Here is a 57671-nt window from a genome sequence, read left to right on the forward strand (position 1 = left end):
ACACCCTCGGCGTCGGCGTCAACCGTCCCGGCTCCTTCGCCGAATTCGTGTGTCTGCCGGAATATAATGTCGTGTCGATCCCGGACGACGTTCCCGACGAGATCGCCGCGATCTTCGATCCCTTCGGCAACGCTGTGCACACAGCGCTCTCCTTCGATCTCGTCGGCGAAGACGTGCTTGTCACCGGCGCTGGGCCGATCGGCATCATGGGGGCTTTGGTTGCCAAGCGGTGCGGTGCCCGCAAGGTCGTGATCACCGACATCAATCCGGTCCGCCTCGATCTCGCGCGCAAGGTCGGTATCGACTATGTCGTCGACGCATCGAAGGAAAATCTCGCCGATGTGATGCGGGTGATCGGCATGACCGAGGGCTTCGATGTCGGCCTGGAAATGTCGGGTGCCGCACCCGCCTTTCGCGACATGATCGACAAGATGAACAATGGCGGCAAGATCGCAATCCTCGGCATTGCGCCGGCGGGCTTCGAAATCGACTGGAACAAGGTGATCTTCAAGATGCTCAATCTGAAGGGCATCTATGGTCGAGAGATGTTCGAGACCTGGTACAAGATGATCGCCTTCGTCCAGGGCGGGCTTGACCTTTCACAGATAATCACGCACCGCATCGGCATCGACGAGTTTGGTGACGGCTTCGAAGCGATGCGCTCTGGCAATTCCGGCAAGGTCGTGATGGACTGGTAGGCAGCGCGCCCGGGCACCATCTGGGCCGATTTCCTTGATGTAGTGTGCTCGGATGGAGGAGCGGCCCTTGTCTTTCTGTGGGGCGCTCCTACATGTTGAGCGAAAGCTGATGTACAGCCGCAAATCCCGTACAATAGCGTTTTTTGCCGATTTAGGCGGTTTTTCGCTGGAAACGCTTGACGGGATCAAAAATTCTGGGAATCACCATTTCGAGCAGAAATGGCGACATGGTACGGCGGATAGGAAATCATGCCAGGGACGTTTCAGTGGCAGGACTGTCGAGGCTTGCCCGTTCACCGCGATCGCTGTCGTGGTTAATCAGGAATTAAATATCATCCCGTTACGTCAGGGGAAATAATCGGTGGCGGGTACGCGGCGTGCCCGGACCTCCGAGTGGCATTGATTACCGGGCGCCGGCCGGTTGCGACAAGGAAAGCGACGAATTAAATGGCAACAAAAGTCAAAGAAAACGAAGAAGCCGACGTTGAACGTGAAGGTGCGCCGGACGGTCCGCTTCTCGATCTTTCCGACGACGCTGTCAAGAAGATGATCAAGGCCGCCAAGAAGCGCGGCTATGTGACGATGGACGAGCTAAACTCCGTTCTGCCTTCCGAGGAAGTGACTTCCGAGCAGATCGAGGACACGATGTCCATGCTTTCCGACATGGGCATCAACGTCATCGAAGACGAAGAAGCCGAGGAAGCTGGTGGCAGTGACGACGATGACAGCAGCGACGATGCTGAAAGCGAAGGCGGCGAACTCGCGCCTGCCAGCGGCACCGCGCTTGCGACCAGCAAGAAAAAAGAGCCGACCGACCGTACCGACGATCCCGTGCGCATGTATCTGCGCGAGATGGGCTCGGTCGAGCTATTGTCGCGCGAAGGCGAAATCGCCATTGCCAAGCGCATCGAGGCTGGCCGTGAAACGATGATCGCCGGGCTCTGTGAGAGCCCGCTTACTTTCCAGGCGTTGATTATCTGGCGCGACGAATTGAACGAAGGCCAGACGCTGCTGCGCGAGATCATCGATCTCGAGACGACCTATTCCGGCCCGGAAGCCAAGGCTGCTCCGCAGTTTCAGAGCCCGGAAAAGATCGAAGCCGACCGCAAGGCGGCAGAAGAGAAGGAAAAGGTCCGCAAGACTCGCGCTGCGGCCAACGACGACGACATCACCAATGTCGGCGGCGAAGGCCAGCCCGCCGAGGAAGAGGAGGACGACGACGACGAGTCGAACCTCTCGCTCGCCGCGATGGAAGCGGAACTGCGCCCGCAGGTGATGGAGACGCTGGACGTCATCGCCGAGACTTACAAGAAGCTCCGCAAGCTGCAGGACCAGCAGGTCGAGGCGCGCCTTGCCGCGACCGGAACTCTGTCGCCGGCACAGGAGCGCCGCTATAAGGAACTGAAGGACGAGCTGATCAAGGCGGTGAAGTCGCTGTCGCTCAACCAGAACCGCATCGACGCTCTGGTCGAGCAGCTTTACGACATCTCCAAGCGCCTGACGCAGAACGAGGGCAGGCTGCTGCGCCTGGCCGAATCCTATGGTGTCAAGCGCGAGGCTTTCCTGGAGCAGTATTCCGGCGCCGAGCTCGATCCGAACTGGATGAAGTCGATCAGCAATCTCGCGGGCAAAGGCTGGAAGGAGTTTGCCAGGGCGGAGAACCAGACGATCCGCGACATCCGCCAGGAGATCCAGAATCTCGCGACGGAGACCGGCATTTCCATCGCCGAATTCCGCCGCATCGTGTCCATGGTGCAGAAGGGCGAGCGCGAAGCACGCATTGCCAAGAAGGAAATGGTCGAGGCAAACCTCCGTCTCGTGATTTCGATCGCCAAGAAGTACACGAACCGCGGGCTTCAGTTCCTCGATCTCATCCAGGAAGGCAATATCGGCCTCATGAAGGCGGTTGACAAATTCGAATACCGCCGCGGCTACAAGTTCTCGACCTATGCGACCTGGTGGATCCGACAGGCGATCACCCGTTCGATCGCCGACCAGGCCCGCACGATCCGCATCCCGGTGCACATGATCGAGACGATCAACAAGATCGTCCGTACCTCGCGCCAGATGCTTCACGAGATCGGCCGCGAGCCGACGCCGGAGGAACTGGCGGAAAAGCTCGCAATGCCGCTCGAGAAGGTGCGCAAGGTTCTGAAGATCGCCAAAGAGCCGATCTCGCTCGAAACCCCCGTTGGCGACGAGGAAGATTCGCATCTCGGCGATTTCATCGAGGACAAGAATGCGCTGCTGCCGATCGACGCGGCCATTCAGGCGAACCTCAGAGAGACGACGACTCGCGTGCTCGCCTCGCTCACGCCGAGAGAGGAGCGTGTGCTGCGCATGCGTTTCGGCATCGGCATGAACACCGACCACACGCTGGAAGAAGTCGGCCAGCAGTTCTCGGTCACCCGCGAACGCATCCGGCAGATCGAAGCCAAGGCGCTGCGCAAGCTCAAGCATCCGAGCCGCTCGCGCAAGCTGCGCTCGTTCCTGGACAGCTGATCCCAGGAAGTTTCATGATGACGAAGCCGGGCCTAGCGCCCGGCTTTTTCATTTCCGCTCTACTCGATTTCCCGGCGCGAAACCGTACGCCGATTTCCTCGAAATGCTTTATACTTTGCGCCTTGCGGCAGTGAAGGTCGCTCGTTCCCATCGCCGGGAGTACGGCGTCCCGAGGCCGCGCATGAACGCGCGAATGCGCGCCAACCTTTTCAGATAAGAGCATCTTGGACGCCTTCGACCGAAGGCGGGATGCTTTGCGGGAGGTGTGAGATGACCACTTACGTCGTGCTTCTCAATTGGACCGAGCAGGGGATCCGGAACGTACGCGAGTCGCCGAAGCGGCTCGATGCGGCCAAGAAGGTGCTCGAGGATATGGGCGGGTCCTTCAAGGACGTCTACCTGACGATGGGCGAACATGACCTGGTGGCGATCTGCGAAGCGCCGGACGATGCGGTCGCTGCGCGTTTTGCCTTGACGCTCGGCATGAACGGAAACGTCCGAACCCGTACTCTGAAGGCCTTCCCCGAGGCGGCTTACCGCGAACTTATCGGTACGCTGGGATAGAGCGGGACAAGGAAAAGAGTGTACGGCTTCCGTTCGGAAAGCCCTTCGGCCTTATCCGGCCTGGCGGCCACCTTCTCCCCGCAAGCGGGGCGAAGGAACCCCTTCAGTTCCTCAGGGGTTTGGGCGTTCGCGGCATGTCCCACAGCCTGGTAATCGGCCATCGCATAAAAACCGATCCTTAACATTTACATTTTATCAATCTCTCGCAAACGAGAGGTTCCGCGATGCGTTGCGTTTTTGTCGTCGTCCTCCTGTTGTTGGCCGGCTGCGGAACGGTGCCGAGAGAGACCCGGAACGCCTGTGCGGTTTTCGAGCAGCGAGACAATCTTTTCAACAATTGGCGCCGGGCTGCCTATGCGGCAGAGCGTGAATATGGCGTGCCCGTTCCGGTGCTGATGGCGACGGTCTATACGGAGTCCGGCTTCCGCCATAATGCCAAGCCGCCGCGGACGAAACTCCTCGGCTTCATTCCGTGGACAAGGATTTCCTCGGCCTATGGATATTCGCAGGCGCTTGACGGCACCTGGGCGCGATATCAGGCAGAAACGGGCCGATGGACGGCACGCCGGTCGGATTTCGGGGACGCGATCCGCTTTATCGCCTGGTACCACAATCAGAGCCACAAGCGGAACGGCATTGCCCTGAACGACACGTACAGACTCTATATCGCCTATTACCACGGCCACAGCGGTTATGCCCGCGGCAACTGGAGCGCCACGGCGAAGGCGGGCGCCAAACGGGCGTCCGGCATGGCCGCTGTCTACGCGCGCCAATTGCGCGGCTGCAATTCGTGACCCGGGCGGATGACGCAAGCCGTTAAGCCAGCCATTAAAATGTCGCCTCCCCGTCGGAATCTGTACCCCTGGATCGTCCTTGTATTGTCTTTCAAAGAATGGAGGAGACGAAAATGGCCTATGTGGATGGTTTTATCGTAGCAGTGCCGACGGCCAATCTGGAGGCATACAAGAAGATGGCCAGCGAGGCGGGTGCGGTCTGGAAGGAGCATGGCGCGCTCAATTACGTCGAATGCATCGGCGACGACGTTCCCCGCGGCGAACTCACTTCCTTCCCGCGTGCGGTTCAGGCGACGGACGACGAGACGGTCGTCTTTTCATGGATCGTCTACCGGTCGCGGCAGGACCGCGACGCGATCGTCGCCAAGGTCATGGCGGATCCCAGGCTCCAGGGTGACGCGTGGAAGGATGTTTTCGATGGCAAGCGCCTGATCTATGGCGGGTTCGAGGCCTTTCTCGAACTTTAGAGCCTTTCCTGTTCAAAGGGTAAAGTGGGGTGAGAATGGCGCAGACCGTCATCACCATGTCGACGACGGGGCAGGGGCTTTACGAGTTCACAGCCGAGGCCGGCGAATTCGTGCGCGCCACCGGCGTGGCCGAGGGACTGCTCACGGTTTTTGTGCGCCATACCTCGGCTTCGCTGATCATCCAGGAGAATGCCGACCCGGACGTGAAACGTGACCTGGGTGCATTCTTCCACCGGTTGGTACCGCCGTCTTCCGATCCCTCGATGGACTGGATCGTGCACAGGATGGAGGGGCCGGACGACATGCCCGCCCATATCAAGTCGGCACTGACACAGGTGTCGCTCGGCGTCCCCATCATGAAGGGGCGCCTGGCGCTTGGAACCTGGCAGGGGCTTTATCTCTTTGAGCACCGTGACCGGCCGCACCGTCGCGAGATCGTTCTGCACATCGGCAGTTGAGGATCGAGGCAACCGTTCGCCGCTGCCGTTTTCTCTTTCGGCGCGGCAGGCATTCTGCGTAGAGTGGAAGCGGGGCCGGTTTCGGAGGAGAAAATGACAGACGCCCAGACGATAGCCAGCCGTTTCATGGAAGCCCTGAACGATCGCGACTTCGACGCGCTTTCCCGCCTCGTCGACGAGGACGTTGCGTTCGACTCGCTCAGCGGAGAGCGAACCCTCGGTGCCGGCTCGCTCAGGAGCTGGATGATGAACTATCTGCGCCATTTCGACGAGAGCTTGAGTGACATCGTGCTGATGCGAGACGCCGCCGGCCAGCGCGTGGCTGCGGACACGACCGCGCGCGGCACTTACCGCGAGACTTTGGCCGGCTTTCCCGACGCCTCCGGTCAGGCCTATTCCATCGCGAGCGTCTTTGTCTTCGAGATCGAGGACGGCCTGATCACGCGGCTCAGCCAATATCGTAACATCCGGCTCTTCGAGCGGGAACTCGCGGGCTGAACACGATTCGTAGTGCGTGGCAGGGCGGGATCAACCTGAATACCGCATGAACGGACAGTTCCGGTGCCGTTCAGTTTGGCCGGGCTATTTTTGCCTCAACAGTCAAGCAGAACCGCTTCGTCCCACCGGAGAAAAACCATGAAGAAGTTCCTCGTTAATGCCGCCATTGCCGCCGTGATCGGATTGACCGGTCTGGTTTCCACTGCCTCTGCCCAGTCGCTCACCCTCGAAATCGGCCCGGGTGGCGTCCAGTATCGCGATTACGACCGTCACGACGACTGGCGGGGCCGCGGGCACTACGACCGCCGTGACCGCCGTGGTCGCTGTGCACCCGGTCTCGCCGTCGAGAAGGCACGCGACCGTGGCCTTCGCCGCGCCTATGTCGCGGACGTAACGGGCCGCCGCGTCGTCGTCGAAGGCCGCCGCCGCGGCCACCGCCAGGCCATCGTGTTCGCCAATGCCCGCGGATGCCCGGTCATCGGCCGCTGGTAAAAGCCCGAATTTCCGTCTTGTCTCCCCCGGCTGACGGAAAAGGAGCCCTCACGCCTCGGCGTGGGGGCTCCTTAGTTTTGCGCAAGGAAGAATGCATGCGGCTTTCCGCCGGCACCCCGCGTCTCAACGCTTTGAAATCAATCACGATGTTTTAGATCGATCCGACCTGGAATATCGTGATCAAGCACAGCGCTACTGGTCGATGGCGAATGTCACGTTGACGTTGACGTTGTAGGCATTCTCGCCCGTTGCGATGGGAACCGAATCGGCGGCAAATTCCTTGGCCATGCTTCGCACGACGGGAATCGGCTCGGGCCGGGAGGGCTGTTCCGAAATTTCAATCAGACGGCCGAGCGAGACGCCGGCCGCCTCTGCCAGAACCCTTGCCTTGTTGATTGCATCGGCGACCGCGGCCTTGCGGGCCTCCGTGATCACGGCTTCCGGCTTGTCGTTGGTGAACTCGATGCCGCCGCCCTGATTGACGCCGAGGCTTACGGATTTGTCGAGGATCTCGCCGAGCTGCCCCAGATCCCGCACGCGAACACCGACGCCGTTGACGACCTGGTAGCCCACCAGTTCCGGTGGCCGATTACCGCCGTCATTGTTCTGAGGATAGTGATATTGCGGATTGATCGAAAAGCCGCTCGTCTGAAGGTCGCGCTCGGCGATCCCGGCCTGCTTCAATGCCGAGAGCACGTCCGCCATCGCCTTGTTGTTGGCATCGAGCGCCTCGCGCGCCGTTTTTGCGTCTTTGACTACGCTGAGCTGCAGAACCGCCATGTCCGGCGCAGTCGTCGAACGGCCTTCCCCGGAAACCTTGATGACCGCCTGGCGGCCCCGGACGGCATCCGGACGCCCCTTTCCGTCTCCCTTGCCATCCTTGCCGGCGGCACTGTCTTGAGCGGCTGCTGCCGCCGCGAAGGCCCCAGCAAATGCGGCTGCAACTGCTGCGACATGTACGGTGCGGGCAATGCGTGTAGAGCTCATCGGGGTTTCTCTCCGGTTGTTTGTCGCTGATTCCATGCTTACCGATTGTGTAGCTATTGCGGCAATGGCTTGTCGGCCAAAAAGATTTAGGCTAGAGCCAGCACTGCGGACTGCCATTGGTCCGCAACCGCCGACCACGAGGACGGCAGGGCCTGTAGCTCAATGGTTAGAGCCGGCGGCTCATAACCGCTTGGTTGGGGGTTCGAGTCCCTCCGGGCCCACCATTCCCTCATTGAACGTCGTTTTTCCTTCATTTTCCCGGGTCTGTCTCGCCGGAATTCTGCTTAGGCGAAAGCGAAACCTCCCGGGCCACATATGTCTTGCAGCGCTCGAAACCTGAATCGATGATGCGCTCGGGTCCGCACGGCTTCGTATAGTGCTGCTGCGCCATTCCTGCGTTGATCGCGGCATGGGGCGCTGCGCGGAAATCGCCGAGAGCGTTCTGGTGTCGCTATCCTGAGCCGGAACGGAGACCGCTGATGCCCCGCTGGAAGAAGCCGACCAAAGAAGAAGTCCTGGAAAATCGACGCGATCTGGCGAACCGTGCGCGCAGCGGTGAGCTGCGCTTGCCCCATGCCGTTGCTGAAATTCGCAAGGGCTTCGGCATGACGCAAGAGGAGTTTGCGAAGATGCTGGCGCTCACCAGGAGGCAGGTTGCCGAAATCGAAGCCGGCACAGCGAACCCGACATTGGAGACATTGGAAAAAATGGCCGTCTATTCGGCTTTGGGGTGGGTTTCGTGCCGGGGACGATAAAGAAAACTGAGAGCGAGCGTGATCCGGCGCCGAAAGGCTCTCACGAACGCCCATAGCCGATCGACTGGCGTGCTGCATCGCATTCTTCGCACGCCACTTCTGCCGGATGCAGGAAGACGAGCGGGTCGTGGGCCAATTGTTCCATTGCGATTTTCACGATGTCGCGTGAGCGGACCAGGCGGGCATGGGCGTTGCCGATCTGCCCCTCCTTCTGGAGGCCGTTTCGCCTCAACCAGACGTCGGCCAGGCTGAAGTTCTGGCAACAGTGATCATTCTCCAGATAGGCAATGCGGACCCGGCTGCCATTTTCGACGATCGTGCAGTGTCTCGGCACTCCATAAGGAACCTTGGACATCAGCTCGGCGAGATGCAAGGTGGTGTTCGAATCGTGTCCGACGCCGAGGAGTATCACCTGTCCGTCGAGTTCATGGATACGCCCTATCGGACTGGGGGGACAATGCGGGGGCAGGGGCAGGGGGTCCGATGTGATGCGTGCGGCAAGCGGTCCCGCCGCTGCAAAGGCGAACGGATGGTCGCTGCGCACCACACCCTCAAGACGCCAGAAAGTATCGGCGAGTATTCCCAGATCCGATGTTGCTGAGGTCGTCGCCGGCTCGAATGGCTCGTCGTCAAGGCCCGACCAGGAGGGCATGACGAGCGTGCCTTCCGGGCCGATGGCGGTGCGCAGAGCGGCGATCATGCCGGCCGGACCGCCTTCGACCGGCCGGACGCTGCGAAACGAAGAGTGAACGACAAGAACGCCTCCGGGCTTCACCCCGAGGGTGAGGAGTTGATTGACGAGTTCCGAAATGCGCCATTCACGTTGCGTCATGGTTGTACCGGATGAGTCCACTTTAATTGGTGTTCTGACAGCGCTTGCTCACGGTATCGGCTTCGAACGCGTTGAAAATAGCGTTGAGGCGGGCGTGGAACAATAATGGGGAGCTCCGTCGGCGCTTTCAGGTTCCCCTTGGGAGCTATAAGCGGCATCGGTTGCCATGTTCCGCCTTTTCAAGCATGTTCATGCATGGCTGCATCTGGGCTGAAAACCGCGCACACTGGCTATCCGCTCTGCGGACCGAGGTGTGATTGCCCTAAGGGGTGGAAGAGGGCTGGGTGAACGAGATTTCGATGCATTCGCCGGCGGCGGCCGGTGGTGACCTAAAATCATATTGATCTAAAGCCGTTTGGGGTTTTCGTGGCGGTGCCGCATTTTCATCTGCAGACATTCGGGGAATTGCGGCTGGTCGATTCCGGCGGCGTGGTCGTGGCGTGCCCGGAGCGGGGCCTGCTTATTCTGGCCTACCTCAGCATATCCGGGCAGAGAACGGTCTCCCGCGAAAAGCTCTCGATGCTGATCTGGCCCGAGCGGGAGAAGAGCGTCGCTTTCAAGAACCTGCGCTCTACCCTGTGGCGCATGCGCCACCTTGCCGCGAACTCGGGGCCGCTCACGTCGGCGACGGAAATAGATGTGACGCTGGGGGAGATTGCCTGCGACGCCGCCGGTTTCGAGGCGCTCGGGAGCTCGGAGGAAGCGTTTCGCGCCGGGCTCTCGCTCTGGCGCGATACGTTCCTAGCAGGCGCCGATGTGCCTCCCGGGCGTTATGCGGACTGGGTTGGAGAGCAGCGGAGCGTGTTTACGCAAAAGCTGCGCGCGGCACTTTTAGCCGGCGGAGAGCGATTTGCCGACAGGTCGATGCTGCGGACGGCGTGCATGCATCTCCTCGAACTCGATCCGGCGGATACTGCCGTGCGCGCAATCCTGGAGCGGTTGACCGGCGTGGGTCTCGTCATCGGGAAAGGCTCGCCGGACGGGGCCTGGCTGCGGCAGGGGGCCTTTGCAGGGGAGTCGCCCCGGGCGCCGGCAAGGGATGCGATAACCCCGCCGGTTGCGCCCGCACCGCGCGTTGCGCTGCTTCCGCCCGCGGCTTTCGGCAGTGATCCGATGCTTCACGCGGTCAGCATGGCCGTGGTCGAAGACATCACGATCGGATTATGCGCGCTGCGCTCGATGTCGGTTGTTGCCCCTTACACTGCCGAGCGTATTCGGGATGCGGCGGACAAGGCTGCCTTCCTGGAAAAACATGCCGTCACTTATGCGCTCGACTGTCGCATGTCGGACCAGGGGCTGTTTACTCAACTCATCTTCCTGCCGTCCGACGCGATCGTCTGGGCGGAGCGCTTTTCGATCTCTCCGGTCGGGCTCCTGCAACAGCGTCAGGAAATTGCCTTTCACGTGGCCAGCGCGGTAGCGGAACAGGTGGAGACCGGGCGTATCGGGCACCTCGATTACGTGACCAATCCGGACGCCTATTACGCCTATCTCGCCGGCCTGCGAAACCTTTCGAACGTCGGCCTTCCCGAAATCCGCAGGGCACGCCGCGATTTCAAGACGGCGCTCAGGCACAAGCCGGATTTTGCCCCGGCGCTAAGCGGCATCGCACGCACCTATGCGATCGAGTGGGTCCTGACGGCTCGGGGCGACCAGGAGCTTTTGACGGTAGCCGAGCGTCACGCCAAGGAAGCGATCGAGAGCGATGAAGAGCTTCCCGGAGCACATCGCGAATTCGGCGTCGTCAGACTTTATCAGGGCGACCTCGATGGAAGTCTTGCGGCGCTGGACCGCGCCGAAAATCTGAGCCCGCATTATGCCGACGTGCTGTACAGCCATGCGGACACGCTCGTCCATGCCTCCCGCCCGCGTGAGGCTCTCGACAAGCTCGGCAAGGCGCTTTCGCTTAATCCCCTGGCGCCGGACATGTATTTCTGGAGCGCTGCCGGAGCCAGCTACTTTCTCGAAGAGTATGAGGATGCGATCGGCTACGTTCAGAAAATGAAGGACAAGTCGCCGGGCGACCGGCTGCTTGCAGCAAGCTGGGCGATGCTCGGCGATCAGAAGAAAGCGCGGTCATACAAGGTGAAGGCCCTGAGGGCCAATCCGACATTCGATGTCGACAAGTGGCTCGCCGTCGTTCCGATGAAGGAACAATGGCAGAAGGACCTCTATCGCGAGGGGCTGAAAAGAGCGGGGTTTTGATGATGAGGGGAAGCGATATGGCAGAAGTCGTAGTAATTGGTATTGCCGGCGAGCAAGGTTTGTGGCTGGCGGATCTGAAAAATGGAACGGTCAGGCCGCTCGATCAGGTGTCGGGCGATCTCGCCACGGCGAACAAGCTCCGCCTGCAGGGCGGGACGATCGTCAAGAATGTTGATCTCGCAGTAGCGGTGTCGTCGGCCGACAAGGTGTTTTCGGGGCATTTCGACGGGTGATCGGCTTCGCTGTCGGCAGTCCTGCAGACACGCGCAATGCTTATTCCGATCGCGTTCTGAGCCCGGAAGAGACGTTCGACCGTGTCCGGCCACTGCTTTCCCGGTTCGGCGTGACCCGCATCGCACGGCACACGGGCCTCGACAGGATCGGGCTCCCGGTCTGGTGCGCCTACACGCCGAACGCACGATCGATCGCGGTTGCGCAGGGCAAGGGATTGACGGATCCGGAGGCGAAGGTTTCCGCGGTCATGGAGGCGCTGGAGCGCGCCGTTGCCTGCGAGCCCGCCGTCGGAACAATGGTCGCCACGGCCCGGACCTTGCGTGCATCCGGACGGACCGTGGAGCTGCTTCCCTGCCTGATTGCGGCCGGGCAGCAGGATATAGGGCCGGACGAAGAACTCGCATGGGCCCTCGGCTCCGACCTGATCTCCGGCCGCGAGATACTCGTGCCGCTCGCAGCGGCGCTGCTCGACCGTACCCTGCATTCGCGTTTCTGGATGTCGTCGGATGGACTTGCGTCGGGAAACGTCGTGGAAGAAGCGATATTGCACGGACTGCTGGAGCGCATCGAGCGAGACGCGCACGTCCTCTGGGGCATCTCGGGGCGGGAGCACCGTTACGGGTGCTGTGTCGCTCCCGAGAGCCTGGGCGATGCAGCGTTGAACGGTCTCGTTGAGCGCATTGGGGCCGCCGGACTCGATCTCCGGCTTTTCGAAATCACCAGCGACATAGGCATTCCCTGTTTCCTGGCGCTGCTCGGCCCACCCGATATCGCGACCAGGGGCGGTGGCCGCTTCGTCGAAGTGACGAGCGGCTGCGGCGCACATGTTTTTCCCGCCCGGGCGGCGATCAGGGCGGTGACAGAAGCGGCGCAGTCCCGGCTCACCTTCATCAGTGGTGCCCGGGACGATGTCTTTCCCGAGACCTTCAACCGGCCCTTGCCGGAACTGACGCGGCAGGCCTTCCTCGCCGAGCCATCCAGACGGGCCATCGCCAGCCCGCAGGTCGGCGGAAGCCTTGAAGCGCTGCTGCGCCACACCGTTGATCACCTGACGAGCGCCGGCGTGCAATCTGCAATTGCGCTTCGTCTGTCGGCGAACGCGCTTCCGTTCTCGGTCGTCAAGATCTTCGTTCCCAAACTCGAGAATCCGGATGGTGATCGAGCGCGCCGTTTTGGTCCGCGTGCACTATCCAAAGCGCTCGCATCGTGACGGGAGCGGGCAATGGGGCTCCGGGCGAAGATCCGCTAAATACTCCACCTGAGCGTGTGCAACGCTCGTGAAACGCGCGGAAATGCCGAACTCGTTTATAGTCGCCCTCATCACAGGCATGGATTGGGGGTTCATATGACTAATCATTCTTCGTCCTTGACGGATACCGAGGTGGAACTTGCGAGCATTGCCCGAATGTTGAGCCACATTCGCGAGAGCGCTCGTGCCTTGGAGGCACAGGCCGTCGAGTATTGCATCGATATGGCACTGCAAGCGGTCGCCAACGAATTGCGGGATCGCGGCGAGCTCGTCATTGCCGCTGCGGGCTTCGACAATAGAACGACCCTGCTGCAATAGCGCGCTGCGGGGAAACCCGCCTGCGCTGCTACCGCACCCGACCGCACTTCTTTCGTCCTCACCATTCCTGTGGCATACAGGAAGGTGGGGATATGAAGAGCAAGCGTCAGCGATCCAGTTCCGGATAGACCCTGTCGAGAAATCCCGGCCGGAGCTTCTCGCCTATCATGCAGTCCGCCGCATTTTCGCCGGCCGCCAGGCGGAGCGCCGGATCGGGCTCGCGCCCGCTTACCTCGAGGATCAGCTTCTGACGGATTGCGACCGCGAAATCCTCGGGTTCATGCACGGGCAACACGAAGGAGCCGGGGCCGCCAATGACGCATTCGGCGTAATACCGGTCGAGCGGCCCGGTCGAGACCGAAGGGCGGATGAGGATTGCAAGACCGTTGATTATAATGCCCCGCGATAGGGCGTCGTTGCGTGCGGGTGTAACCGGCGGCCCGGTATTGTTCGGCCCGTCGCCGGAGATGTCGATGACCCTTCGCGTACCCGAATATGCGTTCGAATCGATGAGGTCCGAACCAAACAGGATCGCGTTCGAGATCGAGGTGCCGCGCCGTGTTCCGATTGGCCGAGCCTCCAGCTTGCCGGCGAAGGCTTCGGCGTCGGCAGAACTTTCGATCACTTGCCAGCTCACGACTGAGGCCTCGTTTACGAGCCCTGCCCATTCGAAATAGCCTATGGCGATCCGCCCGAGGAGGCCTCCCTGGACCGCATTGATGAAATCCGGATGCCGCAGCGCCTGCAGATATCCGGAGCGCTGCACGCGCGCCTCCTCCATGTCCATCGAGCCGGACATGTCGACGGCCAGCAGGAGTTCTACGTCGACGTCAGCGGAAATGGCTGCCGACTGTATCGGAGCTCCGCTCAGTGCCAGGATCAATGCCATCGTGCCTAACATCGCATCAGCCAATCACCGTGGATCACGCGTCGGGCGTTCTGCCCCTGCACCCGGGTACCGCGAGGCGCCTTAGAGCGATGTCGCCGTCCGGGTCGATGTCATTCCATGAATGTATCACAGGTTTTGAGATCGGCGACTGTCGGAGCGATGCAGACCTACAATATTCGGTGATCGCGGTTGGTCTGCGTGGCCTGCCGCAATGTGACCAACCTCGTCGACCAGTAGGCTGGCATGTCTCTCCACAGCCGCACATCGGATATCGCCTGCATCGACGGGCTGCAGCGCGCCGCCTTCGAATACTTTCTTCGGTATTCGGACATGCGAAGCGGCCTCGTCGCCGACACGTCTCGCGCGGGTTCTCCGTCGAGCATCGCCGCCACGGGTTTCGGACTTGCGGCCTATCCGGTCGCGGTCGAACGCGGCTGGATCGCCCGGTCGGACGCTGCCTGGCGCGTGCTGACCACCCTCCGGTTTTTCGCGGCAAGCCGTCAGGGGAGCGATGCGAGCGCGACCGGTTATCGCGGATTCTACTACCATTTCCTCGACATGCGGACGGGGGATCGCGTCTGGCGCAGTGAGCTCTCCACGATCGACACCAGCCTGCTCCTCGCCGGTGCCTTGACGGCGGCAGCTTATTTCTCTGGCCGCAGCGAAGAGGAGAGTGAGCTCAGGCGGCTTGCGGCGCTCCTCTACGAGAGGGCGGATTGGTACTGGGCGCTGAATGGCGGCGACACGGTCACGATGGGGTGGCGCCCGCCGGGGCGATTTTTGAAACACCGCTGGCGGGGTCATAGCGAGGCGCTGCTCCTCTACGTCCTGGCACTCGGCTCGCCCACGCGCCCGATCATGCCGCCGAACTACGAGGCCTACACGGCAGCGCATGAGTGGCTGGAACTCGATGGGGCGGCGCATCTCCATGCCGCCGCGCTCTTCGTCCACCTTTTTCCGCAGGCATGGATCGATTTTCGCAGCATCCGGGATAAGGGGATGCGCGACAGGGCCACCGACTATTTCGATAACACCCGCCGCGCCATCCGGCTGCAGCGCGCCCATGCCGAGGAAAACCCTCATGGATTCGCCGGCTATTGCCGCGACCTCTGGGGTTTCAGCGCCTGTCATGCGCCGAAAGGCTGGTTTCGGCTTCGCGACGGCCGGCGGCAGAAGTTGCTGGGCTACGAGGCACGCGGCGCACCGTTTGGTGCCGACGACGGAACACTCGTTCCCTGGGCGCCGCTGGCCGGGCTGCCATTCGAACCGGACGCGTGTCTCGGCAGTCTTTTTCATCTGATGTCGCGTTACCCCGCCCTGGTGAAGGAGGAACGCCTTCCCGGCGGTTTCAATCCCAGCCTGCCGGGGGACGGTCCCGAGGGATGGATGGACGATAGACTCGTCGGCCTTGACCAAGGGCTCGTCGTCATGATGATCGAGAATTGGAGGAGCGGCCTGGTTTGGGAACTGACGCGCGGCATTCCGGCCTTTCGTCAGGGGTTGAGCAGGGCTGGATTTGCGGGAGGCTGGCTTTCGTCGACGCTGCTTCAAGTCTGAAACGAGAGAAGCGACCCGAAGCGGCTCAATTCCCTCCTGGAGTGTTGCGATGGTTACCCTTGTTCCTGTGCTCGCATTTGCCGCCGTGATCGGATCCGGCCTGATGGCCGGGCTGTTCTTCGTCTTTTCGGTCTGCATTATGCAGGCGCTTTCGCGACTCCCGCCCGAGCAAGGCGTCGCCGTGATGAACGCCATTAACGTGGTGATCCAGAACCCGCTGTTTCTCATCGCCTTCATGGGAACGGCGCTGCTTGGCCTGGTGCTCCTGGTCATGGCCGTCATCTGGGGAGGGCAGGGGAGCTATTTCCTGGCTGCTGGCGGACTCGTCTATCTCATCGGCACGCTCGCGGTGACGATAGCCGTCAACGTGCCGCTGAACGAAGCGCTTGCCGCCGCCCCTGCCGGACAAGGAGCCACCGAACTCTGGCAGCAGCGCTATCTGACCGAATGGGTCCGCTGGAACCACGTGCGCAGCTTCGCTTCGACCGCTGCTCTGGCGCTCTTCGTCCTCGGCTTCGCCCGGACCTGATGATCGGGCAATCTCAGCGGCCGGCATAGCGCGGCTCGCGCCGCTCTTTCCAGGCGGCGAGGCCTTCGTTGAGGTCGTGGGTCGGAACCATTCGTGCGAATTGCTCGCTCTCGCAAAGCAGACCTTCGCCGATCGCCATGTTGAGGCCGCGCGTCACGGCCGAGATGATAGCGGCGGTCGCAACAGGAGAGTGGCTGATAATGCGCGCCGCGAGCGCTCGGGCGGTCTCGATAAGATCCGCGTGCGGAACCACCGCATTTACCAGCCCCATCTCCAGCGCGCGCTCAGCCGAAAACGCGTCGCCGGTGAGAAGTAGCTCCAGCGCGCGCTTGCGTCCGGCAAGGCGCGGCAGTCTCTGCGTGCCGCCGAAAGTGGGCGGCATGCCAAGCTTGATCTCCGGCTTGGCAAATCGCGACCGGTCGCTCGCGATCGCGAGATGCACCGCCTCCGTGATTTCGCAGCCGCCGCCATAGGCGATGCCGTTGACGGCGGCGATCACAGGCTTCGGAAAGGCCTCGAGACGGCTGGTAAGCTGCTGCCCTCTTCGCACGAAATCGCGGATCGCGGCGTTCACGCCTTCGGCCACGCTGTGGGAGAATTCGTGAATGTCGCCGCCTGCCGAAAAGGCTCGATCACCCGCTCCGGTGAGGATGACGGCATGCACCTTGGCGTCCACCTCGAGGCGATCGAGGAGGGTCAAAAGCCGGTCGATCAGCTCGTAATTGAGCGCATTCAGCCTTTCGGGCCGGTTGAGCGTCAGGAGGGCGGTTCCGCCCGAAATTTTCAGAAGCACAGTATCGGACATGTTTGTCTCCCGTCGGGTGTTGACGAACGGAGGCTAAGTGGGAGACAAAGGAATGTATATTCACTAGTCGGTATACCTGGATTATGGCGGCGACACAAAACACACGCGAACGTATCGTTTCCGCCGCTGCCAGGCTGTTCTATGCGGAAGGAATTCGCGCCGTCAGCGTGGACGCCGTTGCCGAGGCGGCCGGCTTGACGAAGCGCACTCTCTACTATCATTTCAAGAGCAAGGACGAGTTGATTGCCGCCTATCTTGAGGAGCGTGACCAGCCCAACCTCAAGCTCTTCCAGAAGTGGTTCAGCGAAACCGACGGTGATGCGGCGTCAAAGATCAAAGCCATTTTTCTCAATCTCGCCCGGGCTGCCCGGCACCCGAAATGGAAGGGCTGCGGTTTCCTCCGCACTTCGGCGGAACTCGCCAATATGCCCGGCCACCCGGCGATCCGCATAGCGGCAGCGCACAAAAGGAAGTTCGAGGACTGGCTGCGTCAGAGCTTCGAGACGGAAGGAATTGCAGAGGCGGCCAGGCTCGCGCGGCAGATGCTGCTGCTCCTCGACGGCAGCTTCGCGGTCGTTTTGCTCCACCGTGATCCGAGCTATATGGAGACGGCGGGCGAGGCCGCGGCTACGCTCGTAAAGCTGGCGCTTTCGGAACCGAGTGTGCAGCAACCAGCCGGGAGGGGCAAATGAAAGTCCGACGCATCATGCCTAATTTTCAGGTATCCGATCTGCTCGAGGCAGATCGCTTCTACAGGGCCCTGCTCGGCCTGGAGATCGTGATGAATCACGGCTGGATCGTCACCTATGCGGCGGATGGCAGTTCCGCCATGCCCCAGGTGAGCTTCGCCACCGAGGGCGGATCGGGAACGCCGGTGCCGGCGCTCTCGATCGAAGTGGATGATGTGGATGAAGCGTATCGTCGCGCAAAGGCCGCGGGCACAGAGATCGTCTACGATATCACCGACGAAGACTGGGGCGTACGCCGGTTCTTTCTGCGCGATCCCTTCGGCAACATCGTCAACGTGCTTTCGCACGCGGAGAGTTGATCGAGGCGGAACACGGAAGCGCAGCCATGAGGGGCGTGAGCGGGTAATCCAGTGGATTATTTCCTGGATTGCACCTACTGACTCAGTAGTATTCCGACCATGGTGAAAAGGGTTCCCGTCAGTGTCGTGGAGACGCCGGAGTTCCTGTCTGCGACCCGCAAACTCATGAACGATGACGAGCGCGCCTTGTTGGTGGACTATCTTGCCCACAATCCCACGGCAGGCGATCTCGTCAGGGAACGGGCGGCATCCGCAAGGTTCGCTGAGAGCTTGAAGGACGAGGCAAACGTGGCGCCGCGCGGGTGGTCTATTTTTACCATGACGCCGACATGCCGCTCTTTGCACTCACCGCCTGCGCCAAGAACATGCGGGCCGATCTGGGCCAGCAGGACAGGAACGACTTCCGCCAGTTGACGACCATGCTGGTGGATGCATTCAAGAGGAGAAAGCGATGAGCAAGGTTGCCGACAGCATCCGGCGCGGCCTGAACGAAGCGCTCGCCTGTGCGGAGGGCAGTGCCGATGCGAACGCCTTTCGCGTCCATGTGCCCGAGCGGATGGACGTGAAGGCGATCCGCACGAAACTCGAAATGACACAGGAAGAATTTGCCGGACGATTCGGGTTCAGCGTCAACACATTGCGCCATTGGGAACAGGGTTCGCGCCAGCCGGAAGGGCCGACTCGCGCTTATCTTCTGGTGATCGACCGCGCTCCGAAGGCCGTTCAGAAGGCGCTGCAGGCAGCGTGAGACAGTGTAGTCCTGCGCCGCTTCATGCCCGTTTTACTCGAAAACGCAGCAGGAAGCGGCATGGAAGACGAGAGAATCAATTCCGGAACGGTCTGGACGGTCCGGGTCTCAACTCAGGCTCTAGATCGTCGTCAGCGCGTTGGCGACGTCGGCGACGAGATCGTCCGGGTGCTCAATGCCGATCGACAGGCGGATCGTGGATTCGAGCACACCGATGCGGGCGCGGACCTCGATAGGCACGCCCGAATGCGTCATCGCCGCCGGGTGGCTCGCGAGCGATTCCGTGCCTCCGAGACTGACGGCCAGCTTGAATATCTGCAGTGCGTTGAGGAAGCGGAAGGCAGCCTCCTGGCCGCCGGCGATGTCGAAGGAGAAGGTTGATCCCGCGCCCGTGCATTGCGCGGCGAAGACTCGGCCGACCGGCGCCTCCGGGTCGTGGAACGGCAGATAGTGGATGTGCTCGACCTTGGGATGGTCGCGCAGGAATTCGGCGACGATGCGGGCGTTTTCGTTCGCCTTTTCCATTCGCACGGACAGGGTTTCTAGAGAGCGGCCGATCATCCAGCAGGAATGCGGGTCGAGTTGCGTGCCGATCGAGCCGCGAAGTGCCTTAACCTGTCTGATCAGTGCTTTGGAACCGAGGACGGCGCCGGCGATGAGATCGGAATGGCCGCCGACATACTTGGTCAACGAATAAAGGGAAAGATCGGCGCCGTGTTCGATAGGGTGTTGAAAGACGGGACCGAGCAGGGTGTTGTCGCAGGCAACGATCGGCCGATGCGCCTGTCTTTCCTCGATCCTTTCGGCGATGCGCCGGATCATCGCGACATCGACAAGGCTGTTCGTGGGATTGGCCGGGGTCTCTATCAGGATCATGGAGACCCGTCCCTTGCTCATCGCTTCTTCCGCCGCGGCGCTGACGGCCGCCTCATCGACACCATCGGCAAAACCGGTGGCGGAAATACCGAGATTGAGGAACGTCTTGGCCAGCAGGGTTTCCGTGCCGCCGTAAAGCGGCTGCGAATGCAGGATTGAATCGCCCGGCCTCACGAAAGCGAGAAGCGTGGTGGCGATCGCCGACATGCCGGAGGAAAAGAGGGCGCCGGCTTCGGCCCGTTCGTAGATGGCGAGCCGGTCTTCGACGATCTCGCTGTTCGGATGATTGAAGCGGGAGTAAACGAGGCCGGCACCGACGCCTTCGGGCGGCTCGCGCCGGCCGGACACGAAATCGAAGAAGTCGCGGCCTTCCTCGGCGGAGTGGAAGACGAAGGTCGAGGTCAGAAAGATCGGCGGCTTGACAGCCCCCTCCGAAAGCTCTGGGTCATATCCGTAATTCAGCATCAGCGTTTCGGGATGCAGTTTGTGGTTGCCTATATGGGTCTTGGAGGGGTGCGGCGCGGTCATGGGCTTCTCCTTGGGGGCAGGCAGACTCTGCTACGGATTAAATTACAACAAACGCCCCGCTGGGGTCCTTGCTATTTGCGATCACTTCCTTTTGATGCACGCGATCCTTTGCGCGCGCAGGAATAGTACCGCGCCGCGTCTTCTTGACTGCGCGTCGGCGGAAGGCGACATTGCCCGGCGTGCGAAGTGGAGTCGCCATGGAACATGTTCAGCAGACGGACCTGCCAAGACCGGTGCCCCGTCGCATCTCCAACTTCTTGCGTTCGTTTTCCACAAGCGGCCTCCTCATAGGCGTTCTCTTCTTTGCCGTTTCGCTGACGCCAAGTCTCATACCGCGGCCCTACCTTATTCAGGCGGTGATCTCGGGCTTCTCTCTCGCGGCGGGCTACGCGATCGGCGTGTTCCTGCGCTGGCTCTGGTCCTTCTTCGAGCTTCCCGAACCGACGGTAAGGCGTGCACGTACGCTGAAGATCGCCGCCGCCATCGTTTCGATTGCGGCCGCCGTCGTATTCCTATGGCAGGCTTCGCATTGGCAAAACACCGTGCGGCACATTATGGGCCTGGAGCCGATCGAAAGCGCAGAGCCCGCCACTCTCGGCCTCATGGCCATTCTCGTATTCGCCGCCCTGGTCCTGCTGGCACGGCTATTCCGGCTGACCTTTCGCGTGCTTTCACGATGGCTGCAATATTTCCTCACGCGGCCGGTTGCCAACGCGCTCGGCGGGCTCGTGGCGCTCGCCTTGTTCTGGTCTGCGGCGAACGGTGTGATCTTCAAGTTCGCGCTTCGCGCTGCGGACAGTTCCTTCCAGCAACTGGATTCGCTCATCGATCCTGAGGTCGCACCGCCTGCGGATCCCGGCAAGACAGGCAGCGCCGCATCGCTTGTGCACTGGGACGAGCTTGGACGGCAAGGGCGGCAGTTCATAGCCTCCGGGCCGACCGGCGCCGAAATCGGGGCGTTCTTCGGCATCGCGGCGCCGGAACCCGTCCGGGTTTATGTGGGACTGAACTCTGCCGAAACGGCGCGGGAAAGGGCGAAGCTTGCGCTCGAGGAGTTGAAACGCGCCGGCGGCTTCGAACGCAAATCTCTGATCGTCATCGTGCCGACCGGCACCGGCTGGATTGATCCGGAGGCGCTCGACACCCTCGAATATCTGCTTCACGGAGATGTCGCGAGCGTGGCCGTACAGTACTCCTATCTCACCAGCTGGCTGTCGCTTCTGGTCGAGCCGAGTTACGGCGCCGAAGCGGCCGACGCCCTCTTCGACGAGATCTACGGGCACTGGACGACGCTGCCCAAGGATCGGCGGCCCAAGCTCTATCTCCACGGTCTGAGCCTCGGGGCGATGAATTCGCAGGGGTCGGTCGATCTCTTCGACGTCATCAGCGATCCCTTTCAGGGCGCGCTCTGGAGCGGGCCGCCGTTCCAGAGCACCTTGTGGCGTTCGGTGACGGCGGACCGGGTACCGGACTCACCTGCCTGGCTGCCGCGCTACCGCGACAGCTCCGCCATCCGCTTCACCAACCAGGAGAATGCCCTCGATATCCCCGGCGCGCATTGGGGCGCGATGCGGATCGTCTACCTGCAATATGCCAGCGACCCGGTGACGTTCTTCGATCCCCATTCCTTTTATCGCGAGCCGGACTGGATGAGGTCGCCGCGAGGGCCGGACGTCTCACCGGCGCTGAGCTGGTTTCCCTTGGTCACCGGTCTGCAACTGCTGGCCGACATGGCGTTGGCGACGACCTCTCCGATGGGCTACGGTCACGTCTACGCCCCGGAACACTACATTGACGCCTGGATGGCGGTCACCGATCCGCCGGGGATTACGGCGGCGGATGTGGCGCGGCTGAAAGCGCAATTCTCCGCGCGTTGATCGGGCGAGGACCGATGGGCGGTAGCGGTGGATGCGTTTACAACTCCACCAACAGGCCCTCCATCGCGCCGATGATCTTGCGGTGCTGGTGGGCGTGGCGGGTGCGCAGGCTCGTTGCGGCGTAAACGGTCTGCGGGATGACCGGCGCATCGGCCACGACGGCAACGCGGTCGGAGATCTGGTCGGCGGTCGCCTGCGTCACATAGGCCGCGCCGCCGAGCGTGCGCAACAGGTCCATCACCGCCATGTTCTGGCCGGCTGAAAGAGTAGCCGCCGAAAGGTGCGGAAGTGCCAGGCGGTGCGCACGATCAAAGGCCGGCGAGTAGCTTGATCGGATGTAGGTTTCGGGCCTCACGCCGGCCAAGTCGTGCGTATCGGTGCTGACGAGCACGTAATGCAGTTCGCCGATCCGTTCATAGTGAAGATCGGGCAGGAAGTGCGGCGTGTAGAGCACTGCGAGATCGAGCTCTCCGGCGGCGAGATCGCGGTTCATCTGGTTCGAATAATCCGCTTCCATATAGATCTCGGTCGTCGGCAGATCGCGGCGGATCGCAGCCACCCATCGGCCTGCAATGGTCTCGGCCAGATCGTGCTGAATTCCAAGCCGCATCGATCGCTCGAGGGCGCCTGCGCTCGCCACTGCGCGCGTCGCTTCATGCCACTGATTTTGCAAAGCTTTGGCGTAGTCGAGAAACCGCAGACCGGCAGCCGTCGGGAGGGTCCCGCCCTTGTTGCGCGTGAAGAGTTTCCGGTTGAATTGCGCCTCCAGCGCCTTCACGCGGTGCGAAACCGTGGATTGCGTGATGTTCAGCCGTTCAGCCGTACGGTTGAAACTGCGCGTTTCCATCAGGTCAAGAAAGGTCTCGATCAGGTCAACCTGCATAGGTGCCGCTCCTTGCATCCCCCTCGGCAATCTAATCGAATTCATCGATTAATAAAGCCGCCTCGCGGCGCTTGATGGACTTCAGCTTCCTCGTCAAAAATCGCCGTAACAGAGGAGCCAGCATGTCGAATTTGCCGTCTCACGCACGCGTCGTGATCATTGGTGGGGGCGCCGTCGGCGCCTCCTCGATCTACCATCTCGCCAAGGCCGGCTGGACAGACTGCGTGCTTCTCGAAAAGAACGAGCTCACGGCCGGCTCCACCTGGCATGCTGCTGGTAACGTGCCGACCTTCTCCTCGTCCTGGTCGATCATGAACATGCAGCGCTATTCGGCGTCGCTTTACCGCGACCTGGGTGTGCAAGTCGATTATCCGATGAACTACCACGTGACGGGCTCCCTCCGTCTCGGCCATACGAAGGAGCGCCTGCAGGAATTCAAGCGCGTCGTGGGCATGGGCCGCTACCAGGGCATGGAACTCGACATTCTGGCGCCCGACGAAATGCGCAGCCGCTATCCCTTCCTCGAGACGCATGAGCTCACGGGCGCGCTCTACGACCCCTATGACGGCGACATCGATCCGGCGCAGCTCACGCAGGCGCTGGCCAAGGGCGCACGCGACATGGGTGCGAAGATCATCCGCTTCTGTCCCGTGACCGGTGCCCGGCGCGAAAAGGACGAATGGGTGATCGAGACGCCGCAAGGCGAAATCCGCTGTGAATACGTGGTGAATGCGGCCGGCTATTACGCCCGTGAGGTCGGCAGGATGTTCGGCCGCGACGTGCCGATGATGGTGATGAGCCATCAATATGTCCTCTTCGACGAGATTCCGGAACTTGCCGCCTGGTCCAAGGAGGCGGGTCACAAGCTGCCGCTGCTGCGCGACGTCGACAGCTCCTATTATCTCCGGCAGGAGAAATACGGCATGAATCTCGGCCCGTACGAGAAGAACTGTCGTGCTCACTGGACGACGACGGACGATCCGATGCCGGAGGACTTTTCCTTCCAGCTCTTTCCGGACGACCTCGAAAGGCTCGAATGGTATCTGAACGACGCGGTCGAACGCGTTCCGATCCTCGGTACCGCCGGACTCTCCCGCGTCATCAACGGGCCGATCCCCTACGCTCCGGATGGAAATCCGCTGATAGGGCCGATGCCGGGCGTGCCGAACGCCTTCGAGGCCTGCGTCTTCACCTTCGGCATTTGCCAGGCTGGCGGTGCGGGCAAGGTCCTTGCGGAATGGGTGACCGAAGGTCAGACGGAATGGGACATGTGGTCCTGCGATCCGCGCCGTTACACGGACTACACCGATCAGGACTATTGCATCGCCAAGGGCATGCAGATCTACGGCAACGAATATGCGATGCATTTCCCCAAGCACTACTGGCCGGCGGGGCGCAATAGAAAGCTTTCGCAGATCCATGACCGCATTGCCGCACTCGGCGCTCAGTTCAAGCCATATAATGGCTGGGAACGCGCCATGTGGTACGCCAAGCCGGGCGACGACACGTCGGAGGAGGCGACGCAGACCTGGGGCAGGGAAGGCCCCTGGGCGAAGCGGATCGAGGAGGAGTGCCTGGCCGTGCGCGACGCCGCGGGTATTCTCGACCTGCCTGGCTTCTCGCGCTTTCGCTTGAAAGGCGAGGGCGCGCGCGAATGGCTTTCCGGTCTCATTACCGGCCGCGTGCCGAAGCCGGGCCGAATCGGCCTTGCCTATTTCGCCGATAGCAAAGGCCGCATCCTCACCGAAATGTCGGTCATGGCAATCGAGGAGGATTTCTTCTTCCTGATAACCGCGGCGACGGCGCAGTGGCATGACTTCGAGTGGCTCCGGAAGCACCGCCCTGTTGATGCGGCTTTTACATTGGACGACGTGACGGCGAATTTTTCATGCCAGATCCTGACAGGCCCGAAATCACGCGCGATCCTGGCCGAGGTCTGCGATGCCGATCTTGCAAAGGGCTGGCTGACGCACCAGACGGCTCAGATCGCGGGGCGCTATTGCCAGCTCGTGCGGGTGTCTTTCGCCGGCGAGCTCGGTTGGGAAATCCATACCAAGATCGACGATACCCCGGCGATCTTCGACGCCGTGTGGGAAGCGGGCCAGAAGCACGGCCTCAGGCCATTCGGCATGGAAGCGCTCGACAGCCTGCGCATAGAGAAGGGTTACCGCGCCTGGAAGGGCGATCTTTCGACAGATTATACCGTGCTTCAGGGCGGCCTTGAACGCTTTGTCGACTGGTCGAAGCCCGACTTCAAGGGCAAGGCGGCACTGGAGCGCGAGAAGCAACAGGGGGTTACCAGGCGTTTCGTGACGTTGACGGTGGAGGCCGAGGCCTGCGACGCGCCCTACATGTCGACGCTGTGGTCCGGGGGCGAGGTGGTCGGCGAGACGACTTCCGGAAACTGGGGCTATCGGACAGGAAGATCGATCGCGCTCGGCATGTTACGCGCCGATCTCGCCGTTCCCGGGCGCGAGGTCGAGGTCGAGATTTTCGGCGACCGCTTCAAGGCCGTCGTGCAGCCGGACCAGCCGCTTTGGGATCCCTCGAATGAAAGACTGAAAGCATGACGAAGCCGATCCCTGAAAAGGCGCGCGTGGTCATCATCGGCGGTGGCGTTTCCGGTTGTTCGGTCGCCTATCACCTGTCAAAGCTCGGCTGGACCGACGTCGTGCTGCTCGAGCGCAAGCAGCTCACCTGCGGCACCACCTGGCATGCGGCCGGGCTGATCGGCCAGCTGCGCGCCTCGCAGAACATGACACGCCTCGCAAAATATTCGGCCGACCTTTACGTGAACCTCGAGGCGGAGACCGGCATTGCTACCGGCATGCGCCAGAACGGCTCGATCACCGTGGCGCTGACGGAAGAGCGCAAGGAGGAGATCTACCGCCAGGCTTCGCTAGCGCGTGCCTTCGATGTGGATGTGCGCGAGATCTGTGCGAGCGAAGTGAAGGCGCTCTATCCGCACCTCAACGTCTCCGATGTTAAGGCGGCGGTGCACCTGCCGCTGGACGGTCAATGCGATCCGGCCAATATCGCCATGGCGCTTGCCAAGGGTGCGCGGCAGAACGGCGCGACGATCATCGAGGGCGTGAAAGTCACCTCGGTGTTGAAGAAGGATGGCCGTGTTGCCGGTGTCACCTGCAAGCAGAACGGCGAGAATTACACCATCGAGACCGAGAACGTCGTCAACTGCGCCGGCATGTGGGGCAGGGAGCTTGCCCGGCAATCCGGTGTGACGGTGCCGCTGCACGCCTGCGAGCATTTCTACATCGTGACCGAGGCAGTGCCGGGTCTGGGCCGCCTGCCGGTGCTGCGCGTACCCGACGAGTGCACCTACTACAAGGAAGACGCAGGCAAGATGCTCGTGGGCGCCTTTGAGCTGAAAGCCAAGCCCTGGGGCATGGAAGGCATTCGCGAGGACTTCTGCTTCGACCAGCTGCCGGAGGACTTCGACCATTTCGCGCCGATCCTCGAAATGGCGGTCAACCGCATGCCGATGCTGGAGACGGCCGGCATTCATACCTTCTTCAACGGGCCGGAAAGCTTCACCCCCGACGACCGCTACTATCTTGGCGAGGCGCCCGAGGTTAAGGGATATTGGGTTGCCGCCGGATATAATTCGATCGGCATCGTCTCTTCCGGGGGTGCCGGAATGGCGCTGGCGCAGTGGATGAACGACGGCGAGCCGCCCTTCGACCTCTGGGAGGTCGACATCCGCCGCGCCCAGCCTTTTCAGAAAAACCGCTCCTACCTGAAGGAGCGCGTGGGCGAGACGCTTGGACTGCTCTATGCAGATCATTTCCCCTATCGCCAGATGGCAACCGCGCGCGGTGTTCGCCGCTCGCCCATCCATGAGCACCTGAAGGCGCGCGGTGCCGTGTTCGGCGAAGTGGCGGGATGGGAGCGGGCGAACTGGTTCGCGGAACAGGGTCAGGAGCGCGAATATCGTTACTCCTGGAAGCGGCAGAACTGGTTTGAAAATCAGCGGCAGGAGCACCTTGCGGTCCGCAGCAAGGTCGGCCTCTTCGACATGACGTCCTTCGGGAAGATTCGTGTCGAAGGTCGCGATGCGCTCGCCTTCCTGCAACGGCTTTGCGCCAATGAGATGGATGTCGAGCCCGGCCGTGTCGTCTACACGCAGATGCTGAACGCTCGGGGCGGCATCGAGAGCGACCTTACCGTCACCCGGTTCTCGGAATCCGCATTTTTCCTCGTCGTGCCCGGTGCGACCCTGCAGCGGGACCTTTCCTGGTTGCGGAGGCACTTGCGTGACGAATTCGTGGTGGTCACTGACGTCACCGCCGCCGAAAGCGTACTCTGCGTCATGGGACCGAAGGCTCGGGACCTTATGCAGAAGGTGAGCCCGAACGATTTCTCCAATGAAGCGCATCCTTTCGGCACCGCGCGCGAGATCGAAGTCGGCATGGGTTTAGCCCGCGCTCACCGTGTCACGTATGTCGGCGAACTAGGCTGGGAGCTTTATGTATCGACCGACCAGGCGGCGCATGTGTTCGAGACGCTGGAGGCGGCGGGCGCCGACGCCGGCCTCCGGCTCTGCGGCCTTCACACGCTGGACAGTTGCCGGATCGAGAAAGCGTTCCGGCATTTCGGCCATGACATAACCGATGAGGATCACGTGCTCGAAGCCGGACTCGGCTTTGCAGTGAAGTCCGCCAAGGGCGAATTCATCGGCCGCGAAGCAGTGCTCGCGAAGCGCGACAAGGGCCTTTCGCGCAGGCTGTTGCAGTTCCGGCTTTCCGATCCGGAGCCGTTGCTCTTCCACAACGAGGCGATCGTGCGCGATGGCGAGATCGTCGGAACGATCACGTCCGGCAATTACGGACATCACCTCGGTGGCGCGATCGGGCTCGGCTACGTGCCTTGCCAGGGGGAGGGCGAGGCGGATGTGCTTGCATCGGGCTACGAGATCGAAATCGCCGGAACACGGGTCAAGGCCGTGGCTTCATCGAAGCCGATGTACGATCCGAAGGCGGAGCGGGTGAAGGCCTGAAGAAACCGCCCCTCATCCGCCTGCCGCCGCATTCTCCCGTTTTGACGGGGAGATGGGAACATACGGCGCCCTCTGAAACCATCCGGGGAGAGGGCAGGCGAGGGGCGATTGCCACACGACGACAGCGCCACTGGGAGATGAATGATGGCTGAGGAATGCGCAGTTGCTGCTTCGAGACGGTCCGGCGGACGGGCGGCGCGCGTTGCGCTCCGCTCGGCTCCGCTCGCCGAAAATATCCGTCCCGTCCGGCCGGGTCTTTCCGGCGGGCAGTACAAGCCGCTGACGGAGGCAAACGTCAAACGAATTCACGAGGCAGCGCTCGATGCGCTGGAGCAGATCGGCCTTGCCAATGCGCCGCAATCCGGCGTCGAGATCATGACCGGAGCCGGGGCGATCCTCGGCGAGGACGGGCGGCTCCGCTTTCCGCGTGCATTGGTCGAGGACATGCTGGCCCTCGCCGCGCGCGACATAACGCTTTTCGCGCGTGATCCGAAACAGGACCTCGAACTCAGCGGTACGCGTGTCTATTACGGTACGGCGGGCGCGGCGGTCCACGTCGTCGACGTCGAAAAGCGCGAATACCGCGAGTCCACCGCCAAGGACCTCCTGAACGCGGCGCAGCTCGTCCACCGCCTGGACAATGTCCACTTCTTCCAGCGCGCCATGGTCTGCCGGGACGTTTCCGACAATTTCCTGATGGATATCAATACGCTCTACGCCTGCTGCGCCGGAACGACGAAGCATGTCGGCACGAGCTTCTCCGATCCGTCGCATGTCGAGGGCTGCTTCGATCTCATTCACATGATAGCCGGCGGCGAGGAGCAGTGGCGGGCGCGGCCTTTCGTCTCGAACTCGAACTGCTTCGTGGTGCCTCCGATGAAGTTCGCGGAGGAAAGCTGCATCACCATGGAGAAGTGCATCCGCGGCGGCATGCCGATCCTTCTGCTTTCTGCGGGCCAGGCGGGGGCGACTGCCCCGGCCCCGCTTGCAACCGCCATCGTACAGGCGGTGGCCGAGTGCCTTGCGGGCGTCGTCTACGTCAACGCTCTTTCGCCCGGTCATCCGGCTGTCTTCGGTACGTGGCCGTTCGTCTCCGATCTGAGAACGGGTGCGATGTCGGGCGGTTCCGGCGAGCAGGCGTTGCTATCGGCGGGTTGTGCGCAGATGCACCAGTTCTACCGTCTCCCGGGCGGCGCTGCTGCCGGCATTGCGGATGCGAAGCTTCCCGATATGCAGGCGGGCTGGGAACAGGCGATCTCCAATGTCATGGCGGGGCTTTCCGGCCTGAACATGGTCTATGAGTCCGTCGGCATGCACGCCTCGCTCCTGGGCTTTTGCCTGGAGTCGCTGGTGCTGGGTGACGACATGCTGGGCCAGGTGCAGCGCTGCATCCGCGGCATCGATGTCACGGAGGATACAGTCTCGCTCGAAACCATGCGCTCGGTCTGCCTCGACGGCCCCGGCCACTATCTTGGCCATCCGCAGACACTTGGCCTGATGCAGACGGAATATATCTATCCGGCGGTTGCCGACCGCACGAGCCCCAAGGAATGGGTCGAGATCGGCCGGCCGGATCTCGTCGCGCGCGCGATCGAAAGGAAGAACCGCATTCTTGCCGAGGCCGCCCCGTCGCTGATCGCGCCGGAGGTCGATCGGTCGATCCGGGAGCGGTTCGGGATATATTGCTGAGACGATCGTCCATGCGGTTGGCGGCAGCGAACGGCTCCTGCATCTGCGAGATGGAATGTTTCGGCGGCAAATTCAGGCGAGACCGCTTGAACAAATTTACTGCCGTGCGGCCCCCCTGACCTCGCTCACCCTGTAGCTCCACTTCGGCGCGATCGGCGCTTCATCCGGCCGATAGGGAAAGGTGAGGAAGGTCTCGAACGGGCGGCTTTGGCCCGCTTGCAGGCGCAGGAGAATGAGCGCGGTATCATCACCGATACGTCTGCATGCGCCCTGCGGGCAATCTTCGAGCGTAACCGTCAGGCGGAAATATTCCAGGGTCGTGTCCGATGCATTGGCGGCGGTGCCACGAACGCGGTAGCTGCGCCTGGTCTGGCTGGGCTCGAATGCCATGTCCTGAAGCATGATGTCGGCGGCGGTCAGCCCTTGGGCCGGTTCGGCAGGGACAGGCGCCGGGACCTCGTCCGGTGCACTTTCGTTCAGCCAGACGAGAAAGGCGATGCTGAGGCCTAGCGCGACCGCAATCGACAAAACCGGCTCGATCCAGTTGCGGAAGCGGCCGTATCGAGCCGCGAGATACACGATCGCCAAGCCCAACGGTAACGCAACCAGCCACGCCATGAATTTCCTCCTGCGAGGACCTTATATAGCCCGGCGCGGCCGTGGCAATCGTCGCTCCACTTCTATATGCGGAAACCACGGTAAAACCCGCGCTCGCGCTTTCACGACCCGACGGCCTATTTCTTGAGGCTGACCCAATAGGCGCCTTCAAAGGGGACCGCGGCGAAACGACGGTTTATCTCGGAGAGCGTTGCGGCCGGGTTGATGTCGGGGAAGAGGTCGGGGCGCAGCCAGGAGGCGAATGCTTCCGCTGCGACGATGTTCAGCGGAACGGCATTGAAGAAATTCCAGATACCGTGGACGCGTCGGTCGCGGACGGCCGCGATGCTTGCCATCAACGGTTTGTCTACGACTGCCGCGAGCGTGGTCTCCGCCTCTTCGGCCCCGACCCCGGGGCCGATCGAAAAGCCGCTGTATTTTCCGCCCGGCGAGGAGGTGGCTATATAGACATCCGGGTTTTCGGCCATGACTGCTTCCGCATTCATCATGCCTCCCGGGCGCGGTAGCGCTCCCTCGGCGACGTTGCGGCTGCCGGTGACGGCAATGAATTCGCCCAGTCCCCCGGTGCCATAGGCCCAGCAGCAACGATCGGCTGCAGGGAACGCTTCCATGAGAACCCTGGGCCCGGGCTCCGGGTGCCCGGCAACGCGCTCGCGAATGCGGGCAAGGCGCTCTTCGTAGAATCGGGCGAAGTCTTCCGCCTGCTCTTCTCTCTCGAAGACCTTGCCGAGAAGGCGCATGTTATCCGGTGTGTTCTTGAGCGCCTCGTTGTTGAAATCGACGACGATCACAGGCACGCCGATGCTTTCGAGATATTCCATCGCGCGCTGGCCCGCCTCCGTGTCCGCCTGCCAGTTTGCGAGGATGGCAAGATCGGCCTTGAGCGTCAGGATGGTCTCGAGGGACAGTCCGGGACCGCTGCCGTCGTCGATCAGAGGCACGTCACCGAGGGCTGGGAACTTGCGCAAAAAGCTCTCGTAAATCTCCGGATTGTCGCCCTTCATATCGCCGGACCAGCCGGCGAGAAGGCCGATCGGGTCCGGATGAATGAGGGACAGGGCAATCAGATTGAAGCCGCTGCCAAGCAGAACCGCCCTGGGCGGCGCGGGAATCGCGACCTCACGGCCAACCGCATCGGTGACGGTCATTGGCCATTGCACCTCGGCCAGCGCGGCAAGCGGAGAGAAGGCGATGGCCAGAAATGCAAAAGCCCGAACGAGGCTGCGGCGGCAGAGGAGCAGACGAGACAAAGCTATTGTTTCCTTTGACTGGGAAGGGCACAGAGACTGCCGCAGCTCGGGATGCCAGGGAGGAGATACCTGAGACAGCAGATCTTGCGCCGGCAGACGGGCGCCCCGTCTTCCTCCTCCTGACGCAGGCAGTCGAAGAAGGGGTTGGCGCCGCCGTTGGGCATCAGGCGACAGGCGACCATGGCGTCCGCCTGATCGCTCATGGGGTCGGTGCCAGCCGTTCGAAGCGCATAATCGATGTAAACGGCTGCGTTGTTCCAGGCGAGCCTCGGCGATATGCCGCCCGTCGCCTTGAGATGCGGCACGACCCTCGCAAGATGTTCGTCCATCAGCGAGCCGATCAGGGTAAAGACGTCGCTGGCGTCGTCGTCGCGCCATTCGCCTGTGGTCGCCACTCCGAAGGCACGCGGCAGCCCGTCGGCGGAGAGTGCCACCGTCATGCCGTCGAAGGCAGCGGGCAGCGCCTGGTGGTCCAGCACCCGGGCGACGACATAGGGAATCGTCAGCGCGGAGAAGTAGTAGAGCGACCACATGGAGGCGACGGCGCGACGGTCGGTGCCGCCGGACGTCTCGGCATAGAGCGACAGCGCACGGTCGAAGGCGCCCGAGGCAAAGAACTCGGGCAGCGAGATGCCGTCGGAGAGGTTCTCCGACAGCATCATCTTCTCGTTGCACCAGGCATGCGGTCCGGCAAAGGCCGCCGACAGTCCTTTCGGCCCGTCGAATACCGCCATGCTTTCACGCGCACCGGCTGCCATGACGCTTACCAGTTGTAGCGCAGAGAGCCGATAACGGTGCGGCCCTGATCGCGATGGCAATAACCCGCAGTGCATACCGCATCGCGGCGGTCAAACAGGTTGGTGGCATTCACTTGCAGCTGCAGGCCCTCATATTTCTGGTCGATCGCTGCGAAGTCGTATCCGACGGAAGCATCGAAGAGGATACGCGAACTATTCTTGAAGGTGTTCTGGTCATTGCCGTAGCTTGCGCCGACGAAACGCGCGCCGCCGCCTAGGCTGAATCCGTAAAATGGACCACCTTCCGGCAGTGTATAATGGGCCCATATCGATGCCATGTGCTTTGGTGCGGATGAGACATGGTTGCCAGTCGTACCGGTAGATCCTTGAATAATCTTCACGTCGGTATATGCATAAGAAACTATCAGCGAAAGACCATTGTCAAGGCTGGTATTCGCTTCGATCTCGAAACCGCGCGAGCGCAGTTTTCCGCGCTGAACCTGGATTGCAGTATCCCCGGCGGCTTCGAGATACAGGCCATTCTTCTGATCGATGTTGAAGAGAGCTGCCGTAATCAGCGTGTTGCTGTTCGGCAGGAGATACTTGATGCCGATTTCTTCCTGCTCGCTCTCGGTAGGCTTGAACGGCTGGTTCGTCGCCCTGTTGAAACCGGCATTGGGCATGAATGCCGTCGAGTAGCTGATATAAGGCGCGAGACCGAAATCCGTCTGATAGGTGAGCCCTATACGGCCGGAGAACTCCTTGTCCTTTTGCGATACCGTGGTTAGCGAGTCGGTGGCCAGAACCGTGGTGTCCGTATCGGTCGAGACCCAGTCGTAGCGCCCGCCCATCGTCAAGGTCCATGCGTCGTAGCGGATCTGGTCTTGGAGGTATGTACCGAGTTGCCACTGATCCTGGACGGTACGTGTGTCGAAATCAATCGCCTCGACCGGACGCCCCTTGGTCGGATTCTTCGTATCGAGCGGCGGCGAAACGCCGCGCCCGTCGAGTGCCCGGAAACGCAGCTTCGTATAGTCGACGCCGGCGACCAACGTATGCTCGAACGCACCGGTATCGAATTTGGCTTCGAGCTGATTATCGATGACGAACGCGGTCAGGCGTTCGTCATAGGTGCCGGCGCTGCTGTCGAGCAAGGTCGGATCCGCGGCATTCGGGGCGTAGGCGAAGGCCCAGTCCGCATCGATGTTCAGAGTAGACACGCGGGCGTTTTGGCGGAACACGAACGTATCGTTGAGCCGGTGCTCAAACTCATAGCCGATCCGACCCTGCTTCTGGATCGAGTCGTTGAAGTCGGGATTGCCGGCGAATATGTCGGTGACTTCACCGGTAAGCGGGTCATTGTAGTAAGTCGCCGTGCCTCCGGACTTGGTGCGTGAATATTCACTAAGTACGGTCAGCTTGGTATCTTCGTCGGGCTTCCAGGTGAAGGCCGGCGCTATATAGGCGCGATCGTCGGAGAGGCCGACCTGCTCCGTGTCGGCATCGCGCAGCAAGCCAGTCAGGCGGTAATAGATGGGATCGGTCTCGTTCACCGGACCTGAAAAGTCGAATTGGCCCTGATAGCGGTCGTGGTTGCCATATTGAACCTGCACCTCCCGCAGCATTTCTTCCGTCGGGCGCTTGGTAATAAGGTTGTAAAGGCCTCCGGCGCCGGTTGCGCCGTAAAGGGCCGAGGAAGGGCCGCGCAGGATCGAGACGCCTTCAAGCCCGTAAGGTTCAGTCTTGAAGACCGAGTCGACCGCGGCCGGTTGGCGGAGGTTGTCACGGAACACACCGGTAAAGGTCACGTCGAAACCGCGTACGAAAAATGCATCGAAGCGTGGATCGAAGCCATAGGCGCCGACGCGCGTCCCCGGCGTGTAGGCCAGCGTTTCCAGCAGCGTCTGTGGATTTCGATCCTTCAGCTGCTGCTCGGTGACCGTGGAGATCGATTGCGGCGTCTCCAGGAACGGCGTATCGACCTTGGCGCCGGTCGCGCTGCTGGTTGCGACATAGCCTTCCGCCGTGATCACCCCGCCGCTGCCATTGACGACCAATGTTTCGAGGTCAGTCGACTGGTCGTCGGAAACGGATTCCTGCCCTACGTCCTGTGCCTGTGCCGTTGCTACGAGGGCGAGGGCGGAGGTTCCAGCGAGGGCCGCGCGAATGAGCGGCAATAGGGAGGCGGTTCTGGGGGGCATGCGACGCAACCTTATAGAGATATAAGTTATGTTCTATAAGGTGAGCTAATCACTCATGATTAGAGGAAGCGCAAGCCGATTTCATGACTTTCCTAATCATGTTCAGAGTGTTTGTGGGAAATGTGCAACAGCGGCGCGGCTGCCGCGAGCCACCTTCGCCCCGCACGCGGAGTGAAGGTGGCGGTCAGGCCGGATGGGCCCCCTTGGCCGTCACCCGTGATTGATCATGATGTGGCGAACGGCGGTATAGTCCTCCAGCGCATAGACCGACATATCCTTGCCGTAGCCCGACTGCTTGATGCCGCCATGGGGCATTTCGTTGGTCAGCATGAAGTGGGTGTTGATCCAGGTGCAGCCATATTGCAGTCGGGACGCCGCCTTCATCGCCTTGCTGATATCCTTCGTCCAGACGGAGGAGGCGAGGCCGTAATCGCTGTCGTTCGCCCAGGCAACCGCGTCGTCCTTTTCGGTGAAGCGGGTGACGGAGACTACCGGACCGAAGACTTCGCGGCGCACGATCTCGTCTTCCTGGGTGGCGCCCGCGACGACGGTGGGCTGAAAGAAGAAGCCCTGCTCGCTGCCGGCGCGGCCGCCGGTGGTGACCTCGATGTGCTTCTGGTCGGCAGCCCTTTCGACGAAGCTTGCGACGCGGTCGCGCTGGCGCCTGGAGATCAGCGGGCCGATCTCGTTTTCAGTGTCGTCCTCGAGGTTGTAGCGGATGGTCGAGACGGCAGATGTGAGGTCGGCGACGAGCTTCTCGTAGATGCCGGCTTCGGCATAGACGCGGCAGGCGGCAGTGCAATCCTGTCCGGCATTGTAGTAACCGAAGGTGCGGATGCCGTTTACGACCGCTTCGAGGTCGGCATCGTCATAGACGATCACGGGCGCCTTGCCGCCGAGTTCGAGATGCGTACGCTTTACAGTCTTCGCGGCGGCGGCAAGCACCTTCTTGCCGGTGGCGATGTCGCCGGTGATCGACACCATCCCGACCTTGTGATGGTTGATCAGCGCGTTGCCGACGGTCTCCCCGCGGCCGGTGACGACGTTGACGACGCCCTCCGGCAGAATGTCGGAGATGACGCGAGCAAGTTTAAGCGCCGTCAGCGGCGTCTGCTCGGACGGCTTGAAGACGACGGTGTTGCCGCCGCCGATCGCCGGGGCCAGCTTCCAGGCCATCATCATCAGCGGGTAATTCCAGGGCGCGATCGAGCCGACGATCCCGATCGGATCGCGGCGGATCATGGAGGTGTGGCCCGGCAGATATTCGCCCGCCGCCGGCGCATGGAGATTGCGCACGGCACCCGCGAAGAAGCGCCAGCAATCGATGATCGCCGGCAATTCATCGTTCTTCACCGCATTGATCGGCTTGCCGCAGTTCAACGCCTCAAGTTCCGCGAAACCGTCGGCATCCTTCTCGATCGCATCGGCGATCTTCAGCAGGGCGTTGGAGCGTTCGGCCGGCGTCGTCTGCGACCAGGTGGCGAAGGCACGCTCGGCAGCGTCGACTGCGGCATCGATCTGCGCATGGGAGGCCTCCGCCAGGTCGATGATCCCGGCGCCCGTCCTCGGATTGAGGATGTGCTCCTCGGCCTCCGTTCCGGATTCGAAGCGGGATCCGATCAAGAGCTGAGTGTCCATGTCTGTTCTCCCTTCAAGTGCGAATGTCATTTGCCGGCGCCGGCGATCTGATCGCCGTCGCGGGTCAGGTAATAGGCGCCGAGGATCGGCAGGAAGGTGACCATCACGACGACCATGGCGACGACGTTGGTCACCGGGCGCTGGCGCGGACGGATCAGTTCTTCGAGCATCCAGATCGGCAGGGTCGATTGCTGTCCGGCAGTGAAGGTGGTGACGATCACCTCGTCGAAGGAAAGCGCGAAGGCGAGCATGCCGCCGGCAAGCAGCGCCGTTCCGATGTTCGGGAGGATGATGTAGCGGAAGGTCTGAAAACCATCGGCGCCGAGGTCCATCGAGGCCTCGATCAGCGAGCCCGAAATACGGCGGAAACGGGCGACGGCATTGTTGTAGACGACGACGATGCAGAAGGTGGCGTGGCCGAGCACGATGGTCCAGAAGGAGAAGGGGATATCGGCCATCGAAAAGGCCGAGCGCAGCGCGATGCCGGTGATGATGCCGGGAAGCGCGATCGGCAGGATGACGAGAAGCGAGATCGTCTCGCGGCCGAAGAAGCGGGTCTGGCTGACGGCGGCGGCGCAGAGCGTCCCCAGCACGAGCGCGACCGCCGTTGCGATCGAGGCGACCTTGACGGACAGCGTCAGCGCGGCCCAGACGTCCGGGCGGCTCCAGGCGACGGCGAACCACTGAGTGGTAAGCCCCGGCGGCGGAAACTGGTAGCTCTTCTCCTCCGTCGTGAAGGCATAAAGAAAGATCAGCAGAATCGGCAGATGCATGAAGGCGAGGCCGGCGCCGGCGGCGAGCTTCAGTCCAAGAGGGGCGGGGTTCGATTTTTCAGAGCGCATCGAAAGCCCCCATGCGTCTTGCCATCCAGAGATAGGCGCCCATGATGACGATCGGCACGACCGTGAAGGCGGCAGCGAGCGGAATATTGCCGGCGGTCCCCTGCTGCGCGTAGACGGCCTGGCCGATGAAGAGCCGCGACGAGCCGACGATCTGCGGAATGATGTAATCGCCGAGCGTCAGTGAGAATGTGAAAATCGAACCCGCGACTATGCCCGGCAGCGCCAGCGGAAAGAGCACATGGCGAAATGTCTGGGACGGGGTGCCGCCGAGATCCGACGAGGCTTCGATCAGGCTCGCCGGTACCCGCTCGAGCGCGGCCTGGATCGGCAGGATCATGAACGGCATCCAGACGTAGACGAAGACGATGAAGGTGCCCGTATAGCTGACCGACAGCGAGTTGCCGCCGACGAGCGGAAGAGAAAGCCAGGCATCGATCAACCAGAGGAGGTTCAGCTTCTGGAAGATCCAGGTGAGGATGCCTTCCTTGGCCAGGATCAGCTTCCAGGCATAAATCTTGACGAGATAGCTCGACCAGAGCGGCAGCATAACGGCGAGATAGAAGAGCGCCTTCCATTTCCCGCGCGCATAACGGGCCGCATAATAGGCGATTGGAAAGGCGACGAGCGCCGAAACGAGGGTCACCACCGCGGCCATGGTGACGGTACGGATGATGATGTCGAGGTTGGCTCCGCTCAAAAGCTGCCGGTAGGTGGCAAGCGTGAATTCGTAGTTTACGAGACCGGAGAAGTCGTCGATCGAGAAGAAGCTTTGCAGGAGCAGCGCAAAGAGCGAACCGAGATAGACAATCCCGAGCCACAGCAGCGGCGGCCCGAGGAAAATCGCCAGAAGCACATGAGGGTGCCGCCAGAGGAAATCCGAAAGCCGGCCCGCCGTGCTGCGGCGTTGGGGAAGAATGATGCTCTCGGCGACGATCGTCATGCGTCCTCCATCGGATGGAGATCGTGCGCCGCGAAGCTGATCGTAACCGGGCTGCCGACCGCCGGAACGCCGCGCGCCGCCGGGCTGGCCACCGCAATCCGGACACCCTCGACATCGATCACGATGCGGTTGGTGGCGCCAAGGAAGCTCTGCGAAGCGACGGTGCCGGCGAGACTCAGCGCTCCCTCGCTCGGCGGCGCGATGGCCACGGCCTCGGGGCGAAGGCTTGCGAAGGAAGCCTTCAGGCCCAGGCTGCGGCAGAGATCTTCAGAAAGGACGTTGGAGGAGCCGACAAAATCGGCAACGAAACGGGTCTGCGGACGGTTATAGACCTCTTCCGGGCTTCCGAGCTGCTGTATGCGGCCCTCGTTGAAAACGGCGATCCGGTCGGCCATCGAAAGCGCCTCGCCCTGATCATGGGTGACGAAAACGAAGGTGATGCCGAGCGACTTCTGCAAGATCTTCAACTCCTCCTGCATTTGTTCGCGCAGCTTCAGGTCGAGTGCGCCGAGCGGCTCGTCGAGAAGCAGGACCTTGGGTTTATTGACGAGCGCGCGGGCGAGGGCGACGCGCTGGCGCTGACCGCCGGAAAGCTGCCCGGGCCGGCGCGTGCCGTATCCCGGCAGTTTCACCATGGCGAGCGCGTCCTCGGCCGCCTTGCGGCGTTCCTCCCGTCCGATGCCCTTGACCATCAGCCCATAGGCGACATTGTCGAGAATGGAGAGATGCGGAAAAAGGGCGTAGTCCTGGAAGACGGTATTGACGCTGCGGCGATAGGGCGGCACGCCTTCGGCAGTCTCGCCGAATATCTCGATGTGCCCGCCCGTCGGCTGCTCGAAGCCGGCCATCAGCCTCAGGCATGTGGTCTTCCCCGATCCCGAGGGACCGAGCATCGCGAAGAACTCTCCCTCGGCGATCGTGAGGTGCACGCGATCAACGGCACGTACTGCGCCAAAATAGCGGGATACATTGTCGAAGAAAACGGCGGTCATGGTTGTACTCCGGGAGGTTTCTGCCCCTCATCCCGCTGCCGCGACCCGCTCCCCCCGCTTGCGGGGAGAATGGACAAGCGGCCGGGGCCTCGCCCCGTCTGTTGGGCATCCGCGGTAGCATTCCTCTCCCCGCGAAGTGGGGAGAGGAATCGGGGGCAAATACTTGCGCTGGGGTCAGGGCTTACCGCCCGCCGATGACGCCGATATAGTCGGAGACCCAGCGGTGATAGGGCACGCATTCGCCCTGGCTCTCGCATTTCGTTACCGGCGTCTTCCAGAACTTGACCTTTTCGAAGTCGTCATAGCCATTGGTCTTGCAACCCTCGTCGGTCAGAAGGGCGTTGCCTTTGCAGGCGGCGCCGACCGAGGGGTTGGCGCCGAACCAGGCCGAGACGTCACCCTGGACCTTCGGCGAAAGCGAATGCTCCATCCACATATAGGCGCAGTTCGGATGTTCGCTGTCGGAATGCAGCATCGTCGTATCGGCCCAGCCCGTCACTCCCTCTTCCGGAATGATCGAGGCTACAGGCTGCTTTTCGGCCTGCATCAGATTGACCTGAAAGGGCCAGGAGCCGGAGGCCACGACGCCTTCATTCTTGAAATCGTCGATCTGGATCATCGCGTCGTGCCAGTAGCGGCCGACCAGTGTGCGTTGGGTCCGCAACAGGTCGAGTGCTGCCTTGTACTGGTCCTCATTCAGCTCGTAGGGGTCTTTGATGCCGAGGTCTGGCTTGTGCGCCATCAGGTAGTTGGCAGCGTCGGCCACATGGATGGGGCCGTCATAAGCCTGAATGCGGCCCTTGTTCGACTTGCCGTCGGGCAATGTCGTCTCTTCGAAAACGACATTCCAGCTCTTCGGCGGCTGATCCTTGAAGGCTTCGGTATTGTACATCAGAACATTCGGCCCCCAGACATAGGGTGTGCCGTAGTGGACACCGTCGACCGTGTGCCATGGGGCGTTCTGCATGCGCTCGTCGATCGTCTTCCAACTGGGGATGAGATCGGTGTTTATCGGCTGGACGCGTTTGCCGGCTACAAGGCGGAGGGAGGCGTCGCCGGAAGCGGTGACGAGGTCGAAGCCGCCTTCGTTCATCAGAGCGACCATCTCATCCGAGGTTGCCGCCGTCTTGACGCTGACCTTGCATCCCGTCTTGCTCTCGAAATCGGTCACCCAATCGTAATTCTTGTCAGTCTCGCCGCGCTCGATATAGCCCGCCCAGGCGACGATCGAGAGCGCGCCTTCGCCTGGCCCCAGTTCCTTCGGCGGCTCCTGCGCAAAGGCAGGCGCGACGAGCGCCATCGACAGGGTGAGCGCAGTACAGGATTTCAGGATCTGCTTCATCGGAAGTCTCCCCGGTTTAACGCCGTTTGCGGCTTTGTTCCCGGAATGAAGCGTGCCTTGATTTCCTCGCATTCGCAAATTCATTAATCAGAATGACGGTATCGGTTTTTCCGATGGATCACCTCGGCCTCGCGCTGCGCAGCGCTTCGGCTATGCCGACGAAATCGCGCGCGGACTGGGGCAGGCTCGACCCCTTCCGCCAGACCATGCCGACCTGCACGACCGGCAGCGCGCCGGAAACGTCGCGGCTTTCAATCCGGTCGCCTTCCAGCGACCAGGGACGGTAGACGAGATCAGGCAGAAGGGCGATGCCCGCGCCGGTTGCGACCAGACTTCTGACCGCTTCCACGGAACGGGTTCGGAACGCGACGTGTGGGCGCGCGCCAAGCGCCGTCAGAAGTTTGCCGGTGTTCTCCTCGATTTCGTCCACCGTCAGCATGATGAGCGGCTCCCTGGCGATATCCTCGACCGATATGATGTCGGCGCTGACAAGCGGATGGCCGATCGGCAACCAGAGCCGGTAAGGTGAAGTTTCCAATATTTCCGCCTGCAGCGCCATGCGGTCGCGCAGGTTCGAGATGACCATCACGGCGACGTCGAGTTCGCCGCCGATCAGGAGGTGCTCGAGATAGGAACCATTGTCCTCGATGGCGCTCACCTCGACGCCGGGGCAGGCGCGGCGGTAGCGCGCAAGCAGGTCGGAGAGCACGTATCCGGCGACGAGGGAAGTGACGCCGAGATTGAGCCTGCCGCTGCGTTCTTCGCGGCTGTCGGAGAAGCTGCGCCGCGCATCGGAAACATCGGCGAGGATCTTGGTCGCGTGGCGCAGGAACTGATGCCCGTTATGGGTGATCGAAAGCCCGCGCGGATGCCGGTCGAAGAGTTCGACGCCGAGATCGGATTCGAGCTCCTTGACTGCCTCGGTGATCGACGACTGCGAAATGGAGAGGTTCTGCGCCGCGCGGGTGACCGAGCCCTGCTCGGCGACGGCGACGAAATATTGCAACTGCCGGAGTGTGAACGCCATTGTCAAATTAACACTGCTTGCCGAGGCGAAATCAAGCAGACAAAGGTCGCCGGCAGCACTTTGAAACCTTGTACATTTGCCCTTAAATCGGCTTGATCATGGAAGCATGCAGCGGGGAGTGCGGGGATGGGATCAGGACCGACAAGACCAATGCCGACGGAAGCCGGCATTCTGGCCTTTCACGAACGCTGCGAAGCGTTCTACCCCGCCGATGCGGTCAACGCCTCCGTCGCGCAGCAGCGCCGATGGTATGACGCACTCTGCGCCGAGTTCGATGCGCCATCGCCGGAGGGATTGACGCGGCGTGACGACCTCGTGGCTGGTCGAATCGCCATCAGGCGCTATCGTCCGGCCGAAGTCGCGAGTGAGACGCGTGTTTTCTACATACACGGCGGCGGCTTCGTCGTCGGCTCACTTGAGAGCCATGATGCGATCTGCGCCGAGCTTGCCGATGGCGCGCGGGTCGAACTGGTGTCGGCGGACTATCGCCTCGCGCCCGAGCACGTATGGCCCGCAGCCTTCGAGGACTGCTATGACGTGATGGAAGCGCTGCTTGCCGATGGGCGTCCGCTCGTCGTCGCGGGCGACAGCGCCGGCGGCAACCTCTGCGCTGGGATCGTGCTGAAGGCAAAAGCCGAAGGGCTCTCCGGCATCGCCGGGCAGGTCCTGATCTATCCCGGCCTCGGCGGCGATCTGACGCGCGGCTCCTATTTGGAGATGGCCGAGGCGCCGCTGCTTTCCACCGCCGATGTGGACTATTACCGCGATGTGCTGAAAGCACCGGCGGATGAGCCCTTTGCGCACCCGTTGCGCGCCGCGAACCTGTCAGGGCTTCCCCCGGCCTATGTTTCCGGCGCCCATTTTGACCCCTTGCGTGATGATGCGCGCGCCTATGCCGCCCGGCTTGCCAAGGCGGGCGTCGACGTCACCTATCGCGAGGAGCCGCAGATGGTCCATTCCTGGCTCCGGGCTCGCCACATGAGTCCCGGTGCGCGGGAAGGCTTCGGCCAGCTGGTGCGGGGTGTTGCGGGACTTGCCGGCACTTGCCCCTCTCCTCGGGTCTAAGCCGAGGACTAACCCCCGCAGCCGGATGAGGGGCTTTCCCGCTCCGGTCGTTCACATGAAATCGCGCCGGATCCGCTTCTCGAAGCTCTTCTCAAAGATCTTCTCTTCACCCTCGAACGCCTCGACCTGAGCGGAGGTGATCCACTCGGTTTCCGTACAGCCGAGGCGGGAGGTAGAGACGGTCTTCAGCGATTGCTGCCCACGGCGCGCGACACAGGTCCAGGTGGATACGCCCGTCATCGAATTCGGATCGTCCGGCGCGATCGTCCAGGTTTCGTCGCGGATGTCCTGGGTCGCATTGCCCGTGCCGGGATGCTCGACGAGGCCGGTATTCTCGTAGACGCGGTAATGCGTCAGGCACTTCGTCATATCGCGCTCGACGGTGCGGCGCGTTTCGGCAGGCGAATGCTCGATATAATGCGGCAACGGGTCGGGGTTGGCGGGCTGCGGCACCACGATCTCGCGATGTTCCCCGAGAAGCGGCAGCGAAAGCGAGATGCTGGTCGTGTCGATCGCCAGGCCGGGATCGGTCGGTGACGGAAGGATTATCGGCCAATAGGAAGTCGACAGCGACAAACGGATGCGGTGACCGGCACGGAAGCGATAGCCGCAGGCGTCGAGCACCAGCGAAACATGCGTCTTCTTGTTTTTCTCCATCGGCACCGGCTTCGCATTGCCGTTGCGATGCGCCAGGTTGAGGACGCCGAAGGCGACGCGGGTCGCCGTACCGTCCGGGTGGACGTCGACGATCCGCGCGACGAGATTGGCAGTGTCGGAAGCGCAGGAAAGCTCGAGGTCGAGCACAGGCTGGCCGAGATAATCCTCCGCCTCGAGCAGGGGATGTGTGTCGAAAGTCAGCGAGCCCGCATCATCGATGCGCTGGTCGCCGGGCATCTCCGCGTCCGGCTTCAGCGTGAAATACTCACCGGCAGCAGTGCCGGTGTCGAGCGGCGATCGGAGGTAGACATCGCCGACCCCGCGTCCCGGTGCCGGCTGAGCGGCCAGGCTCCCGTCGTTCGATATGGTGAAGGCCCGCAACTCCGGCGTCCTCCAGATGTCCTTGGCGATCCAGCGGCCCGGATCTTCATTGCGCCTGACCGAGGGTCTTGGGCCGTCGAGGATATAGGCGCGCATCTGCGGCACCTGCTCGGCGTCGTTCATTTCGTCACGAAGCCAGCGGTTCCACCAGCGGATCGCCTCTCCGAGAAAGTCCGCCCGCGGCTTCGGCCAGGCGAAATGCGGATATTTGTGGACCCATGGACCGATGAGCGCCTTGGCCCTGCCGCCCAAGCCCTCGACCGCCTTGACCGGCGTGTTGCGGTAGCCGTCCGCCCAGCCGGCGATCACCAGCGCCGGGATCTGGAAGCTTTCAAAATCTTCGCAGATCGAGCCATGCCGCCAGAAGTCGTCGCGGCGCTGGTGCTCCAGCCATTCCTCCAGGAAGAAGGGCTCGTTCTCGAGTCGCTGCAGCCACATCTCCCGCCAGCCCTCACCGACGAGTTCCGGATCGGGGGATCGGGACTGGTAGGCGAGCATGGTCGCGGCCCAGGAGAGCTGAGCGGAAAGATGGCAGCCGTTCTTGTAGTGGATGTCGTCATTGTAGCGGTCGACGGTCGAGGCGATCGAGATGACCGCCTTCAGCGCCGCGGGCTTGAGAGCCGCCACCTGCAGACAGTTGAAGCCGCCCCAGGAAATGCCCATCATACCAACCTTGCCGTTCGACCAGGGCTGCGCCGCAATCCATTCGATGATTTCGCAGCCGTCGGATAATTCGCGCGGTGTGTATTCGCCGTCGATCACGCCCTCGGATTCGCCCGAGCCGCGGATATCGACGCGCACGCCGGCGATGCCAGCCGCCGCGAAGGCCGGGTAGGTCGATTCGTCCCTTGCGCAGGTGCCGTCGCGCTTGCGATAGGGGAGATATTCCAGCACCGCCGGAACCGGGCTCTGCTCGGTCCCTTCAGGCATCCAGATGCGAGCGGCAAGCCGGGTTCCGTCCTTGAGGGTGATCCATTCGTTTTCGATGACGCTGAAATTGCGATCGACCATGTCGGCCGCCTCCATTCGGTGCTTGACTGTTGAGATGCGCGGTGCCGGTGGAAAAAGCCACCTGCACCTACTCATTGCACTTTTAGCTGTCGAACCAGACGCGGCTTCCGACATAGCCGTTCGAAAGGTCGTTGCCGATGTCGTGCACGAAACCTTTCAGCGAAGCGGAGGCGGCGTTCACATAGTCGTTGAAGACCGGCAGAATGAGGCCGCCTTCATCGCGCACCATGAGAGCCATGGTATGGTAGAGCGCCTTGCGCTTGGCTTCGTCCAGTTCGGAGCGCGCCTGCAGGAGCAGCTTGTCGAAATCCTCTCGCTTGAACCGCGTGTCGTTCCATTCCGCACTCGAAAGATAGGAGGTGGAATAGCGGGAGTCCTGTGTGGGGCGGCCGCCCCAGTAGGATGCGCAGAAAGGCTGCACATTCCAGACATTGGTCCAGTAGCCGTCTTCCGGTTCGCGACGTACCTCGATTTCGATGCCGGCCTTGCGGGCGCTTTCCTGGAAGAGGACGGAGGCGTCGACCGCGCCCGGGAAGGCGGCGTCGGATGTGCGCAGCAGGATCGGCCGGTCATGGCCGGACTTCTTGTAGTGGAAGGCGGCCTTGTCGGGATCGTAGGCACGCTGCTCGATGCCTTCAGGTGCGAGCGCGTAGTTTTCATTGACCGGATAATCGTTGCCGAGCGTGCCAAAGCCGCCGAGCACACGGTCGAGAATGGCCTGCCGGTCGATCGCATATTTCAGCGCGAGCCTCAGGTCGTTATTGTCGAAGGGGCTCGTGTCGCAATGCATGAGGAAGCTGTAGAAGCCCTTGCCCGAAGTCTGCAGAATTTCCACGCGGGGCGCGCGCTTGAGCAGCGGCACGGTTTTCGGTTCGACGCCGTTGATGAAGTGCACCTGCCCGGAGGAAAGCGCCGCAATGCGCGCCGTGGTGTCATTCATGACGATGATTTCGACGCTGTCGACATAGCCGCGGTCCGAGCGCCAGTCGGCGGTGTTCTTTTCAAAGGTCGCACGTATACCGGCTTCGTAGCTTGCGAGCTTGTAGGGTCCGGTGCCGACCGGCGAAGCCGGATTATCGACGCCGCCGTCCGGCTGAATGATGAGGTGATAGTCGGTCAGCAGAAGCGGCAGGTCGGCATTGCCTTCCGTCAGCGTCAGGACGAGATCGCCGGCCTTTTCCTCAATTGCCTTCACGGAGCGCATAAGTCCCAGCGCGCCCGATTTGGAGCCTTCGTCGGAGTGCCGCTTCAAGGTTGCGATCACGTCTGCAACGGCGAGTTTCCTGCCATCGTGGAACGCAATGTCCTTTCGAATCTTGAACGTCCAGACCGAAGCGTCGGCCGACGACTCCCAGGAGGAAGCGATTGACGGCAGCGGAGCGCCGGTCTCGGGATGGGATTCGACCAGTGTGTCGCCCCAGAGATGGCCGATTACGAAGGATACGGAACCGCTGTAGCTTGCCGGGTCGAGTGAATCGGTTGTCGCGCCGCCGTCGAGGCCGAGCTTCAGATGGCCGCCTCGCTTCGGTTCCTGCGCCCGCGCTTCACCGCCTACGAGTGAACTGCCGAGCCCTGCGGCGATGCCAAGCGCTGCTGTGCCCGCGAGAAAGCCGCGCCGGTTGATGCCGGCCGGGACGATGAGGCCATCGGGACGCTTCGTGAATTCGGTCATTCCAGTTCCCCTTGAGTGTTTTGTTGGGAGGAAATCTAGCGCCTGCCGGGCGCCAGACAATTTCGCGACTTGACGCTGGTTTTCGCTGCTTTACGCTATCGGCGAACCGGGACTGGAACCACCGACCTTGCCGCAGGACGATATATTCGCGACCAATCTGCGTTTCGCCTGTGCGACGCGGCGCTCGATCTCGCAGGTCTGCCGCGAGATCGGCATAAATCGCCAGCAGTTCAATCGATATATCAGCGGTGAAGCGCGGCCCTCGGCCCATAATGTTGCGCGGATCGCGGCCTTCTTCGGCCTTTCGGCCGATGATTTTTTGCTGCCGCCAAAACTCTTCGAGGCCCGCATGATCCGCCCGGAGCGACACCGCCTGGAAGCGGGGCAGCTTCTCGAGGGGTTCCCGGGCGATGCCGCAGCCCTTCGCCGTCATTTCGGCTACTACCAGACCTATCATCTTTCGCTCTCCTGGCCCGGTTTCGTCGTCTGTTCCTGCGCGCATATCTATGAGGAAGGCGGCTCGATCCGGGTAAAATCGATCGAGCGCATACGCGACAGGGCGAACGAGATCGAGCAGTTCTCAAAATATGTCGGACTTGTCACCTTCTGGCGAAACCGCATTTTCATTGCCGAGCGCACCGTGGGGCAGGCGGCGATGCTGGCGCAGACGATCCTGATGCCGTTCGAGTTGCACCAGCGGGTCTATCTGCGCGGCACGACGATGGGGGTTTCATGGCGCAAGGAGAACCTGCCCTACGCATCGCGGATGATCTGGCGGCATATCGGTCAGGATCCGGACAAGCGTCAGATGCTTTCGCGTTGCGGGCTGGTGCCGTTTGGCGCGCGGCATCTGCCGTCCGCGGTGAGACGCTTTCTCGAGGTGCCCGAGGCCGAGGTGCTGACCATTCCGGCGGAGTATTAGAGCGGGATGAGAAAAAGCGTGCGCGGTTTTCCGCCCGCATTCCGCTCTTTGGAAGCGATCACGTTCATGTTTCCAGGTCGACCCGACCTAAAAACATCGTGATCTCGGCAGGCCGAGTGGCGGCCATGGCGGCCGCCACTCGCACTCAATTGCCGGCACTTTCCATCCGGCGCGTCTGCAGCACCTTTTCGAGCCAGCCGATTTCCATTTCCGGAACCGACTTCAGAAGCAGGTCGGTATAGTCATCAAAGGGCGGCGCAAGGACTTTCGATTTCGGGCCGAAGCGCACCAGCCGACCGCGATGCATCACGGCGACGCTGTCGGCGATCGCCCGGACGATGGCGATGTCGTGAGTGATGAAGACATAGGAAACGGCGGTTTCCTCCTGCAGTTTCAGAAGGAGGTTCAGGATGCCTTCCGCAACCAGCGGATCGAGCGCCGAAGTCGGCTCGTCGCAGAGGATGATCTCCGGTTGGGCGGCGAGCGCCCGGGCGATCGCAACGCGCTGCTTCTGCCCCCCGGAAAGCTCGGCCGGGTAACGGTCGAGGAAGGGCGTCCCCATTTCGATCTGGTCCAGCAGTTCCTTGACCCGCTCGGTCTTCCTGGCGCCGTGCATGCCGAAGTAGAACGAGAGCGGCCGCCCGACGATGTCGCGCACCGTCTGGCGCGGGTTCATCGCCGTATCGGCCATCTGGTAGATCATCTGGATCCGGCGCAGTTCGTCGTTGGATCGGCCTTTCAGCGCTTTCGGCAATTCCTTTCCTTCGAAGGTGATGCGCCCTTCGCTTGGCGGCAACAGCCCGGTGATGACGCGCGCGAGCGTCGATTTGCCTGAGCCGGATTCGCCGACGATTGCCAGCGTCTGGCCCTTCGGCAGGTGCATCGAGACGTCGTGCAATACCTTGAAGCCGTTCGCGTAGCCGGCATGCACATGTTCGATCTTGAGCAGCGAGCCGGTCTGGTCCGGAGCTTCGTCGCGTTTGGCCTGACGGACGCTGACGAGGGCGCGGGTGTATTCCTCCCGCGGAGCCTCGATCACCTGCTTCGTCGTGCCGTATTCGACAGTCTTGCCGTGACGCAGCACCATGATGTCATCGGAAATCTGGGCTACGACCGCGAGATCGTGGGTGATGTAGAGTGCCGCCGTATCGGTCTCCTCGATCGCGTGCTTTATCGCCGCGAGCACATCGATCTGGGTGGTCACGTCCAGCGCGGTCGTCGGCTCGTCGAAGACGATCAGATCCGGCTTGGAGCAAAGCGCCATGGCGGTCATGGCGCGCTGCAATTGGCCGCCCGATACCTGATGAGGGTAGCGATCGCCGAAGTTTTCCGGGTTGGGGAGGCCGAGGACCCGGAACAGATAGAGCGCACGTTCGCTTGCCTCTTCACGGCTCATGATGCCGTGGCGAAGCGAAGCCTCGATCACCTGGTCGCCGAGCTTGTGGGCGGGGTTGAAGGCGGCGGCCGCGGACTGTGCGACGTAGCACACCTGTGCGCCGCGCACGGCGTTGATGCCGCTGCGGCCGAGCGTCAGTATGTTCTTGCCGTTCAGCAGGACCTCGCCGCCGATAATACGGCATCCGCCGCGGCCATAGGCCAGCGCAGAAAGACCGATCGTCGATTTGCCGGCACCGGACTCGCCGATGAGGCCGAGTACCTTGCCCTTTTCGAGGTCGAAGGAAACGCCCTCGACCAGCGTGACGACCTTCGGCGGCTCGCCCGGGGGATAGCTCGTCGCCTCGATCTTCAGGTTCTTGACGGAAAGCAGATCAGGCATCGCCGCGGCCTCCTTTCAGGCTGGAGGTGCGCTTCATCAGCCAGTCGACGACGAGATTGACGCAGATTGCGAGGGCCGCGATCGCGCCGCCAGGGATGAGTGCGGCCGATATGCCGAAGATGATGCCGTCCTTGTTGTCCTTGACCATGCCGCCCCAATCGGCGGCCGGCGGTTGAATGCCGAGGCCGAGGAAGGAGAGGGTGGAGAGGAACAGGATCGAGAAGGCGAAGCGCAGACCGAACTCGGCGAGGAGTGGCGACAGCGTGTTCGGCAGGATCTCCCGGAAAATGATCCAGACAGTGCCTTCGCCGCGCAGTCGCGCAGCCTCGACGAACTCCATGACCGCGACATCGAGTGCGACGGCGCGGCCGATGCGGAAGACACGGGTCGAATCGAGCACGGCCATGACGAGGACGAGGATCCACAGATGCTGCGGCAGCACTGCGAGAACGACGAGTGCGAAAATCAGCGTCGGCACCGCCATCATCAGGTCGTTGAAGCGGGAGAAAAATTGATCGACGAAGCCGCCGGTGACGGCCGCGGTGAAGCTCAGGATCATACCGAGAGCGAAGGATATCACGGTTGCCGCCAGCGCGACGAAGATCGTCGTTCGAGCGCCGTAGATCAGACGCGAGAGCAGGTCGCGGCCGAGATTGTCCGTGCCGAGGAGGAAATCGCCGCCGGCCGGCAGCCAGACATCGCCCACCACCTCGCGCTCGCCAAAGGGGGCGAGAAGGGGAGCAAAGAGGGCGCAGAAAATTGCGATAGCAATGCCGATGATGCCGATCCAGGCACTGAAGGGTATGGTTCTCAAGTTCATCGCGGATGCCTCAATCTCGGATTGGCGAGAATGGCGAGAATGTCTGCCGCCATGTTGAGGAAGATATAGAAGGCCGCAAAGATCAGCCCGCATGCCTGCACGACGGGCATATCGCGCACCGTTACGGCATCCACCATATATTGCCCCATGCCGGGATAGACGAAGACGACCTCGACGACGACCACGCCGACGACGAGATAGGCAAGGTTCAACGCGATGACGTTGATGACAGGCGCCACGGCGTTGGGGGCGGCGTGGCGCGCGATGATGCGGAACGTGCCGAGGCCCTTGAGTTCGGCTGTCTCCACATAGGCCGAGGACATGACGTTGAGGATCGCCGCGCGCGTCATGCGCATCATATGAGCGAGAACCACCAGCACGAGGGTTGCGACCGGAAGTGCGATCGCCGAAAGCCGATCGGTAAAGCCCATGCCGTTATAGACGGTCGCGGGAAAGGTGGCTACGCCCCATTCGACGGCGAAGTACATGATCAGCAGATAGCCGATGAAAAACTCCGGCAGCGAAATCGCCGCGAGCGATATCACATTGATGATCTTGTCCGGCAGGCGATTTCGGAATTGCACCGCGAGCATTCCAAGTCCCACCGCGAGCGGCACGGAGACGAGCGCCGCGAAGAAGGCGAGGAAGAGCGAGTTGCCGAGGCGATTGCCTATCTGTTCGCTGACGGAGTTCCTGCTTGCCCATGAGGTGCCGAAATCGCCTTGAACGGCACCGCCGAGCCAACTGAGATAGCGCTCGCTCCAGGGGCGGTCGAGCCCGAGATCCTGGCGGATGTTCTCGACGGCCTGGGGTGTCGCCGATTGGCCGAGATAAGTGGTGGCGAAATCGCCGGGCAGGGCTTCGATGCCGCCGAAGATCATCAGCGATACGGCAAAGAGCAAGCCGACGCTCAAGCCAAGGCGCTGGAGGATCAGCGCGGCGAGTGGGCGGCGAAAGGCGAAGCGCTGCCAGATCGTCCCGCCGCGCTCTTCCGCGGCCGGGTTGGGTTTGGCTGGGATACCGGCAAGATCGGAGGACCGCAGGGCTGTCTCGCCTGCGGTCGCATCCGTCGCGACCGGACCCGTGATCGGTCCGCTTTCCATCATCAGGCGTCCAGCCATACCCTGGTCGCGACATAGCCGTTGGACATGTCGTTGCCGATGTCGTGGACATAGCCCTTCACCGTCTTGCCGGCCGCGTTCACGAAGTCGTTGAACATGGGCAGGATCAGGCCGCCCTCGTCGCGCACCATCATCGCCATGGTGCGGTACATGTCCTTGCGCTTGGCTTCGTCCAGCTCGGAACGCGCCTCAAGCAGGATCTTGTCGAAATCCGGACGCTTGAAACGGGTGTCGTTCCAGTCGGCCGTCGAGAGATAGGCGGTGGAGTACATCTGATCCTGGGTCGGGCGTCCGCCCCAATAAGATGTCGAGAAAGGCTGGACGTTCCAGACATTGGACCAGTAGCCGTCGCCGGGCTCGCGCTTGACCTCGATCTCGATGCCGGCCTTCCTGGCGCTCGCCTGGTAGAGAACCGCGGCGTCGACCGCGTTCGGGAAGGCGACGTCGGAGGTGCGCAGCAGCACCGGACCGCTATGGCCGGATTTCTTGTAGTGGAATGCGGCCTTGTCGGGGTCGTAAGTGCGTTGCTCTATCCCTTCCGGGAAAAGCGCATAGGTGTCGTTGATCGGGAAGTCGTTCCCGATCTTGCCGTAGCCGCCGAGGATGCGCTCTACGAGGGTCTCGCGGTCCATGGCATATTTCAGCGCCATGCGCAGATCGTTGTTGTCGAAGGGCGCCGTGTTGCAATGCATGATGAACACGTAGTGGCCGCGGCCGGACGTGTTGAGGATTTCAACAGTCGGCGCCTTCTTCAGCAGATTGACGGTTTTAGGATCGACGCGGTTGATGAAGTGGACCTGGCCCGAGGAAAGCGCCGCGACACGCGCCGTCGCGTCGTTCATGGCGATCAATTCGATGGAATCGACGAAGCCGCGGTCGGTGCGCCAGTCGTCCGGGTTCTTCTCGAACGTGGCGCGTATGCCCGGCTCGAAGCTTGCGACCTTGTAGGGACCGGTACCGATCATCGCATCGGGATTGTCGGTGCCGCCGTTCGGCTGGATGATCAAATGGTAGTCGGTCAAAAGCAGCGGCAGGTCCGCATTGCCTTCCGTCAGCACCAGGACGAGCTTATCGCCATCGGCCTTGATTTCCTTGATGGATTTCATCACGCCGAGCGCGCCGGACTCGGATTTTTCATCCGTGTGTCGCTGCAGAGTCTTGATGACGTCGTCGATCGTCAGTTCCTTGCCGTCATGGAATTTCACGCCCTTGCGGATCGTAAAGGTCCAGGTGGACGCATCGGCGGAGGGTTCCCAGGATTCCGCAAGTGCCGGCACCGGCTCGCCGGTCGTCGGATGGCTCTCGACCAGCATGTCGCCCCAGTTGCGGCCGACGACGAACATGAATTGCGACAGGGCCTTTGCGGGGTCCCGCGAGTCCGTTGCAGCAGCCCCTTCTAGGCCGAGCTTAAGGTGACCGCCGCGTTTTGGCTCCTGCGCTGCGGCGCTGGACGCGAAGAGCATATTTGCGCTCGACGCGGCAATGCCGAGAGCGGCTGCGCGTCCGAGAAACTCGCGCCGCTTCATCTTGCCGAGCATGACCTGACGAGCCAAGTAGTCTTTGTAATCGCTCATTCCGCTGTTCCCTTCCTGGGTCGGCATTCGCCGATCGTTGTGATTGGTAGAGTGTTCGCGCATTGCCATCGGTCGATGGCCGGAAGGTGGTTTGCAGTCCACCGTGATGGTTCCTATCCTGACCTCCTTCTTCGAGCCGTTTTCGCGCTACCCGCCCTGTTCAACCATAAGGCTAACCGCTCGGGCCGGGCTTGTAACGTCCTAAATTATAAATCTTTCCCATAAGCATGTCTTATGGAATGACTGATCATCCGCACACACCGGTGTTCGCGGCGCGCCACGCTGAACGGCCGGTATTATCCGGCTCCTCTCCAGTTTGCGGCCGATGACCGCTTGTCTCAGCGTCCCTTCCAGACCGGGTCGCGCTTTTCCGCGAAGGCGCGGGCGCCCTCCAGCTGGTCTTCGCTCGAATAGAGGGTGTCGACCGTCTTGAACTGGCGGCGGGTGACCCGGTTCATCGTGGTCTGGAAGTCCCGGCCTTCCGCATCACGGACGACTTCCTTGATCGCGGCATAGACGAGCGGCGGTCCGCTTTCGAGCAGGCGCGCCAGCTCCCAGGCTCTGTCCATCAGCCGTCCGGCCGGCAGAATTTCATTGACGAAGCCCCAGCGATTCGCCTCGACCGCGTCGAGCCAGCGGCCGGTGAGCAGCATGTCCATGGCAATGTGATAGGGGATGCGTTTCGGCAGTTTGATCGACGCGGCATCGGCAAGCGTGCCCGAGCGGATCTCCGGGAGTGCAAAACTCGCATGTTCGGTTGCGAGGATGAGGTCGGTGGAGAGTGCGATCTCCAGCCCACCACCGCAACAAATGCCGTTGACGGCCGCGATGATCGGCTTGTTGAGGTCACGCAATTCCTGCATGCCGCCGAAGCCGCCGACGCCATAGTCTCCGTCGACTGCGTCGCCGTCTGCCGCCGCCTTCAGGTCCCAGCCCGGGCAGAAGAACTTCTCCCCGGCGCCTGTGATGATCGCGACGCGAAGCTCCGGGTCGTCCCGAAAATCGCGGAAGATCTCGCCCATGATGCGGCTGGTCTTCAGATCGATGGCATTGGCCTTCGGCCGGTCGATCGTGACTTCGAGAATGCCACCTTCGCGGCGGGTATGGATCGGTCCGGTCATAGGGTCATTTCCTCCGGCGGATCAGGGCGTCGGCTGCAAGGGCTCCCTGGCCCTCCGGCAACACCATAACAGGATTGATATCGAGTTCTTCGAGCTTGGAAGCGTTTGCAACGACATAGGATGCCGCGGCAGCGACAGTTGCCACCAATGCCGCCATATCGCCCTTCGGATTGCCGCGATAGCCGTTCAGCACCTTGCTGATTTTGAGGCCCGCAATCGCGTCGCGGATCGCCTCTTGCGTGGCCGGCAGCGTCAGGATTGCCGAATCCTCCAGCAGCTCGACGAGAATTCCGCCCGCGCCGATGGTCAGCACCGGCCCGGCGACGGGATCACGCATCGCCCCAACGATCAGCTCCGCCACGGGCTTCGCGACCATTTTCTCGACGAGATAACCGGAGGCGACGGCTGTCATGCTCCGCGCCGCAGCAATGACCTCGTCATGGCTAGCCAGATTGAGCTTGACCGCGCCGGCTTCGGTCTTGTGCGCCACCCCAAGGCCCTTGAGGACGACGGGGAAGCCGAGTGCCGCGGCAGCGGTCGCTGCCTCCTCCGGGGTAGCGACGCTCCTGCCGCGCGGAACGGTCACGCCCGCTGCTGCGAGCTCGCCTTTTGCTTCGGCTTCGCTCAGGGTGACGATGTCGCCGGCTTCGGGGAACGAGCGAAGCAGGGGAGGTGCCACGGGACGTGCCCAGGCCGCACCGATCGCCGCGGCATTCTCGGCGGCAGCGAGCGCTTCGTCGATGCCGAAGAATGGTACGACGCCAGCCGCCATCAGGGTGAGCGCCGTTTCCTCCGGCATGTTTTCGCCGAGACTGGCGACGATGCCGGCGGGGGCACCCGTTGCCTTTGAGGAATCGACGACCGCCTCGCAGGTCGTTACCCAGTCGGCGGCGTCGCAGCGGTCGAGCCGCGGGAAATCGAGGACAATCAGATTGAGCGCGTAGCCGCCTTGCATCATGGCGGTGAAGGCGGCCGTCTGCTTGTCGCGATTTCCCCAGACGAAGGTGTGGTAGTCGAGCGGATTGGCGATCGTCACCATTTCGCCGAGGCTTTCGCGAAGCGGATTGCGCTGCTCTTCCCTGAGCGGCCGGAAGTTGATGCTGCGCCGCACGCCCGCATCCGCCATCAGCGATGCCTCGCCGCCCGAACAGCTCATCGAGGAGATATCGGCGCTGGCCAGGGGCCCGTGAAGATGCAGCAGTTTAAGGGTTTCGAGAAGCTCCGGCAGCGTATCGACCCGACCAATACCGAGGCGGGCGAGCAGGGCCGATGAAACGCGGTCGTTGCCGGCAAGGGAAGCGGTGTGGGAGACGGTGGCAAGCTGCGCCGCTTCCGATTTTCCGACCTTCAGCGTGACCACTGGCTTGCGCAGTTCGCGTGCCCGAGTGGCCAGCCGCTCCAGGGCCTCGATGCTGTCGAAACCCTCGATGTGCAGTCCGACGGCGGTCACACGCGGGTCCTCGAGGACGGCGCAGGCAATGTCGGAAAGGCCGGTTTGCGCCTGGTTGCCGGCCGTCATGACATAGGCCAGCGGCAATCCGCGCTTCTGCATGGAGATGTTGCAGGCGATGTTGGAGGATTGCGTGAGGATAGCGACGCCGCTTTCGACGCGGAGCATTCCGTGCTGGTCGGGCCAGAGCAGTGCGCCGTCCAGCATGTTGATGAAACCGTAGCAGTTGGGCCCGACGATCGGCATGTCGCCGGCTGCAGCGACAAGCGCCTCCTGCAGGTCGTTGCCGTCGGCAAGCTCGTTTGCCGCCTCGCGAAAACCCGAAGCGTAGCAGATGGCACCGCCGGCGCCGCGCGCGGCGAGATCGCGGATGATCTCGATCGTCAGCGCCCGGTTGACGCCGACGAAGGCGGCATCCGGCGCCTCCGGCAGGTCGGCTACCAAACGATAGCAGCGGCGGCCGAGGATTTCCTCTTCGCGCGGATGGACGGGCCAGATTTCGCCTGAAAAGCCCATCTTGTCGCATTGTTCGATGACGCGCCGCGCCTCCTTGCCGCCGAAGACGGCGATCGAGCGGGGACGGATGAGGCGGTCGAGGGAGCGATAAGGGGTGGTCATCGAGCCATGCACTCCCTCAAGGCAGGATATGCCGCGCCGTTCTGCTCGACTGCAGCCGCTGTGCAACGGGGCAACTTGCCGAAACGAAGACTCTGCCGCATCCTCAAGCTCCCAGCGGCCGCAACAAGTCGCGGCTGATGATGTGTCGCTGGATCTCCGACGTCCCGTCCCAGATGCGCTCGACCCGCGCGTCCCGCCAGAAGCGGGCGAGAGGCAGGTCGTCCATGAGCCCCATGCCGCCATAGATCTGGATCGCCTCGTCGGTGACGCGGGCAAGCATTTCGGTAGCATAAACCTTTGCGGAGGCAATCTCTCGATTGGCCGGCAGGCCCTGATCGAGCCGCCACGCCGCCGAGAGTGTCAGGAGGTCGGCGGCATCGAGCTCTGTTATCATGTCCGCGAGCTTGAAGGAGACACCCTGGTTGGCGCCGATCGGCTTGCCGAACTGTTTGCGTTCCGCCGCATAGGAGAGCGCGTAGTCGAAGGCGCGGCGGGCGCGCCCGACGGAGGTGGCGGCAACAGTCAGGCGCGTGGCGTAAAGCCAGTCATTGGCAAGATCGAAGCCTCTATGGACCTCGCCTAGAATTTGGGCGGATGGCAGACGACAATCGTCGAAAGTCAGAATGCAGTTCTTGTATCCACGATGCGAGACCGAGTTGTAGCCCTCGCGGATCTCGAAGCCCGGCGTGCCGCGGTCGATGAGGAAGCAGGTGATCTTTTTCTTCGGTCCACGCGGCGTCTGCTCCTCGCCGGTGGCGATGAAGACGATGACGAAATCGGCAATGTCGGCGTGACTGATGAAGTGCTTCGTTCCGTTCACGATCCAGTCGTCGCCATCCGGGCGGGCGAAGCATTTCATGCCGCGTACGTCCGAGCCGGCGTCCGGCTCGGTCATGGCGAGCGCGTCGAACTTGTCGCCACGAACGGCGGGCAGGAGGTAGCGCTCGCGCTGATCTTCGTTGCAGGCCATCAGAATGCCTGACGGGCGGCCGAAGAAAACGGTCAATCCCATTGATCCGCGGCCGAGCTCGCGCTCGACCAGCGTGAAGGTCAGATGGTCAAGGCCTGCGCCGCCGACCTCCTCCGGAAAATTGCAGCCAAAGAAGCCAAGCTCCTTGCATTTGCGGGCAATTTCCTGCCCGAGGTCGCGCGGCACGACGCCGGTGCGCTCGACCTCGTTCTCGTGTGGATAAATCTCGGCTTCGACAAAGTTGCGGACCGTGTCGACGATCATCTGCTGTTCTTCGGTCAGTGCGAAATTCATGGTTCTCCCTCGTCAGTTGCCCCTCTCCCCGGGGTAAATGGGTGCAAGCGGCTGCGGCAGCCGGATGAGGGCTGCCGCATGCGATCCTTACCGCTTCTGCCCCACATGACGCCCCGCGCCGTCAGGCGCATCGAGCTTCGCATGGCCTTCGGCGATCGGCTTCAGCTTCGCCATCACCTCGGCCGGCGCCGGCACGGACTTGCCGGCTTTGGCGTCGACATGCAGCATCATCTGTTCGGCGGTGGCGATCACGTCTCCCGAAGCTGCATCGTGAATTCGGGTGAAGAAGTGAATCCGCTTCTCGTCGGACGAAAGAAGTTGCAGCGTCGTATAGAGTGCCTGTCCCAGCTTGGCTTCGCCGAGATGGCGGATGTGGGTCTCGACCGTATAGTAGCTGTGACCGGCCTCGACATAGGCGAAGTCGACGCCGATCAGCTTGAGCAGAGCATCCGAGGTATCTCCGAAAAGCTGCAGATAGCGATGCTCGGTCATGTGGCCGTTGTAGTCGACCCAGGCGGCATTGACCCTGGTCTCGACCAGACGCAGCGGCCCGGAAACATCGTGGGCTGTCGAGGGGGTGCCGCCCTTCGCCCAAAGCCCCTTCTCGAAATCGGCCAGCAGCTTGCCCGCACCCCAGCCCTTGCCGCCGTCGCTCGCTTTCAGGGCGTGCATGATGCCGACGAGATTCTCATCGCGGATGCGCTCGAGCTCGCGGATCGAGCGACCGGCGGCCTGCGCGTCGGATTGCGCGCCGATCTTCTCGACAAGCGCCTCGTCCAGATCGACCACGTCGGTGAATTTCGTCCATGGCCATTTGAGGCAGGGGCCGAACTGGGCGAGGAAGTGGCGCATGCCGGCTTCGCCGCCGGCGATTCGATAAGTTTCGAAGAGACCCATCTGCGCCCAGCGCATGCCGAAGGAATAGCGCATGACGTCGTCGAGCGTCTCGGTATCGCAGATGTCATCCTGGATCAGCCACAGCGCCTCGCGCCATAACGCCTCGAGCAGCCGGTCGCCGACGAAAGCCTCTATCTCCTTGGCGATCACAACGCCTTTCATGCCGATCTCGGCGACGGCTTCTTCGGCGCGCCTGATCGTTTGCGGCGAAGTCTTCTTGCCGCCGACGAGCTCCACC

51 protein-coding genes, 1 tRNA gene and 1 pseudogene (2 of these 53 running past the window's edge) are annotated in these 57671 nt (G+C 62.2%); 27 read left to right on the forward strand and 26 right to left on the reverse strand.

The features are described from left to right. The 9 genes from tdh to FB009_RS13135 form a co-directional block, all read left to right on the forward strand. Positions 1-698 carry the 3' portion of an L-threonine 3-dehydrogenase gene (gene tdh / locus FB009_RS13095; RefSeq protein ID WP_011976353.1) on the forward strand. 337 nt of this gene lie to the left of the window's left edge, so only the last 698 of its 1035 coding nucleotides appear in the window; its start codon lies off the left edge, out of view; it ends in the stop codon at positions 696-698. A gap of 109 nt (positions 699-807) precedes the next feature. Continuing rightward, entirely contained in the window at positions 808-1056 is a 249-nt protein-coding gene (locus FB009_RS32710; protein ID WP_162142224.1) for a hypothetical protein, read from the forward strand. Positions 1057-1145: 89 nt separating this feature from the next. Then, on the forward strand, positions 1146-3200 hold the full coding sequence (gene rpoD / locus FB009_RS13105) for an RNA polymerase sigma factor RpoD (RefSeq protein WP_011976352.1): 2055 nt from the start codon (positions 1146-1148) through the stop codon (positions 3198-3200). Between the two features lie 270 nt (positions 3201-3470). Then, positions 3471-3764 carry a GYD domain-containing protein gene (locus tag FB009_RS13110; protein WP_011976351.1) on the forward strand — a complete coding sequence of 98 codons (294 nt, stop codon included), beginning with the start codon at positions 3471-3473 and terminating at the stop codon, positions 3762-3764. Between the two features lie 224 nt (positions 3765-3988). Further along, entirely contained in the window at positions 3989-4558 is a 570-nt protein-coding gene (locus tag FB009_RS13115) for a transglycosylase SLT domain-containing protein (protein ID WP_011976350.1), read from the forward strand. A 113-nt stretch (positions 4559-4671) separates the two neighbouring features. Further along, positions 4672-5025: a DUF1428 domain-containing protein gene (locus tag FB009_RS13120; RefSeq protein ID WP_011976349.1), complete on the forward strand. Its 354-nt coding sequence runs from the start codon at positions 4672-4674 to the stop codon at positions 5023-5025. Positions 5026-5060: 35 nt separating this feature from the next. Beyond that, positions 5061-5483, forward strand: a complete 423-nt coding sequence (locus FB009_RS13125) for a secondary thiamine-phosphate synthase enzyme YjbQ (protein ID WP_011976348.1) — start codon at positions 5061-5063, stop codon at positions 5481-5483. Positions 5484-5576: 93 nt separating this feature from the next. Then, positions 5577-5981: a ketosteroid isomerase-related protein gene (locus tag FB009_RS13130; RefSeq protein ID WP_011976347.1), complete on the forward strand. Its 405-nt coding sequence runs from the start codon at positions 5577-5579 to the stop codon at positions 5979-5981. Positions 5982-6119: 138 nt separating this feature from the next. Continuing rightward, on the forward strand, positions 6120-6473 hold the full coding sequence (locus FB009_RS13135) for a hypothetical protein (protein WP_011976346.1): 354 nt from the start codon (positions 6120-6122) through the stop codon (positions 6471-6473). Positions 6474-6665: 192 nt separating this feature from the next. Here FB009_RS13135 and FB009_RS13140 read toward each other — a convergent pair whose 3' ends face one another. Beyond that, positions 6666-7460, reverse strand: coding sequence for an SIMPL domain-containing protein (locus tag FB009_RS13140; protein ID WP_011976345.1), 795 nt, complete (start codon positions 7458-7460; stop codon positions 6666-6668). A 148-nt stretch (positions 7461-7608) separates the two neighbouring features. On the opposite strand from FB009_RS13140, the gene FB009_RS13145 reads away from it, so the two are divergent. Both FB009_RS13145 and FB009_RS13150 read left to right on the forward strand, forming a co-directional pair. After that, positions 7609-7684, forward strand: a tRNA-Ile gene (locus tag FB009_RS13145). Between the two features lie 255 nt (positions 7685-7939). Further along, positions 7940-8271 (forward strand): annotated as a pseudogene (locus tag FB009_RS13150) (helix-turn-helix domain-containing protein). On the opposite strand, the gene aac(3)-IV reads toward FB009_RS13150, so the two are convergent. After that, positions 8256-9047, reverse strand: coding sequence for an AAC(3)-IV family aminoglycoside N-acetyltransferase (aac(3)-IV, locus tag FB009_RS13155; RefSeq protein ID WP_011976343.1), 792 nt, complete (start codon positions 9045-9047; stop codon positions 8256-8258). The pseudogene FB009_RS13150 and the gene aac(3)-IV sit on opposite strands and share 16 nt — an antisense overlap. Positions 9048-9413: 366 nt before the next feature. Between aac(3)-IV and FB009_RS13160 the strand changes: the two genes are divergently transcribed. From FB009_RS13160 to FB009_RS13175, 4 genes are all read left to right on the forward strand, one after another. Then, entirely contained in the window at positions 9414-11252 is a 1839-nt protein-coding gene (locus FB009_RS13160; protein WP_011976342.1) for an adenylate cyclase, read from the forward strand. A gap of 17 nt (positions 11253-11269) precedes the next feature. After that, a complete protein-coding gene (locus tag FB009_RS13165; RefSeq protein WP_024310816.1) occupies positions 11270-11485 on the forward strand; it encodes a hypothetical protein in 216 nt (71 codons plus the stop codon). Next, a complete protein-coding gene (locus FB009_RS13170) occupies positions 11482-12696 on the forward strand; it encodes a YcaO-like family protein (RefSeq protein ID WP_011976340.1) in 1215 nt (404 codons plus the stop codon). Before FB009_RS13165 ends, FB009_RS13170 begins: the two co-directional genes overlap by 4 nt. Positions 12697-12831: 135 nt before the next feature. Next, positions 12832-13053, forward strand: coding sequence for a hypothetical protein (locus tag FB009_RS13175; RefSeq protein ID WP_011976339.1), 222 nt, complete (start codon positions 12832-12834; stop codon positions 13051-13053). A 106-nt stretch (positions 13054-13159) separates the two neighbouring features. On the opposite strand, the gene FB009_RS13180 is transcribed toward FB009_RS13175, so the two are convergent. After that, the gene (locus tag FB009_RS13180) at positions 13160-13954 is read right to left on the reverse strand and encodes a DUF1194 domain-containing protein (protein WP_011976338.1); all 795 of its coding nucleotides are present in this window, start codon (positions 13952-13954) and stop codon (positions 13160-13162) included. Positions 13955-14185: 231 nt separating this feature from the next. On the opposite strand from FB009_RS13180, the gene FB009_RS13185 reads away from it, so the two are divergent. Next, positions 14186-15499: a glucoamylase family protein gene (locus tag FB009_RS13185; protein WP_011976337.1), complete on the forward strand. Its 1314-nt coding sequence runs from the start codon at positions 14186-14188 to the stop codon at positions 15497-15499. Between the two features lie 49 nt (positions 15500-15548). Then, positions 15549-16028, forward strand: a complete 480-nt coding sequence (locus FB009_RS13190; RefSeq protein WP_011976336.1) for an anthrone oxygenase family protein — start codon at positions 15549-15551, stop codon at positions 16026-16028. A gap of 13 nt (positions 16029-16041) precedes the next feature. On the opposite strand, the gene FB009_RS13195 is transcribed toward FB009_RS13190, so the two are convergent. Then, the gene (locus tag FB009_RS13195) at positions 16042-16833 is read right to left on the reverse strand and encodes a crotonase/enoyl-CoA hydratase family protein (RefSeq protein ID WP_011976335.1); all 792 of its coding nucleotides are present in this window, start codon (positions 16831-16833) and stop codon (positions 16042-16044) included. Between the two features lie 83 nt (positions 16834-16916). On the opposite strand from FB009_RS13195, the gene FB009_RS13200 reads away from it, so the two are divergent. The 4 genes from FB009_RS13200 to FB009_RS13210 all read left to right on the forward strand — a co-directional run bounded on the left by FB009_RS13200 (position 16917) and on the right by FB009_RS13210 (position 18629). After that, positions 16917-17525 carry a TetR/AcrR family transcriptional regulator gene (locus tag FB009_RS13200; RefSeq protein WP_011976334.1) on the forward strand — a complete coding sequence of 203 codons (609 nt, stop codon included), beginning with the start codon at positions 16917-16919 and terminating at the stop codon, positions 17523-17525. After that, a complete protein-coding gene (locus FB009_RS13205) occupies positions 17522-17881 on the forward strand; it encodes a VOC family protein (RefSeq protein ID WP_011976333.1) in 360 nt (119 codons plus the stop codon). The genes FB009_RS13200 and FB009_RS13205 overlap by 4 nt, the downstream gene beginning before the upstream one ends. 302 nt (positions 17882-18183) lie before the next feature. Beyond that, a complete protein-coding gene (locus FB009_RS32715; protein ID WP_018012666.1) occupies positions 18184-18336 on the forward strand; it encodes a hypothetical protein in 153 nt (50 codons plus the stop codon). Next, complete coding sequence (locus tag FB009_RS13210) at positions 18333-18629, forward strand: helix-turn-helix domain-containing protein (RefSeq protein WP_011976332.1); 297 nt, start codon at positions 18333-18335, stop codon at positions 18627-18629. The genes FB009_RS32715 and FB009_RS13210 overlap by 4 nt, the downstream gene beginning before the upstream one ends. A 120-nt stretch (positions 18630-18749) precedes the next feature. Here the strand turns inward: FB009_RS13210 and FB009_RS13215 are convergent, their stop codons facing one another. Next, a complete protein-coding gene (locus FB009_RS13215; RefSeq protein ID WP_011976331.1) occupies positions 18750-20033 on the reverse strand; it encodes a cystathionine gamma-synthase family protein in 1284 nt (427 codons plus the stop codon). A 197-nt stretch (positions 20034-20230) separates the two neighbouring features. Here FB009_RS13215 and FB009_RS13220 point away from each other — a divergent pair, with 197 nt between their 5' ends. Next, a complete protein-coding gene (locus FB009_RS13220) occupies positions 20231-21910 on the forward strand; it encodes an alpha/beta hydrolase (RefSeq protein ID WP_011976330.1) in 1680 nt (559 codons plus the stop codon). A 37-nt stretch (positions 21911-21947) separates the two neighbouring features. Here FB009_RS13220 and FB009_RS13225 read toward each other — a convergent pair whose 3' ends face one another. Beyond that, positions 21948-22793, reverse strand: a complete 846-nt coding sequence (locus tag FB009_RS13225; protein WP_011976329.1) for a LysR family transcriptional regulator — start codon at positions 22791-22793, stop codon at positions 21948-21950. 122 nt (positions 22794-22915) lie between these two features. Between FB009_RS13225 and FB009_RS13230 the strand changes: the two genes are divergently transcribed. The 3 genes from FB009_RS13230 (at position 22916) to FB009_RS13240 (ending at position 29496) form a co-directional block, all read left to right on the forward strand. Next, positions 22916-25363, forward strand: a complete 2448-nt coding sequence (locus tag FB009_RS13230; protein ID WP_011976328.1) for a GcvT family protein — start codon at positions 22916-22918, stop codon at positions 25361-25363. Continuing rightward, entirely contained in the window at positions 25360-27807 is a 2448-nt protein-coding gene (locus FB009_RS13235) for a GcvT family protein (protein ID WP_018208014.1), read from the forward strand. The genes FB009_RS13230 and FB009_RS13235 overlap by 4 nt, the downstream gene beginning before the upstream one ends. Positions 27808-27951: 144 nt before the next feature. Beyond that, the gene (locus tag FB009_RS13240; RefSeq protein WP_024324066.1) at positions 27952-29496 is read left to right on the forward strand and encodes a trimethylamine methyltransferase family protein; all 1545 of its coding nucleotides are present in this window, start codon (positions 27952-27954) and stop codon (positions 29494-29496) included. A 96-nt stretch (positions 29497-29592) separates the two neighbouring features. Here the strand turns inward: FB009_RS13240 and FB009_RS13245 are convergent, their stop codons facing one another. From FB009_RS13245 to FB009_RS13290, 10 genes are all read right to left on the reverse strand, one after another. After that, positions 29593-30114, reverse strand: a complete 522-nt coding sequence (locus tag FB009_RS13245) for a hypothetical protein (protein ID WP_011976325.1) — start codon at positions 30112-30114, stop codon at positions 29593-29595. Positions 30115-30230: 116 nt separating this feature from the next. Beyond that, positions 30231-31364 (reverse strand): ABC transporter substrate-binding protein, encoded by a 1134-nt coding sequence (locus FB009_RS13250; RefSeq protein WP_011976324.1) that lies wholly within the window; start codon positions 31362-31364, stop codon positions 30231-30233. A gap of 2 nt (positions 31365-31366) precedes the next feature. Continuing rightward, positions 31367-32098 (reverse strand): siderophore-iron reductase FhuF, encoded by a 732-nt coding sequence (gene fhuF, locus FB009_RS13255; protein WP_024310821.1) that lies wholly within the window; start codon positions 32096-32098, stop codon positions 31367-31369. A 29-nt stretch (positions 32099-32127) separates the two neighbouring features. After that, positions 32128-34302: a TonB-dependent siderophore receptor gene (locus tag FB009_RS13260; RefSeq protein ID WP_011976322.1), complete on the reverse strand. Its 2175-nt coding sequence runs from the start codon at positions 34300-34302 to the stop codon at positions 32128-32130. Positions 34303-34512: 210 nt separating this feature from the next. Next, on the reverse strand, positions 34513-35940 hold the full coding sequence (locus FB009_RS13265; RefSeq protein ID WP_011976321.1) for a gamma-aminobutyraldehyde dehydrogenase: 1428 nt from the start codon (positions 35938-35940) through the stop codon (positions 34513-34515). Positions 35941-35966: 26 nt separating this feature from the next. Then, entirely contained in the window at positions 35967-36782 is an 816-nt protein-coding gene (locus FB009_RS13270) for an ABC transporter permease (RefSeq protein WP_011976320.1), read from the reverse strand. Continuing rightward, on the reverse strand, positions 36772-37722 hold the full coding sequence (locus FB009_RS13275; RefSeq protein WP_011976319.1) for an ABC transporter permease: 951 nt from the start codon (positions 37720-37722) through the stop codon (positions 36772-36774). The genes FB009_RS13270 and FB009_RS13275 overlap by 11 nt, the downstream gene beginning before the upstream one ends. After that, positions 37719-38714 carry an ABC transporter ATP-binding protein gene (locus FB009_RS13280; RefSeq protein ID WP_011976318.1) on the reverse strand — a complete coding sequence of 332 codons (996 nt, stop codon included), beginning with the start codon at positions 38712-38714 and terminating at the stop codon, positions 37719-37721. The genes FB009_RS13275 and FB009_RS13280 overlap by 4 nt, the downstream gene beginning before the upstream one ends. 181 nt (positions 38715-38895) lie before the next feature. Beyond that, positions 38896-40056: an ABC transporter substrate-binding protein gene (locus tag FB009_RS13285; protein ID WP_011976317.1), complete on the reverse strand. Its 1161-nt coding sequence runs from the start codon at positions 40054-40056 to the stop codon at positions 38896-38898. 118 nt (positions 40057-40174) lie between these two features. Next, positions 40175-41083 carry a LysR family transcriptional regulator gene (locus FB009_RS13290; protein WP_011976316.1) on the reverse strand — a complete coding sequence of 303 codons (909 nt, stop codon included), beginning with the start codon at positions 41081-41083 and terminating at the stop codon, positions 40175-40177. Positions 41084-41209: 126 nt separating this feature from the next. On the opposite strand from FB009_RS13290, the gene FB009_RS13295 reads away from it, so the two are divergent. Further along, a complete protein-coding gene (locus tag FB009_RS13295; RefSeq protein ID WP_011976315.1) occupies positions 41210-42148 on the forward strand; it encodes an alpha/beta hydrolase in 939 nt (312 codons plus the stop codon). Between the two features lie 51 nt (positions 42149-42199). Here the strand turns inward: FB009_RS13295 and FB009_RS13300 are convergent, their stop codons facing one another. Then, positions 42200-44197, reverse strand: a complete 1998-nt coding sequence (locus tag FB009_RS13300; RefSeq protein ID WP_024310822.1) for a CocE/NonD family hydrolase — start codon at positions 44195-44197, stop codon at positions 42200-42202. An 82-nt stretch (positions 44198-44279) separates the two neighbouring features. Continuing rightward, entirely contained in the window at positions 44280-45869 is a 1590-nt protein-coding gene (locus tag FB009_RS13305; RefSeq protein ID WP_011976313.1) for an ABC transporter substrate-binding protein, read from the reverse strand. A 127-nt stretch (positions 45870-45996) separates the two neighbouring features. Between FB009_RS13305 and FB009_RS13310 the strand changes: the two genes are divergently transcribed. After that, complete coding sequence (locus FB009_RS13310) at positions 45997-46791, forward strand: helix-turn-helix domain-containing protein (protein ID WP_011976312.1); 795 nt, start codon at positions 45997-45999, stop codon at positions 46789-46791. Between the two features lie 145 nt (positions 46792-46936). Here FB009_RS13310 and FB009_RS13315 read toward each other — a convergent pair whose 3' ends face one another. From FB009_RS13315 to FB009_RS13350, 8 genes are all read right to left on the reverse strand, one after another. Then, positions 46937-48568, reverse strand: coding sequence for an ABC transporter ATP-binding protein (locus FB009_RS13315; protein ID WP_011976311.1), 1632 nt, complete (start codon positions 48566-48568; stop codon positions 46937-46939). Further along, on the reverse strand, positions 48561-49388 hold the full coding sequence (locus FB009_RS13320; RefSeq protein ID WP_011976310.1) for an ABC transporter permease: 828 nt from the start codon (positions 49386-49388) through the stop codon (positions 48561-48563). The genes FB009_RS13315 and FB009_RS13320 overlap by 8 nt, the downstream gene beginning before the upstream one ends. After that, positions 49385-50509: an ABC transporter permease gene (locus tag FB009_RS13325; RefSeq protein ID WP_018012654.1), complete on the reverse strand. Its 1125-nt coding sequence runs from the start codon at positions 50507-50509 to the stop codon at positions 49385-49387. Before FB009_RS13325 ends, FB009_RS13320 begins: the two co-directional genes overlap by 4 nt. Further along, the gene (locus FB009_RS13330) at positions 50494-52083 is read right to left on the reverse strand and encodes an ABC transporter substrate-binding protein (RefSeq protein WP_011976308.1); all 1590 of its coding nucleotides are present in this window, start codon (positions 52081-52083) and stop codon (positions 50494-50496) included. Before FB009_RS13330 ends, FB009_RS13325 begins: the two co-directional genes overlap by 16 nt. A gap of 338 nt (positions 52084-52421) precedes the next feature. Beyond that, a complete protein-coding gene (locus FB009_RS13335; RefSeq protein WP_011976307.1) occupies positions 52422-53204 on the reverse strand; it encodes a carnitinyl-CoA dehydratase in 783 nt (260 codons plus the stop codon). 4 nt (positions 53205-53208) lie between these two features. Further along, on the reverse strand, positions 53209-55272 hold the full coding sequence (locus FB009_RS13340) for an acetate--CoA ligase family protein (protein ID WP_011976306.1): 2064 nt from the start codon (positions 55270-55272) through the stop codon (positions 53209-53211). Positions 55273-55375: 103 nt separating this feature from the next. Further along, positions 55376-56536, reverse strand: coding sequence for an acyl-CoA dehydrogenase family protein (locus FB009_RS13345; RefSeq protein ID WP_127581265.1), 1161 nt, complete (start codon positions 56534-56536; stop codon positions 55376-55378). Between the two features lie 87 nt (positions 56537-56623). Further along, positions 56624-57671, reverse strand: the 3' portion of a protein-coding gene (locus tag FB009_RS13350) for a carnitine 3-dehydrogenase (protein WP_102045363.1). 443 nt of this gene lie beyond the right edge of the window; 1048 of the gene's 1491 nt are visible here — the last part of the coding sequence; the start codon falls outside the window, past its right edge; its stop codon occupies positions 56624-56626.

Origin of the sequence: Sinorhizobium medicae (genome assembly GCF_007827695.1) — a bacterium.
Classification (GTDB): Bacteria; Pseudomonadota; Alphaproteobacteria; order Rhizobiales; family Rhizobiaceae; genus Sinorhizobium; species Sinorhizobium medicae.

What these genes read in the sequence shown, in the direction of transcription:
- FB009_RS13210 (WP_011976332.1), top strand. Translation starts at nt 18,333, where the DNA reads ATGAGCAAGGTTGCCGACAGCATCCGGCGCGGCCTGAACGAAGCGCTC.
- FB009_RS13335 (WP_011976307.1), bottom strand. Translation starts at nt 53,204, where the DNA reads ATGACCGGACCGATCCATACCCGCCGCGAAGGTGGCATTCTCGAAGTC.
- FB009_RS13130 (WP_011976347.1), top strand. Translation starts at nt 5,577, where the DNA reads ATGACAGACGCCCAGACGATAGCCAGCCGTTTCATGGAAGCCCTGAAC.
- FB009_RS13305 (WP_011976313.1), bottom strand. Translation starts at nt 45,869, where the DNA reads ATGACCGAATTCACGAAGCGTCCCGATGGCCTCATCGTCCCGGCCGGC.
- FB009_RS13230 (WP_011976328.1), top strand. Translation starts at nt 22,916, where the DNA reads ATGTCGAATTTGCCGTCTCACGCACGCGTCGTGATCATTGGTGGGGGC.
- FB009_RS13135 (WP_011976346.1), top strand. Translation starts at nt 6,120, where the DNA reads ATGAAGAAGTTCCTCGTTAATGCCGCCATTGCCGCCGTGATCGGATTG.
- FB009_RS13120 (WP_011976349.1), top strand. Translation starts at nt 4,672, where the DNA reads ATGGCCTATGTGGATGGTTTTATCGTAGCAGTGCCGACGGCCAATCTG.
- FB009_RS13340 (WP_011976306.1), bottom strand. Translation starts at nt 55,272, where the DNA reads ATGACCACCCCTTATCGCTCCCTCGACCGCCTCATCCGTCCCCGCTCG.
- FB009_RS13315 (WP_011976311.1), bottom strand. Translation starts at nt 48,568, where the DNA reads ATGCCTGATCTGCTTTCCGTCAAGAACCTGAAGATCGAGGCGACGAGC.
- FB009_RS13185 (WP_011976337.1), top strand. Translation starts at nt 14,186, where the DNA reads ATGTCTCTCCACAGCCGCACATCGGATATCGCCTGCATCGACGGGCTG.
- FB009_RS13140 (WP_011976345.1), bottom strand. Translation starts at nt 7,460, where the DNA reads ATGAGCTCTACACGCATTGCCCGCACCGTACATGTCGCAGCAGTTGCA.
- rpoD (WP_011976352.1), top strand. Translation starts at nt 1,146, where the DNA reads ATGGCAACAAAAGTCAAAGAAAACGAAGAAGCCGACGTTGAACGTGAA.
- FB009_RS32710 (WP_162142224.1), top strand. Translation starts at nt 808, where the DNA reads ATGTACAGCCGCAAATCCCGTACAATAGCGTTTTTTGCCGATTTAGGC.
- FB009_RS13295 (WP_011976315.1), top strand. Translation starts at nt 41,210, where the DNA reads ATGGGATCAGGACCGACAAGACCAATGCCGACGGAAGCCGGCATTCTG.
- FB009_RS13235 (WP_018208014.1), top strand. Translation starts at nt 25,360, where the DNA reads ATGACGAAGCCGATCCCTGAAAAGGCGCGCGTGGTCATCATCGGCGGT.
- FB009_RS13165 (WP_024310816.1), top strand. Translation starts at nt 11,270, where the DNA reads ATGGCAGAAGTCGTAGTAATTGGTATTGCCGGCGAGCAAGGTTTGTGG.
- FB009_RS13190 (WP_011976336.1), top strand. Translation starts at nt 15,549, where the DNA reads ATGGTTACCCTTGTTCCTGTGCTCGCATTTGCCGCCGTGATCGGATCC.
- FB009_RS13220 (WP_011976330.1), top strand. Translation starts at nt 20,231, where the DNA reads ATGGAACATGTTCAGCAGACGGACCTGCCAAGACCGGTGCCCCGTCGC.
- FB009_RS13285 (WP_011976317.1), bottom strand. Translation starts at nt 40,056, where the DNA reads ATGAAGCAGATCCTGAAATCCTGTACTGCGCTCACCCTGTCGATGGCG.
- FB009_RS13200 (WP_011976334.1), top strand. Translation starts at nt 16,917, where the DNA reads ATGGCGGCGACACAAAACACACGCGAACGTATCGTTTCCGCCGCTGCC.
- FB009_RS13275 (WP_011976319.1), bottom strand. Translation starts at nt 37,722, where the DNA reads ATGACGATCGTCGCCGAGAGCATCATTCTTCCCCAACGCCGCAGCACG.
- FB009_RS13240 (WP_024324066.1), top strand. Translation starts at nt 27,952, where the DNA reads ATGGCTGAGGAATGCGCAGTTGCTGCTTCGAGACGGTCCGGCGGACGG.
- FB009_RS13265 (WP_011976321.1), bottom strand. Translation starts at nt 35,940, where the DNA reads ATGGACACTCAGCTCTTGATCGGATCCCGCTTCGAATCCGGAACGGAG.
- FB009_RS13205 (WP_011976333.1), top strand. Translation starts at nt 17,522, where the DNA reads ATGAAAGTCCGACGCATCATGCCTAATTTTCAGGTATCCGATCTGCTC.
- fhuF (WP_024310821.1), bottom strand. Translation starts at nt 32,098, where the DNA reads ATGGCGGTATTCGACGGGCCGAAAGGACTGTCGGCGGCCTTTGCCGGA.
- FB009_RS13320 (WP_011976310.1), bottom strand. Translation starts at nt 49,388, where the DNA reads ATGAACTTGAGAACCATACCCTTCAGTGCCTGGATCGGCATCATCGGC.
- FB009_RS13110 (WP_011976351.1), top strand. Translation starts at nt 3,471, where the DNA reads ATGACCACTTACGTCGTGCTTCTCAATTGGACCGAGCAGGGGATCCGG.
- FB009_RS13300 (WP_024310822.1), bottom strand. Translation starts at nt 44,197, where the DNA reads ATGGTCGATCGCAATTTCAGCGTCATCGAAAACGAATGGATCACCCTC.
- FB009_RS13215 (WP_011976331.1), bottom strand. Translation starts at nt 20,033, where the DNA reads ATGACCGCGCCGCACCCCTCCAAGACCCATATAGGCAACCACAAACTG.
- FB009_RS13225 (WP_011976329.1), bottom strand. Translation starts at nt 22,793, where the DNA reads ATGCAGGTTGACCTGATCGAGACCTTTCTTGACCTGATGGAAACGCGC.
- FB009_RS13330 (WP_011976308.1), bottom strand. Translation starts at nt 52,083, where the DNA reads ATGAGCGATTACAAAGACTACTTGGCTCGTCAGGTCATGCTCGGCAAG.
- FB009_RS13270 (WP_011976320.1), bottom strand. Translation starts at nt 36,782, where the DNA reads ATGCGCTCTGAAAAATCGAACCCCGCCCCTCTTGGACTGAAGCTCGCC.
- FB009_RS13115 (WP_011976350.1), top strand. Translation starts at nt 3,989, where the DNA reads ATGCGTTGCGTTTTTGTCGTCGTCCTCCTGTTGTTGGCCGGCTGCGGA.
- FB009_RS13245 (WP_011976325.1), bottom strand. Translation starts at nt 30,114, where the DNA reads ATGGCGTGGCTGGTTGCGTTACCGTTGGGCTTGGCGATCGTGTATCTC.
- FB009_RS13290 (WP_011976316.1), bottom strand. Translation starts at nt 41,083, where the DNA reads ATGGCGTTCACACTCCGGCAGTTGCAATATTTCGTCGCCGTCGCCGAG.
- FB009_RS13325 (WP_018012654.1), bottom strand. Translation starts at nt 50,509, where the DNA reads ATGGCTGGACGCCTGATGATGGAAAGCGGACCGATCACGGGTCCGGTC.
- FB009_RS13260 (WP_011976322.1), bottom strand. Translation starts at nt 34,302, where the DNA reads ATGCCCCCCAGAACCGCCTCCCTATTGCCGCTCATTCGCGCGGCCCTC.
- FB009_RS13345 (WP_127581265.1), bottom strand. Translation starts at nt 56,536, where the DNA reads ATGAATTTCGCACTGACCGAAGAACAGCAGATGATCGTCGACACGGTC.
- FB009_RS13180 (WP_011976338.1), bottom strand. Translation starts at nt 13,954, where the DNA reads ATGTTAGGCACGATGGCATTGATCCTGGCACTGAGCGGAGCTCCGATA.
- FB009_RS13125 (WP_011976348.1), top strand. Translation starts at nt 5,061, where the DNA reads ATGGCGCAGACCGTCATCACCATGTCGACGACGGGGCAGGGGCTTTAC.
- FB009_RS13175 (WP_011976339.1), top strand. Translation starts at nt 12,832, where the DNA reads ATGACTAATCATTCTTCGTCCTTGACGGATACCGAGGTGGAACTTGCG.
- FB009_RS13195 (WP_011976335.1), bottom strand. Translation starts at nt 16,833, where the DNA reads ATGTCCGATACTGTGCTTCTGAAAATTTCGGGCGGAACCGCCCTCCTG.
- FB009_RS13280 (WP_011976318.1), bottom strand. Translation starts at nt 38,714, where the DNA reads ATGACCGCCGTTTTCTTCGACAATGTATCCCGCTATTTTGGCGCAGTA.